47 protein-coding genes, 1 rRNA gene and 2 pseudogenes (1 of these 50 running past the window's edge) are annotated in these 57,671 nt (G+C 69.4%); 21 read left to right on the plus strand and 29 right to left on the minus strand.

Annotated elements, in window-relative coordinates:
• The 3 genes from VF106_RS02405 to VF106_RS02415 form a co-directional block, all read right to left on the minus strand.
• Positions 1 to 372, minus strand: a 16S ribosomal RNA gene (locus tag VF106_RS02405); the annotation flags it as partial.
• Between the two features lie 455 nt (positions 373 to 827).
• Entirely contained in the window at positions 828 to 2,171 is a 1,344-nt protein-coding gene (gene glnA / locus VF106_RS02410; protein WP_330837869.1) for a type I glutamate--ammonia ligase, read from the minus strand.
• Positions 2,172 to 2,195: 24 nt separating this feature from the next.
• Complete coding sequence (locus tag VF106_RS02415; protein WP_330837870.1) at positions 2,196 to 3,488, minus strand: MFS transporter; 1,293 nt, start codon at positions 3,486 to 3,488, stop codon at positions 2,196 to 2,198.
• A gap of 71 nt (positions 3,489 to 3,559) precedes the next feature.
• Between VF106_RS02415 and VF106_RS02420 the strand changes: the two genes are divergently transcribed.
• From VF106_RS02420 to VF106_RS02430, 3 genes are read left to right on the plus strand one after another with little or no spacing between them, the layout of a single operon-like run.
• A complete protein-coding gene (locus VF106_RS02420; RefSeq protein WP_330837871.1) occupies positions 3,560 to 4,516 on the plus strand; it encodes a GlxA family transcriptional regulator in 957 nt (318 codons plus the stop codon).
• 50 nt (positions 4,517 to 4,566) lie between these two features.
• Complete coding sequence (locus VF106_RS02425) at positions 4,567 to 5,268, plus strand: LppX_LprAFG lipoprotein (protein WP_330837872.1); 702 nt, start codon at positions 4,567 to 4,569, stop codon at positions 5,266 to 5,268.
• Positions 5,269 to 5,276: 8 nt separating this feature from the next.
• On the plus strand, positions 5,277 to 6,773 hold the full coding sequence (locus tag VF106_RS02430) for an MFS transporter (RefSeq protein ID WP_414638833.1): 1,497 nt from the start codon (positions 5,277 to 5,279) through the stop codon (positions 6,771 to 6,773).
• Between the two features lie 691 nt (positions 6,774 to 7,464).
• Here the strand turns inward: VF106_RS02430 and fdxA are convergent.
• From fdxA to VF106_RS02460, 6 genes and pseudogenes are all read right to left on the minus strand, one after another.
• Positions 7,465 to 7,800: pseudogene (gene fdxA / locus VF106_RS02435) on the minus strand (ferredoxin); the annotation flags it as partial.
• A 31-nt stretch (positions 7,801 to 7,831) separates the two neighbouring features.
• Complete coding sequence (locus VF106_RS02440; RefSeq protein WP_330837940.1) at positions 7,832 to 8,968, minus strand: ROK family protein; 1,137 nt, start codon at positions 8,966 to 8,968, stop codon at positions 7,832 to 7,834.
• Positions 8,969 to 9,042: 74 nt separating this feature from the next.
• Positions 9,043 to 10,467: a sugar ABC transporter permease gene (locus tag VF106_RS02445; RefSeq protein ID WP_330837874.1), complete on the minus strand. Its 1,425-nt coding sequence runs from the start codon at positions 10,465 to 10,467 to the stop codon at positions 9,043 to 9,045.
• A 21-nt stretch (positions 10,468 to 10,488) separates the two neighbouring features.
• Positions 10,489 to 11,262 (minus strand): ATP-binding cassette domain-containing protein, encoded by a 774-nt coding sequence (locus tag VF106_RS02450; RefSeq protein WP_330837875.1) that lies wholly within the window; start codon positions 11,260 to 11,262, stop codon positions 10,489 to 10,491.
• Positions 11,263 to 11,334: 72 nt separating this feature from the next.
• Entirely contained in the window at positions 11,335 to 12,459 is a 1,125-nt protein-coding gene (locus VF106_RS02455) for a sugar ABC transporter substrate-binding protein (protein WP_330837876.1), read from the minus strand.
• Between the two features lie 401 nt (positions 12,460 to 12,860).
• Complete coding sequence (locus VF106_RS02460) at positions 12,861 to 14,588, minus strand: DEAD/DEAH box helicase (protein WP_330837877.1); 1,728 nt, start codon at positions 14,586 to 14,588, stop codon at positions 12,861 to 12,863.
• A gap of 219 nt (positions 14,589 to 14,807) precedes the next feature.
• Between VF106_RS02460 and VF106_RS02465 the strand changes: the two genes are divergently transcribed.
• A complete protein-coding gene (locus VF106_RS02465) occupies positions 14,808 to 15,845 on the plus strand; it encodes a YihY/virulence factor BrkB family protein (protein ID WP_330837878.1) in 1,038 nt (345 codons plus the stop codon).
• A gap of 1 nt (position 15,846) precedes the next feature.
• Here VF106_RS02465 and VF106_RS02470 read toward each other — a convergent pair whose 3' ends face one another.
• The gene (locus VF106_RS02470; RefSeq protein ID WP_330837879.1) at positions 15,847 to 16,083 is read right to left on the minus strand and encodes a DUF3039 domain-containing protein; all 237 of its coding nucleotides are present in this window, start codon (positions 16,081 to 16,083) and stop codon (positions 15,847 to 15,849) included.
• 132 nt (positions 16,084 to 16,215) lie between these two features.
• Here VF106_RS02470 and VF106_RS02475 point away from each other — a divergent pair, with 132 nt between their 5' ends.
• The 4 genes from VF106_RS02475 to VF106_RS02490 all read left to right on the plus strand — a co-directional run bounded on the left by VF106_RS02475 (position 16,216) and on the right by VF106_RS02490 (position 19,176).
• Positions 16,216 to 17,016: a sporulation protein gene (locus VF106_RS02475; RefSeq protein ID WP_330837880.1), complete on the plus strand. Its 801-nt coding sequence runs from the start codon at positions 16,216 to 16,218 to the stop codon at positions 17,014 to 17,016.
• A gap of 79 nt (positions 17,017 to 17,095) precedes the next feature.
• Entirely contained in the window at positions 17,096 to 18,007 is a 912-nt protein-coding gene (locus VF106_RS02480) for a pseudouridine-5'-phosphate glycosidase (protein WP_330837941.1), read from the plus strand.
• A 60-nt stretch (positions 18,008 to 18,067) separates the two neighbouring features.
• The gene (locus tag VF106_RS02485; RefSeq protein ID WP_330837881.1) at positions 18,068 to 18,628 is read left to right on the plus strand and encodes a TetR/AcrR family transcriptional regulator; all 561 of its coding nucleotides are present in this window, start codon (positions 18,068 to 18,070) and stop codon (positions 18,626 to 18,628) included.
• Positions 18,625 to 19,176, plus strand: a complete 552-nt coding sequence (locus VF106_RS02490; RefSeq protein WP_330837882.1) for a DUF4865 family protein — start codon at positions 18,625 to 18,627, stop codon at positions 19,174 to 19,176. Before VF106_RS02485 ends, VF106_RS02490 begins: the two co-directional genes overlap by 4 nt.
• Before the next feature lie 10 nt (positions 19,177 to 19,186).
• Here VF106_RS02490 and VF106_RS02495 read toward each other — a convergent pair whose 3' ends face one another.
• The 3 genes from VF106_RS02495 to VF106_RS02505 are packed head-to-tail and all read right to left on the minus strand — an operon-like array spanning position 19,187 to position 21,706.
• Positions 19,187 to 20,146, minus strand: a complete 960-nt coding sequence (locus tag VF106_RS02495) for an ABC transporter ATP-binding protein (protein ID WP_330837883.1) — start codon at positions 20,144 to 20,146, stop codon at positions 19,187 to 19,189.
• The gene (locus VF106_RS02500) at positions 20,143 to 20,937 is read right to left on the minus strand and encodes an ABC transporter permease (protein WP_330837884.1); all 795 of its coding nucleotides are present in this window, start codon (positions 20,935 to 20,937) and stop codon (positions 20,143 to 20,145) included. The genes VF106_RS02495 and VF106_RS02500 overlap by 4 nt, the downstream gene beginning before the upstream one ends.
• On the minus strand, positions 20,930 to 21,706 hold the full coding sequence (locus VF106_RS02505) for an ABC transporter permease (RefSeq protein ID WP_330837885.1): 777 nt from the start codon (positions 21,704 to 21,706) through the stop codon (positions 20,930 to 20,932). Before VF106_RS02505 ends, VF106_RS02500 begins: the two co-directional genes overlap by 8 nt.
• A 45-nt stretch (positions 21,707 to 21,751) precedes the next feature.
• Between VF106_RS02505 and VF106_RS02510 the strand changes: the two genes are divergently transcribed.
• Positions 21,752 to 22,636: a carbohydrate kinase family protein gene (locus VF106_RS02510; protein WP_330837886.1), complete on the plus strand. Its 885-nt coding sequence runs from the start codon at positions 21,752 to 21,754 to the stop codon at positions 22,634 to 22,636.
• Here the strand turns inward: VF106_RS02510 and VF106_RS02515 are convergent.
• A complete protein-coding gene (locus VF106_RS02515) occupies positions 22,623 to 22,955 on the minus strand; it encodes a DUF3099 domain-containing protein (RefSeq protein ID WP_330837887.1) in 333 nt (110 codons plus the stop codon). The genes VF106_RS02510 and VF106_RS02515 overlap by 14 nt on opposite strands.
• 148 nt (positions 22,956 to 23,103) lie before the next feature.
• Here VF106_RS02515 and VF106_RS02520 point away from each other — a divergent pair, with 148 nt between their 5' ends.
• From VF106_RS02520 to VF106_RS02535, 4 genes are all read left to right on the plus strand, one after another.
• The gene (locus VF106_RS02520; protein ID WP_330837888.1) at positions 23,104 to 23,814 is read left to right on the plus strand and encodes a class I SAM-dependent methyltransferase; all 711 of its coding nucleotides are present in this window, start codon (positions 23,104 to 23,106) and stop codon (positions 23,812 to 23,814) included.
• A gap of 24 nt (positions 23,815 to 23,838) precedes the next feature.
• Positions 23,839 to 24,264 carry a D-aminoacyl-tRNA deacylase gene (gene dtd / locus VF106_RS02525; RefSeq protein WP_330837889.1) on the plus strand — a complete coding sequence of 142 codons (426 nt, stop codon included), beginning with the start codon at positions 23,839 to 23,841 and terminating at the stop codon, positions 24,262 to 24,264.
• Positions 24,265 to 24,493: 229 nt separating this feature from the next.
• On the plus strand, positions 24,494 to 25,462 hold the full coding sequence (locus tag VF106_RS02530) for a sigma-70 family RNA polymerase sigma factor (RefSeq protein WP_330837890.1): 969 nt from the start codon (positions 24,494 to 24,496) through the stop codon (positions 25,460 to 25,462).
• A 275-nt stretch (positions 25,463 to 25,737) separates the two neighbouring features.
• Complete coding sequence (locus VF106_RS02535) at positions 25,738 to 27,393, plus strand: fumarate hydratase (protein WP_330837891.1); 1,656 nt, start codon at positions 25,738 to 25,740, stop codon at positions 27,391 to 27,393.
• Here the strand turns inward: VF106_RS02535 and VF106_RS02540 are convergent.
• Positions 27,390 to 27,962 carry a superantigen-like protein SSL4 gene (locus VF106_RS02540; protein ID WP_330837892.1) on the minus strand — a complete coding sequence of 191 codons (573 nt, stop codon included), beginning with the start codon at positions 27,960 to 27,962 and terminating at the stop codon, positions 27,390 to 27,392. The genes VF106_RS02535 and VF106_RS02540 overlap by 4 nt on opposite strands.
• Positions 27,963 to 28,339: 377 nt before the next feature.
• Here VF106_RS02540 and VF106_RS02545 point away from each other — a divergent pair.
• Positions 28,340 to 29,120 (plus strand): annotated as a pseudogene (locus tag VF106_RS02545) (transposase); the annotation flags it as partial.
• Positions 29,121 to 29,293: 173 nt separating this feature from the next.
• Here VF106_RS02545 and VF106_RS02550 read toward each other — a convergent pair.
• The 4 genes from VF106_RS02550 to VF106_RS02565 form a co-directional block, all read right to left on the minus strand.
• The gene (locus tag VF106_RS02550) at positions 29,294 to 29,773 is read right to left on the minus strand and encodes a hypothetical protein (protein ID WP_330837893.1); all 480 of its coding nucleotides are present in this window, start codon (positions 29,771 to 29,773) and stop codon (positions 29,294 to 29,296) included.
• A 73-nt stretch (positions 29,774 to 29,846) separates the two neighbouring features.
• Complete coding sequence (locus VF106_RS02555) at positions 29,847 to 32,516, minus strand: bifunctional acetate--CoA ligase family protein/GNAT family N-acetyltransferase (protein ID WP_330837894.1); 2,670 nt, start codon at positions 32,514 to 32,516, stop codon at positions 29,847 to 29,849.
• A gap of 5 nt (positions 32,517 to 32,521) precedes the next feature.
• Positions 32,522 to 33,697 (minus strand): acetoin utilization protein AcuC, encoded by a 1,176-nt coding sequence (locus tag VF106_RS02560; protein WP_330837895.1) that lies wholly within the window; start codon positions 33,695 to 33,697, stop codon positions 32,522 to 32,524.
• 115 nt (positions 33,698 to 33,812) lie between these two features.
• Positions 33,813 to 34,688, minus strand: a complete 876-nt coding sequence (locus VF106_RS02565; RefSeq protein WP_330837942.1) for a sulfurtransferase — start codon at positions 34,686 to 34,688, stop codon at positions 33,813 to 33,815.
• Positions 34,689 to 34,831: 143 nt separating this feature from the next.
• On the opposite strand from VF106_RS02565, the gene VF106_RS02570 reads away from it, so the two are divergent.
• The 3 genes from VF106_RS02570 to galE are packed head-to-tail and all read left to right on the plus strand — an operon-like array spanning position 34,832 to position 37,978.
• Positions 34,832 to 35,527, plus strand: coding sequence for an iron-dependent transcriptional repressor DtxR (locus VF106_RS02570; protein WP_330837896.1), 696 nt, complete (start codon positions 34,832 to 34,834; stop codon positions 35,525 to 35,527).
• Positions 35,528 to 35,540: 13 nt separating this feature from the next.
• Complete coding sequence (gene galK, locus VF106_RS02575; RefSeq protein ID WP_330837897.1) at positions 35,541 to 36,983, plus strand: galactokinase; 1,443 nt, start codon at positions 35,541 to 35,543, stop codon at positions 36,981 to 36,983.
• A 32-nt stretch (positions 36,984 to 37,015) separates the two neighbouring features.
• Entirely contained in the window at positions 37,016 to 37,978 is a 963-nt protein-coding gene (gene galE, locus VF106_RS02580; protein ID WP_330837898.1) for a UDP-glucose 4-epimerase GalE, read from the plus strand.
• Here the strand turns inward: galE and VF106_RS02585 are convergent.
• A complete protein-coding gene (locus VF106_RS02585) occupies positions 37,953 to 39,194 on the minus strand; it encodes a DUF4192 domain-containing protein (RefSeq protein ID WP_330837899.1) in 1,242 nt (413 codons plus the stop codon). The genes galE and VF106_RS02585 overlap by 26 nt on opposite strands.
• A 230-nt stretch (positions 39,195 to 39,424) precedes the next feature.
• Here VF106_RS02585 and add point away from each other — a divergent pair, with 230 nt between their 5' ends.
• On the plus strand, positions 39,425 to 40,540 hold the full coding sequence (gene add / locus VF106_RS02590) for an adenosine deaminase (protein WP_330837900.1): 1,116 nt from the start codon (positions 39,425 to 39,427) through the stop codon (positions 40,538 to 40,540).
• Here the strand turns inward: add and VF106_RS02595 are convergent.
• Positions 40,516 to 41,040 carry a TrmH family RNA methyltransferase gene (locus VF106_RS02595; protein ID WP_330837901.1) on the minus strand — a complete coding sequence of 175 codons (525 nt, stop codon included), beginning with the start codon at positions 41,038 to 41,040 and terminating at the stop codon, positions 40,516 to 40,518. The two genes, add and VF106_RS02595, sit on opposite strands and share 25 nt — an antisense overlap.
• Before the next feature lie 149 nt (positions 41,041 to 41,189).
• Between VF106_RS02595 and VF106_RS02600 the strand changes: the two genes are divergently transcribed.
• Positions 41,190 to 41,804, plus strand: a complete 615-nt coding sequence (locus VF106_RS02600) for a gamma carbonic anhydrase family protein (protein WP_330837902.1) — start codon at positions 41,190 to 41,192, stop codon at positions 41,802 to 41,804.
• 943 nt (positions 41,805 to 42,747) lie between these two features.
• Here the strand turns inward: VF106_RS02600 and VF106_RS02605 are convergent.
• Positions 42,748 to 43,473 (minus strand): SDR family NAD(P)-dependent oxidoreductase, encoded by a 726-nt coding sequence (locus tag VF106_RS02605; RefSeq protein ID WP_330837903.1) that lies wholly within the window; start codon positions 43,471 to 43,473, stop codon positions 42,748 to 42,750.
• Between the two features lie 89 nt (positions 43,474 to 43,562).
• Here VF106_RS02605 and VF106_RS02610 point away from each other — a divergent pair, with 89 nt between their 5' ends.
• Together VF106_RS02610 and VF106_RS02615 are read left to right on the plus strand one after the other, a co-directional pair.
• Positions 43,563 to 44,201 (plus strand): TetR/AcrR family transcriptional regulator, encoded by a 639-nt coding sequence (locus VF106_RS02610; RefSeq protein ID WP_330837904.1) that lies wholly within the window; start codon positions 43,563 to 43,565, stop codon positions 44,199 to 44,201.
• Positions 44,202 to 44,217: 16 nt separating this feature from the next.
• Positions 44,218 to 46,236 carry a prolyl oligopeptidase family serine peptidase gene (locus VF106_RS02615; RefSeq protein ID WP_330837905.1) on the plus strand — a complete coding sequence of 673 codons (2,019 nt, stop codon included), beginning with the start codon at positions 44,218 to 44,220 and terminating at the stop codon, positions 46,234 to 46,236.
• 12 nt (positions 46,237 to 46,248) lie between these two features.
• On the opposite strand, the gene VF106_RS02620 is transcribed toward VF106_RS02615, so the two are convergent.
• The 7 genes in view from VF106_RS02620 to VF106_RS02650 are tightly spaced (at most 53 nt apart) and all read right to left on the minus strand, a layout consistent with a single transcriptional unit that may run on beyond the window.
• A complete protein-coding gene (locus tag VF106_RS02620; protein ID WP_330837906.1) occupies positions 46,249 to 48,024 on the minus strand; it encodes a hypothetical protein in 1,776 nt (591 codons plus the stop codon).
• A complete protein-coding gene (locus tag VF106_RS02625; RefSeq protein WP_330837907.1) occupies positions 48,021 to 49,130 on the minus strand; it encodes a TRAFAC clade GTPase domain-containing protein in 1,110 nt (369 codons plus the stop codon). The genes VF106_RS02620 and VF106_RS02625 overlap by 4 nt, the downstream gene beginning before the upstream one ends.
• Complete coding sequence (locus VF106_RS02630; RefSeq protein WP_330837908.1) at positions 49,115 to 50,116, minus strand: hypothetical protein; 1,002 nt, start codon at positions 50,114 to 50,116, stop codon at positions 49,115 to 49,117. The genes VF106_RS02625 and VF106_RS02630 overlap by 16 nt, the downstream gene beginning before the upstream one ends.
• A gap of 3 nt (positions 50,117 to 50,119) precedes the next feature.
• Positions 50,120 to 52,303, minus strand: coding sequence for a hypothetical protein (locus VF106_RS02635; protein ID WP_330837909.1), 2,184 nt, complete (start codon positions 52,301 to 52,303; stop codon positions 50,120 to 50,122).
• A 3-nt stretch (positions 52,304 to 52,306) separates the two neighbouring features.
• The gene (locus VF106_RS02640) at positions 52,307 to 52,831 is read right to left on the minus strand and encodes a hypothetical protein (protein ID WP_330837910.1); all 525 of its coding nucleotides are present in this window, start codon (positions 52,829 to 52,831) and stop codon (positions 52,307 to 52,309) included.
• A gap of 23 nt (positions 52,832 to 52,854) precedes the next feature.
• Positions 52,855 to 55,455, minus strand: a complete 2,601-nt coding sequence (locus VF106_RS02645) for a tubulin-like doman-containing protein (protein ID WP_330837911.1) — start codon at positions 55,453 to 55,455, stop codon at positions 52,855 to 52,857.
• Positions 55,456 to 55,508: 53 nt separating this feature from the next.
• Positions 55,509 to 57,671 carry the 3' portion of a VWA domain-containing protein gene (locus VF106_RS02650; RefSeq protein ID WP_330837912.1) on the minus strand. Its footprint extends 270 nt past the window's final position, so the window shows 2,163 of its 2,433 coding nt (coding positions 271–2,433); the start codon falls outside the window, past its right edge; it ends in the stop codon at positions 55,509 to 55,511.

Genomic DNA, 57,671 nt, shown 5'->3' on the forward strand with positions numbered 1-57,671 from the left:
CGCCCATTGCGCAATATTCCCCACTGCTGCCTCCCGTAGGAGTCTGGGCCGTGTCTCAGTCCCAGTGTGGCCGGTCGCCCTCTCAGGCCGGCTACCCGTCGTCGCCTTGGTAGGCCATCACCCCACCAACAAGCTGATAGGCCGCGGGCCCATCCCTGTCCGCCAGAACTTTCCACCACTATAGATGCCTACAATGGTCATATCCGGTATTAGACCCCGTTTCCAGGGCTTATCCCAAAGACAAGGGCAGGTTACCCACGTGTTACTCACCCGTTCGCCACTAATCCACCCCGAAGAGCTTCATCGTTCGACTTGCATGTGTTAAGCACGCCGCCAGCGTTCGTCCTGAGCCAGGATCAAACTCTCCAACAATGAATGTGTTAGAGAAAATAAACCCCAGCAAAAATACCCAACCGAAACAAACAGGCCAGGCACAAGCTCACTAGCATTTATCGGCACACTGTTGAGTTCTCAAACAACACACGTTCGACCGTCTCATGCCGCGTCTGCAACATGGTCTGGAGGACGCCAGTTGGTTTACCGCTAGGTTAGCAGAAGCGCCAATCCCTACTTGGGGGACCCAAACCGGTCCCGCTTGGGAGGCTTACCGCTTCCGCAGTGCCGCTGTATGCTATCTGGTCCGATCCGCGATGTCAACTCGCTTGGCCCAGCTGCATCCAGCCACTGAAGTGTATCAGAGGCCGGGTTTCGCGTCGGAGGGGGGTCAGGGCTTGCTAGTTCCTGTCCGGTCCGCCGCGCCGTGCGACGAGAAGAAAGTTATCCGGCGGCGCGTGCGCAAGTCAAATCGGCTGGTCAGAGGCTTGCGGTCAGAGCAGCGGGAGCAAAGTGCGCAGCTCATAGGGGGTAACCGATCGGCGGTAAGCGTCCCACTCGTTGCGCTTGTTCCGAAGAAAAAAATCAAAGACGTGTTCGCCGAGTGTCTCGGCAACCAACTCGGAGCTCTCCATGGCCGCGAGCGCCTCGCCCAGGTTCTGCGGAAGGTTCGCGTAGCCGGCGGCCCTGCGCTCGGCGTCGGTCAGCGACCACACGTCGTCCTCGGCCGCCGGCGGCAGCTCGTAGCCCTCCTCGACGCCCTTCAACCCGGCCGCGAGGATGACCGCGTAGGCCAGGTAGGGGTTGCACGCCGAGTCCAGGCTGCGGATCTCCACCCGGCGGGACGACGCCTTGCCGACGGAGTACATCGGCACCCGTACCAGAGCCGACCGGTTCGCGTGACCCCAGCACACCGTTGTGGGTGCTTCACCGCCCACGATCAGGCGTTTGTACGAGTTGACCCACTGGTTGGTGACGGCGGAGATCTCCCGTGCGTGCTTGAGCAGACCGGCGACGAACGCCTTGCCCGTCTTCGAGAGCTCGTACGGGTCCTCGCTGTCGTAGAACGCGTTCTGGTCACCCTCGAACAGGCTCACGTGCGTGTGCATGCCCGACCCCGGTTGGTCGGTGAAGGGCTTCGGCATGAACGAGGCCCGCACGCCCTGCGTGATCGCGACTTCCTTGACCACGTAACGGAAAGTCATCACGTTGTCGGCCATCGTGAGCGCGTCCGCGTACCGCAGGTCGATCTCCTGCTGGCCCGGCGCGCCCTCGTGGTGGGAGAACTCGACCGAGATGCCCATCGCCTCGAGGGTCTCGATCGCGTGTCGCCGGAAGTGTGTCGCGGTCTCGTGGCTCGCCTGGTCGAAGTAGCCGCCGTTGTCCGCGGGAACGGGCTCGCGGCCGTCCGCTGGCACCTCGCTGAACAGGAAGAACTCGATTTCGGGGTGCACGTAGCAGGTGAAGCCGGCCTCACTCGCCTTGGCGAGGGTGCGTCGCAGCACGTGTCGGGGGTCCGCCCAGGAGGGTGACCCGTCCGGGAGCTCGATGTCGCAGAACATGCGCGCCGCGTAGTGGTGTCCCTCGCGGTCCTCCCAGGGCAGGACCTGGAAGGTCGCGGGGTCGGGGCGGGCGACCATGTCGGACTCGTACACCCGCGCGAAGCCTTCGATGGCCGAACCGTCGAAGCCGATGCCCTCGGCGAAGGCGCCCTCGAGCTCCGCCGGGGCCACCGCGACCGACTTCAGGAAGCCGAGGACGTCGGTGAACCAGAGGCGGACGAAGCGGATGTCGCGCTCCTCGAGGGTGCGTAGCACGAACTCTTGCTGACGGTCCATGCGGGGCAGCCTAGGTAGATCGTGTTAACTGCGTGTTTCAGGGTGCTGAGGTTCCCGAATCGGGCGTACCGCGAGCGACAGCGCCGCGGCGACAACGCACAGGCCACCGGCCATGAACCAGGCCAGGTCGTAGCTGCCCTGTGTGTCGCGGATCGCGCCGGCGCCGACCGCCGCGATGGCCGCGCCGACCTGGTGGGAGGCGAAAACCCAGCCGAACACGACCGGGCCGGACACGCCGAACCGGTTCCGGCACAGCGCCACGGTCGGCGGGACCGTGGCGATCCAGTCGAGGCCGTAGAAGATGATGAACACCCACATGGACGGCTCGGTGTCCGGCGCGAACAGCGACGGCAGGATCATCAGCGAGACGCCACGCAGCGTGTAGTACGCGCCGAGGAGTAGTCGCGGATCCACCCGATCGGTGAGCCAGCCGGAGAAGATGGTTCCGGCCACGTCGAAGATGCCGATCACCGCGAGCAGGGACGCCGCGGTCGTGTGCGGCATGCCGTGGTCGTGGGCCGCGGTGACGAAGTGCGTGCCGACCAGGCCGTTCGTGGACATGCCGCAGATCGCGAAGCCACCGGCGAGCAGCCAGAACGTCCTGGTGCGGGCGGCCGAGGTGAGAGCGCGGACGGCCCGCGTGGCGCTGCTCCCCGTGACCGGGCCGTCGGCTGTCGCTGAGTCGGGTGTCGCCCCGTAGGCGGTCGTGCCAACGTCGCTCGGGTAGTCGCGGAGCAGTGCCAGCACGAGTGGGACGACGGCCAGCGCCGCGATCGCGACGACCGCGGCGGGTGTGCGCCAGCCGTGGTCGGTGGCGAGCGCGGCGACCAGGGGTAGGAAGACGAGCTGCCCGGTCGCGCCTGCCGCGGTGAGGATGCCGCTGACCAGGCCTCGGTGCCGGACGAACCAGCGGCCGGTGACCGTGGCGACGAACGCCATCGACATCGAGCCGGTGCCGACGCCGACCAGCACGCCCCAGCAGAGCAGGAGCTGCCAACTCGCGGTCATGAACACCGTGAGCCCGCTGCCCGCGGCGACGAGAACCAGGGCGCCGGCGACGACGCGGCGCATGCCGAGCCGGTCCATCAGCGCGGCGGCGAACGGCGAGATCACGCCGAACAGGACGAGGTTGACGGACACGGCGGACGAGATCGTCGCGTGCGACCAGCCGAACTCCTCGTGGAGCGGGTCGATGAGGACGCTGGGCACCGCGCGGAAGCCGGCGGCGCCGATCAGGGTCACGAACGCGGCGCCGGCCACCAGCCATGCCCAGTGGATCCGCCGGGTGTCGACCGGCCACTGCTCTACCTGTGTCACGGCGATGAGCCTGCGTGATTTGATCTCGTCAAACGAGTGGCCAGATCGCCAATATCTGCAAGAATCTGGCCATGGCACATCGCGTGGTCGTGCTCGCACTGGACCCGGTCGTCGGCTACGACATGTCGATCCCGCCACAGATCTTCGCGGTGGCGACCGACAACGACGGCAACCGGCTGTACGACGTGCGCATCTGCGGCCTCGACCGCTCACCTGTTCGTGTGGTTTCCGGGTACACGATGGTGCCGGACTATGACGCTTCGATACTGGCCGAGGCCGACACGGTGATCGTCCCCGGCACTCGGGTCGAAGCACCGCGCAGGCAGGGAGCACTGCCGGACGACATCGCGAAAGCCCTGGCCAGGGTCTCGCCGCACGCGCGGATCATGTCGATCTGCACCGGCGCGTTCGTGCTCGGCGCGGCCGGCGTCCTGGACTCCCGGCCCGCGACCACGCACTGGGCGTACGCGGACAAGTTCCGCGAGTTGTTCCCGAACGTGTTACTCAACGAGAACGTGCTGTTCGTGGACGACGGCGACGTGCTCACCTCCGCCGGGCTGGGCGCCGGCGTGGACCTCTGCCTGCACGTCGTACGCCGCGACCACGGCACGGAGGTGGCGAACCGGGCGGCGCGGTACTGCGTGGTGCCACCGTGGCGGGAGGGCGGGCAGTCGCAGTACATCGACCGGCACGTACCGGAGTCCGGCACCGAGGGCACCGCCCCGACCAGGGCGTGGGCGTTGCGCCGGCTGCACACCACGCTCGACCTGGCCGCGCTCGCCGAGCACGCGCGAATGAGCGTGCGGACGTTCTCGCGGCGGTTCCGTGCGGAGACCGGCATGTCGCCGGGCAACTGGCTCACCAAGCAGCGGATCGAGCACGCCAGGCACCTGCTGGAGACCACCGACCTGGCGGTCGACGTGGTGGCGGAGCGGGCCGGGCTCGGCACGGGCGCCTCGCTGCGGCAACACATGCGTGCCGTGCTCGGTGTCTCGCCGCTGGCCTACCGGAAGACGTTTCGACACTGAGTTCGGCACAGCTGAACACCTCTCAGCTGTCCAGCCCTAGGATTCCGCGCATGATGCGCCGGATCCTGCTCGTCGCGCTCGCGCTCACCGCGACGGTCGCCACGGCCTGTTCGTCCGAGGACTCCCCCGCGAACGGCGGCTCCCTGCCCGACGCGGCCGGACTGCTCAAGGACGCCGCGGCGTCGACGGCGGACATCAAGAGCGCGCATTTCACCCTCGCCGTGAACGGCGAGATCCCGGACCTGCCGGTGAAGAAGGCAGAGGGTGACCTGACCCGCGAGGGCGGCGGTAGCGGCGCGGCCAAGGGCACGGTCTCGATGGAGCTGCTGGGCAGCCTCTTCGAAGGCGAGTTCGTGCTGGTCGACAAGGCCGCGTACATCAAGGGCCCGACCGGAGGGTGGCAGAGGCTGTCCGCGGCGATGGTGCGGAACCTGTACGACCCGGCCGCGATCCTCGACCCGAAGCGCGGCGTCGCGAACGTGCTGGCCAACGTGCGGAACCCGAAGACCGAGGGCACCGAGGACATCGATGGGGTGTCGACCTATCGGGTGACCGGTCGGGCGGCGAAGGACGTGGTCACGAACCTGGTGCCCGGCGTCTCCTCCGACGTCGACATCACGTTCTGGCTGCGTCAGGACGACGGACACCAGCCGGTGAAGGCCTCGGTGAAAATGCCCGGCGACGGCGACCCGTCCGTGGACGTCACGCTGTCGGACATCGACAAGCAGGTCTCCATTTCGGCTCCCAAATGAGCACCGCCGTGACGCGTGGTCGCGCGGTCGCGATCGGCGCGGGCGGGCTCGCCGTGCTGCTCGGCGCGCTCGACACGTACGTCGTGGTCAGCGTGCTGCGGCAGATCATCGACGACATGCAGATCCCGCTGAACCGGCTCGAACGGGTGACCCCGATCGTGACCGGTTATTTGCTGGGGTACGTGGCGGCCATGCCGCTGCTCGCGCAGGCGTCGGACCGGTTCGGGCGCAAGCTGTTGCTCCAGCTGTGCCTGGTGGGTTTCCTGGTCGGCTCGGTGGTGACGGCGATGGCCGGGTCCACCGAGGTGCTCGTCATCGGTCGGGTGATCCAGGGTGTGGCCAGTGGCGCGCTGTTGCCGGTGACGATGGCGCTGGCGGCGGACCTGTGGGCGGCCCGGCGTCGGTCGGCCGTGCTGGGCGCGGTCGGCGCGGCACAGGAGTTGGGCAGCGTGCTCGGGCCGGTGTACGGGATCGCGCTGGCGGCCGTCGCCGGATGGCGCGGCGTGTTCTGGGTGAACGTGCCCCTCGCGGTGATCGCCATGGTGGCCGTCCAGTTCACCGTGCCACGACGTGACCGGACGGGTGACCGCGTTCGGGTGGACGTCGTGGGTGCGTCGTTGCTCGCCGTGGTGCTCGGGTTGCTGGTGGTCGGGCTGTACAACCCCTCGCCGCGCGACCAGGTACTGCCGTCGTGGGGGCTGCCGCTGCTGGTGGCGGCCGCGGTGGTGTTCGTCGTGTTCCTGGGTTGGGAACTGCGGGCGCGGACCCGGTTGATCGACATGAACGGGGTGCGGCTCGGACCGTTCCTCGCTGCGCTCGGGGCGTCGCTCGCGGCTGGCGCCGCGTTGATGGTGACGCTGGTGAACGTCGACCTGTTCGGGCAGACGCTGCTGGGCCGCGACGACAACGGCAGCGTGTTGCTGCTGGTGCGGTTCCTGGTGGCGCTACCGGTGGGCGCGCTCGTCGGCGGATGGCTCGCGGGGCGGTTCGGTGACCGGTTGCCGGCATGCCTGGGGCTGCTGGTCGCGGCGGTCGGGTTCTGGTTGGTCTCGATGTGGCCGCTCGACGTGCTGTCCGCACCGCATTCGCTGGGTTTCATGTCACTGCCACGGCTCGACGCCGACCTGGTGATCACCGGGCTGGGCCTGGGCCTGGTGATCGCGCCGCTGTCGTCCGCCGCGCTGCGGGTCGTGCCGGCGGTGCAGCACGGGGTCGCGGCGGCCGGCGTGGTCGTGGCGCGGATGACCGGGATGCTGGTCGGAGTGGCCGCACTCGCGGCGCTCGGATTGCACCGGTTCCACTCGCTGACCGCGACACTGGACACGCCGCTCCCGTTCGGGAAGACCGAGGCGCAGTTCGACCAGGAGATGGCGGCGTACCGAGCCGCGGTCGACAACGCGCTGCTGACGCAGTACAGCGAGACATTCGCGATCACGGCGGTCGTGTGCGTGGTGGGGGCGGCACTCGCACTGTTCATCGGCGGTCGACGAGCAGCCGCCGAGTAGGGCGGTTTGGCCTCCGGCCCCCGGTTTTCACGCTACGGCAAGGCACCGACAGTTCCAGCGGCGTCGCGACGACCTGTCCACAACCGACACGGTTGTCCACAACCAAGATCGAGATCACCGCTTCTGTCACCCCCCACCAGTAGACTGGCGTGGCGGGGTGCCCCCGGGATAGGGCGGGGGCAGCCCGGGCTACTTCTACCGGGGGTGCCGCGAGCGTTTCCGCTGGGAGACTCAGCTCTGCCAGGTAATTCGCGCTCGTCGTGACACTCGTTCAGACCTCAGGCACGGTCAAAGGACGGGCTAAGCCCGGCTTCGCCGGCGGTTCGAGCCGGTGGCCGTGCGAAGAAGGCGGCCCTTCATCACGCCCAGCGCGAGGAAGGCTCCCTTCACCGCCCTCGCGCAAGGCCGGTTCCCGGATGCCCTGAAAGGCACCATCGGGACGTTCGGCGTCCTCAAACGCACCCTCGAGACATCAGCCGCCACCGGAAGGCCCAACCAAGGCCGCCTGCCTGGAGAAACAGAACCCTGCGGGAACGAGCTTTTGCGGGACAGCAACACCAACGCACGGTTGGTTCGACGTGGGTCAGTGGTCGCCGGGCCGCTGGGCGTCGCTGTTCGCCTGGGAATCGCCCGCACAGCAGCTGCCGCCCTCCCGGGACCTCTTGCGCGGTAGCGGTTGATCGGGCGGACTCTGCGGTGGCAGGGCCGCGATCATCATCGTGTCCGCGTCCAGCGGGCCGACTCTTTGCGCGCCGCACGGAGAACCCAGTGGTGCGTCGCGCCCGGGGAGAATCTCGGTGAAGAACCGGCCATTGTCCGCGGCGTGCTCCTGCAGGGCGGACGGGAGTTCTTCCTCGTAGTAGATCGCGTCGACCGGGCACACCACCTCGCAGCCGCCGCACTCGATGCACTCGTCCGGATGGATGTAGAGGCTTCGGGCACCTTCGTAGATGCTGTCCGTGGGACATTCGTCCACGCACGCGCGGTCTTTCACGTCTACGCAAGGAAGCCCGATCACATACGCCATGTCAGGAACCTAGCCGACCGGGACCAGAGTCTCAGACCGCGTCCAGCACCGGCTCGAAGGCCAGCTCGGCGGCGCCGAGGAGTGACACGTCCGCGCCAAGAGTCGACACCGCGATTCGGATGCCGCCCACCGCGCGGCTGACCAGGCTGCGCTGCCGGACCTCCGCCGCGACGTCGGCGATCAGCGACGACGGCAACGCGGTGAACAGGTCTCCCAACACCACCAGCTCCGGGCCCAGGACGTTCACGACGTTGACCAGCCCCACCGTCAACCACTCCGCGAACTCGCCCAGTTTCTCCCGCACCTCCGCCGGCGACGTGGCCAGCGCACGCAGTTCCGCCACCACCGCCCCGCGCGGCGCGCCTTCCCGCAAACCCAGCGCCCGGCACAGCGCCCGCTCCCCCACCTCGGTCTCCCAGCAGCCGGTGCTGCCGCAGTAACACGACCGCCCACCGGGCCGGACCACCATGTGCCCCAACTCGCCGACATACCCGGCGGTGCCACGCAACGCGGACCCGTCGGCGATGACGCCGCCGCCGACTCCGACGTCCGCCGACACGTACACGGTGTCCGAGCTGCCACGTGCCGCGCCCCGCAGGTGTTCGGCGAGTGCCCCGAGCTCGGCGTCGTTGCCGACGAGGACCGGCATGTCGAACACCGTGGTGAGACGTTCCCCGAGTGGCACGCCGGTCCAGTGCAGGTTCGGCGCCTCGTGCACGTGGCCGTCCGAGCGGCGGACCACACCCGGCACGGACACGCCGCCGGCCACCATCCGCACGCCGATGTCGGCGGCCAGCACGATGGCCGAGTCGACCACGTGCGTGATCACTTCTTCCGGTTCGCGGGTCCGCACCCGCAGGTTCCAGCTGTTGCGGCCGAGGATCGCGCCGCCGAGTCCGACCAGCGCGATCGACACCTGGTCGACCCGCACGTCCACCGCCAGCACCACCGCGGCGTGCGGCTGCGGGAGGACGAGAAGTGAGGGGCGCCCCGCACCGCTTCGCTGGCGGGGCACCTTCTCCTCGACGACACCTGTCTCGGCGAGCCCGTCCACGAGGGCCTTGATCGTGCTGCGGTTGAGCCCAAGCTCAGCCGCGAGCGACGCCCTCGTGGTCGGGCCGCCGACGTGCAGCCTCCTCAGCAGGACCGTGCGGTTGTGCCGGCGCACCTCGTCGGGCCGGGTGCCCAGGCTGGGCCCGCCCGCCTGCGTGCTGGTCAAACCCCTCGCCCCTGTTCCTACTACTAGCTAGCGACTGCTGCCCTCCTGCGGGACAGCGCGTCGACCGTGGCGGCGAGCAGCAGCACCAGGCCGGTGATGATGTTGACCACCGCGGCCGGCTGGTCGAGCAGCCCGAGGCCGTTCTCCACGACCGCGAGCACCAGACCACCGATCACGGCGTGGACGACCTTGCCCCGTCCACCGAACAGCGACGTGCCGCCGATGACCGCCGCGCCGACGGCGAACAGCAGGGTGTTCAGCCCACCGGCCTGCGGGTCGACGGATCCCGCCTTGGACGAGTACACGATCGCACCGATGGCCGCGGTCGCGGAGGCGACCACGAAAACGCTCGCGCGGATCTTGCTCACATTGATACCAGCACGCCGCGCGGCCTCCGCGTTGCCACCGACGGCGTAGATGTGCCGTCCGTAGCGGGTGCGGTTGAGCACGAACGTACCGATCACCAGCAGGCCGAGGATGATCGGCACCACGTACGGCACGCCCTGGATGGTCACGAGGTCAGGGTTGGGCGAGCGGTTGATCGTGAACATGGCGGTCGCGGCGATCGCGATGGCGGCGACGACCACGACCTTGCCGAGTGCGATCGGCGTCGGCTGTGTGACGAGTCCCTTGCGCAGCCGGGAGAAGTGCTCGCCGAGCACCATCGCCGCGTAGCCGCCCGCGGCGAGCACGCACAGCGCCCAGCTGCCGAGCACGGACAGGTTGCCGTTGGCCGCGTTGAACAGCACCTGCGAGTTGCGGATGCCGAGCGTGCCACCCTCGCCGATGAACTGCAGGATCACGCCCTGCCACGTGATGAACAGTGCGAGTGTCACCACGAACGAGGGCATACCGATCTTGGACACCATGAAGCCGGAGATGCAGCCGATCGCCGCGCCGACGCACACCGCGAGCAGCATCTCGAGCCAGGCGTTCGGCGGCACGCCGAGCAACGCGATGCCGAAGGCGACGAGGCTCAGCACCGCACCCGCCCAGATCCGCATCACGATGGCGAGGATCGCGGCGACGGCCATGCCGATCTCGAACACCCAGAACACGGTGGTGCCCATGCCGCCGAGCAGGTTGCCGTTTCTGACGTAGTGCAGCGCCATCACGGACGCACAGACGCCGGAGAGGGTGCCAGCGGACAGGTCGATCTCGCCCAGCAGCAGGACGTAGACCAGGCCCATCGCGATGATCATCTTGCCGGCGCCCTGCGCGATCAGGTTCGCCTGGTTGTTCAGCGTCAGGAAGTTTTCGGACAGGCTGGTGAACACGAGCATCAGCACGACGAGGCCGAGGATCGCGGGCAGCGAGCCGAGCTCACCGCCGCGCAGTCGCGCGAAGTAGTCGCGGATGGCCTCGCCGGTGGACTGGGACGTCGTGTCGATGCCGAAGTCCGAGATCGCCCCGGTCGACGGGGCGGACTTGGCCGGTGTTTCGGTCATGGGAAGGGGTCCTCTGAAGAGCTAGATGGTGACGGCCTCGGGGCGGGCGAGACCGAGGTCGCCGGAGCGGCCGGCGGTGATGAGCTCGACCACCTGGCTGTGCGTGGTCTCCTTCACCGGCAGATCGGCCACCAGCCGACCGAGGTATAGCGTGGCGATCCGGTCGGCCACCTCGAACACGTCGGCCATGTTGTGGCTGATCAGCACGACACCCAGGCCCTGCTCCGCGAGGCGCCGGACCAGGTCGAGGACCTGCCGGGTCTGCGCGACACCGAGTGCCGCGGTCGGCTCGTCGAGCAGCACGACCTTCGAGTCCCACAGCACGGCCTTGGCGATCGCCACGGTCTGCCGCTGACCACCGGACAGCGCGGAGACAGGCGTGCGCACCGACTTGACCGTGCGCACGGACAGCGACGCGAGCGTCTCGCGGGCCGCCTTCTCCATGGACGCCTCATCCATGAGCCAACTGGAGCCACGCTCCCTGCCGAGGAACATGTTCTGTACGACGTCGAGATTGTCCGCGAGCGCGAGGTCCTGGTACACGACCTCGATGCCGAGTTCGGCGGCTTCGTGGGGATTGTGGATCGTGACGGGCTGGCCGCGGAAGCGGACCTCGCCGGAGTCCATCGGGTAGATCCCGGACACGCACTTGACCAGCGTGGACTTGCCGGCGCCGTTGTCACCGACGAGCGCGGTGACCTCACCGGCCCGCACCGTGAAGTCCACGTCGTGCAGCACGTGCACCGGGCCGAAGCTCTTGTTGATCCCGATCAGCTCGAGAAGGGGTTCACTCATGGGATTTCCTCCTGCTCGGGCCGGCCGCACCCCATTTGCTGGGTTCGGCCGGCCCGTGCGGACTGACTGGGATCAGGAGATGCCGAGCTCAGTGCAGGCGGCCTGCAGGTCGCCGGTGCACACCTCGGAGGCCTTGACGTAGCCCTCGTCGATGGGCCGCTTCACCTCGGCCTTGGTGATCAGGTACGGCTCGAGGAGCACGGACTTGACATCACGCTTGCCGACCGGGTCCGCCTCGGTCTGGCCGGCGATCTTGTCGGCGCCGGCCTTGTCACCCTTGGCCAGAGCGGCGGCGAGCTTCGCGGTGGCCTCCGCCTCTTCCTTGATCGGCTTGAAGACGGTCATGTACTGGTCGCCGGCGAGGATGGCCTTGAGGCCGTCCGCGGTGGCGTCCTGACCGGTCACCGGCACCTTGCCGTTCAGCTGGTACTTCTTCAGCACGGTGATCACCGCGCCGGCCAGGCCGTCGTTGGCGGCGACCACACCGTCGACCTTGGTGCCGTTGGCGGTGAGGATCTGCTCGAAGGTCGTGCCGCCCTTCTGGTTGTCCCAGTTGTCGATCGGCTGGGACTGGACCAGGTCGAGCTTGCCCGAGTCGTACAGCGGCTTCAGGATGTTCGCCTGACCACGGGCGAACAGCGTCGCGTTGTTGTCGGTCGGCGCGCCCTCGATCTCGATGATCTGGGCGCCGTCCGGGGCGTCCTTCAGCGCGTCCGCCATGCCCTGGCCCTGCAGCTCGCCGACCTTCACGTTGTCGAACGAGACGTAGTACTCGGAGCTGCCGCCCAGGTTCAGGCGGTCGTAGTCGATGGTCGGGATGCCCTGGGCCTGGGCCTTCTGCGCAACGGTGCCGCCAACCTCGGAGTTGGGCGAGGCGATGATCAGGACCTTGACGCCCTCGTTGATCATGCCGTCGGCCAGGCTGCTGAACTTCTGCACGTCACCCTGGGCGTTCTCGATGTGCGGGTCGAGCCCTTCGGCCTTCAGCGCCGTCTCGAGCATGGGCTTGTCGTAGCCCTCCCACCGGGCTGAGGACGCGGTCTCGGGGAGGATGACGCCGACCTTGATCCCGCCGGACGAGCTGTCGGTCCCCTGATCACTGCCTCCGGTCGAGGCGTCTTCGTTGGCACCACATGCCGACAGGGCCAGAGTCAGACCCATGCCCGCAGCGATGAGAGCAAGCCTTGTACTGCGCATTCAACGGTCCCTTTCACGGTCGGTCTCGGTGGCGTCCGACAGCCCCAAGCCGAAATGTTGCGGTGCACAACATATGCCCGTGAAGGCCGTGAGGGAACCCACGCACGGACTCCCCGACGACACAGTTTGGCAACGAAGCGGCCATTCGTAAGTCATCAGCCGCACTGGATACGAAGCGTAGCCGCGCCCACGTTCGTACGCGAGACCAAGTCGCGTGTGGACAGCAGTTCACCGGATCGGTTCAGCCCGGGCAACCGCCTAACCAGGCAAGAAGCCGTCTTCGATCGCCTCGACGCAAGCACCCTGACCACGAGGAAAGCGGTTACCGAAAGTTGCGGCCCGCAGGGGTGGCCGATGTCCCGAGGGTGCCCTTCAGGACATCCGGCCACCGGAACGAAGGCTCACCAGCTCCGCAGCGTGGCGATCCGTTCTTCCAGTTGCTCGACCGAGGCCATGGCCGTCGGCGGGCCCTCGCACACGCGGCGCAGTTCGCTGTGGATCATGCCGTGTGGTTTGCCGGTGCGGTGGTGGTACATCGCCACCAGGGTGTTCAGTTCCTTGCGCAGGCCGTGGAGCCGCTCGGCGACCGACTGTCCTCGCGCCTGCTGCGGTGCGGGCTCGGCGGCCTCCTGCTTCGACCGCGCGGCCAGCTGTTTCGACTGCCGTGCCCGCAGCAGGTCGCGCACCTGGTCGGGCTCCAGCAGGCCGGGCAACCCCAGGTACTCCTGCTCCTCCTCGGAACCGGCGAACGCGGCGGTGCCGAACGACGAACCGTCGTAGATCACCTGGTCCAGTTCGGCCGAGGCGGACAGCGCGGTGAACGCCTTCTCCTCCTCGCCCGGCTCGTCCTTCTGCCGGTTGGCGTCGGCGAGAAGGTCGTCCTCCCAGCCTTCCTTCTCGCGGTGCGGTTTGCCGAGCACGTGGTCGCGCTGTGCCTCAAGCTGGCTCGCCAGCTCCAACAGCACGGGCACGCTCGGCAGGAACACGCTCGCGGTCTCCCCGGGCCGCCGCGCACGCACGAACCGGCCGATGGCCTGCGCGAAGAACAGCGGGGTCGACGCGCTGGTCGCGTACACGCCGACGGCCAGGCGCGGCACGTCGACGCCCTCGGACACCATTCGCACCGCCACCAGCCAGCGGTCGTCGGAGGCGGAGAACTCGGCGATGCGGCTCGACGCCTTCGGGTCGTCGGACAGCACGACCACCGGCTCGCGGCCGGTGATGCGGGTGAGGATCTTCGCGTACGCCTTCGCCGCGAGGTGGTCGGACGCGATCACCAGGGCGCCGGCGTCCGGCATGCTCTGCCGCAGCTGCGCGAGCCGCAGGTCAGCGGCCCGCAACACGGCCGGGATCCACTCGCCCTCGGGATCCAGCGCCGTGCGCCAGGCACGGGCGGTCTGCTCGTTCGTCATCGGCTCGCCGAGCCGGGCGGTGAACTCCTCGCCGGCGCTCGTGCGCCACGAGGCCTCACCCGAGTAGGCCAGGAAGATCACCGGTCGGACCACGCCGTCGGCGAGCGCGTCGGAGTAGCCGTAGGTGTGGTCGGCCTTGCTGCGCATGAAGCCGCCGGCGTCCGGCTCGTAGATCACGAACGGGATCGGCGAGTCGTCGCTGCGGAACGGGGTCCCGGTGAGCGCGAGCCGCCGCACGGCGGGCGTGAACGCCTCCCGGATGCCGTCACCCCACGACTTGGCGTCGCCGCCGTGGTGGATCTCGTCGAGGATGACCAGCGTCTTGTAGTTCTCCGTGCGGACCCTGTGCAGCATCGGATGCGCGGCGACCTGCGCGTACGTGACCGCGACGCCCTGGAAGTCGCTCGAGGTCGCGCCTGCCCCGTTGCGGAAGTTCGGGTCGATGGCGATGCCGGCGGCAGCCGCCGCGCCGGCCCACTGGTACTTCAGATGCTCGGTCGGCGTCACGATGGTGACGCGGTCGACCACGCGATCGGCGAGCAGCTCGCTGGCCACCCGCAGCCCGAACACCGTCTTCCCGGCGCCGGGCGTCGCGACCGCGAGGAAGTCCTGCGGCTTGGTGGTGATGTACTTGGTGATCGCTCGTCGCTGCCACGCTCGAAGTGGTCTCGAGCCCCCCGGCTGTACCGCCTGTTCTTTCCCCTGCACCGACGTCATTCGTCCGGCAGCTCCTCCCTGGACGCACTTCCCCTGGCGCAACGAAGCCCTCAGCGGGGCGACGTTGAGGGCGGGTCAGACTCTACCTTCGCCACCCACCGAGGGTGCGAAGCGACACCAGACCTGAGGGCGTGGTCACAGCAGAGCCCCACAACACGATCACGAAACACCACGATCATCGCGCCAAGACACGCGCGATGGACAATGCTTGGCCTAGAGATGAGTCCACAGCCGCAGCACCCGACCAGCGACGCGCAGCAGGAGACGAGCACCCTGCCGCGCCGTGGCCCCCTGCGCCTGTTCAAGCGGACGTGGGCGAAGGCCTGGGAGGGCAACCTGTTCTCCGAGGCCGCGGAGGCCGCGTTCTGGCAGGTCCTGTCGATGCCGCCGCTGCTGCTCGGCCTCCTGGGCAGCCTCGGCTACGTCGCGCAGTGGCTAGGCCCCGACGTGATCAACTCGGTGCACAGCTCGATCATCGAGTGGTCGAACACCGCGTTCAGCGGCAACGTGGTCAAGGACATCATCGCGCCCACCGTGGAGGACATCCTGCGTCACGGCCGCGGCGAGATCCTGACCGTCGGTTTCCTGATCTCACTGTGGGCCGGCTCGTCGGCGATGTCGTCGTTCGTCGACGCGATCACCGTGGCACACGACCAGTACGGCGTGCGCAACGAGGTGTGGCAGCGGATCTTCGCGCTGCTGCTCTACATGGCCTCGCTCGTGCTGCTCGTCATCGGCCTGCCGATCCTGGCGCTCGGGCCGGACGTGCTACCCAAGCTGTTCCCGGTGGCTTGGCGCAACGAGATCGAGTTCTGGGTGAACGCGTTCTACTACCCGGCGCTCGGAGTGATCATCGTGCTGGCGCTCACCACGTTGTACAAGCTGGCACTGCCCCGCAAGCTGCCGTGGCATCGCGGCGTGCCAGGCGCGCTGGTCGCGATGATCGTGTTCCTGCTGTCCAGCATCGGGCTGCGGCTGTACATCTCGTGGATCACCACGACCGGCTACACCTACGGCGCGCTGGCCACCCCGATCGCGTTCCTGCTGTTCGCGTTCTTCATCGGCCTGGCGGTCGTCATCGGCGCGTACTTCAACGCGGCCATCCAGGAGATGTGGCCGGCCAGGATGACCAGGCGTCAGCGCCGGCGCTGGCGGCGACTCGAGATGTCCAGGGCCGCGGAGGAGCAGCTGACGACGCCAGCCACGAGCCCGAACGGGCAGGTGGAGGCACCCGCCCGCGAACGGTCCGAGCCGTAGTTCAGTCGTCGCCGCCCGGCGGCAGGTTGTTGAAGATCTTCTGGCATTCCGGGCACACCGGCGAGCCGGGCTTCGGTGACCGGGTGACCGGGAAGACCTCACCGCACAGGGCGACGACCATCGAGCCGGTGACCGCGCTCTCGGCGATCTTGTCCTTGCGGACGTAGTGGAACATCTTCGGTGTGTCGTCACCCGTGCTGTCGCGGGTATCGACTTCTGGCAACGTCTGCGTACTCACGGTGCCATGATGCCTCAAGCTCCGCGCGGCGCACATGATTCGCTCCGCAAGCTCCGCGCGGCGCACATGATTCGCTCCGCAAGCTCCGCGAATTGGACGCCACGGCCGCTCACCTGCTGGCAGTATGCGCACATGTTCCAGAAGGTGATGGCCAGCTTCGGCCAGGGCGGCGCCACGGTCGACGCCCGCCTCCTCGACCGGCACGTCCGCCCCGGCGGCACGCTGCACGGCGAGGTGATCCTCATCGGCGGCCAGGTCGACCAGGAGGTGGAGTCGCTCGCGGTGACTCTGCTGGCCAGGGTCGAGCAGGGGGACAACGGCGAGACCGCCGACCTACCGTTCCAGAACGTGCAGCTGGCGGGCCGGGAGCTGGTGCGTGCCGGCGCGCAGATCAAGGTGCCGTTCGAGGTGCAGATGCCGTGGGAGACGCCGGTGACCACGGTGTTCGGCAAGTACCTGACCGGCATGGCGGTCGGGCTGCAGACCAACCTGAACCTGTCCCGCACGGTCGTCGACCCGCAGGACGTGGACGCCATCCCGATCGAGCCGGTGCCCGCCCAGCACCGCATCCTGGACGCGATGTCGCGGCTCGGCTTCCAGTTCCGCAGCGCGAACCTGGTGAAGAACCGCATCGACGGCGTCGACCAGCAGCTGCCGTTCTTCCAGGAGATCAACTTCGGCCCCTCGCCCGCCTTCACCGGCCCGTTCAACGAGGTGGCCGTGTCGTTCCTGGCGCGGCCTAAGGACGTGCAGGTGGTACTCGACGTGCAGAAGAAGGTCCGCGTCCTCAAGGGCGGCGGCCTCGGCTCCCGGGCCCAGTCGCGACTCGGCTCGTTCGTGGTCGAGTACGCCGCGCTGGGCCGCACCAACTGGGAGCAGCAGATCGAGGGCTGGTTGCGCGAGGTCGCGAAGCCGCGCGCCATCTTCGACTGACCACACCCCGGTGACCGCTGTCACAGACGGCGGGGTCACGAGGACGGCTCGGCTCAAGCCGCTGCGTACGGTGGGCGCCATGCGCATCACCGAGGAGGTCGCCGCGGCGCTGGCCGAACGCGGTCCGGTCGTGGCGCTGGAGAGCACGATCCTCGCGCACGGCCTGCCGCCGGGCCGCAACCGCACGGTGGCGACGGCGGTGGAGGACGCGGTGCGCGCGGTTGGTGCCGTGCCGGCCACGATCGCTGTACTGGACGGGCAGATCCGGGTGGGCCTGACCGACGCCGAACTGGACCGGGTGTGCGCGGCGGACGCCGGCCTCGCGAAGCTGTCGGCCCGGGACCTCGGTCCGGCGATCGCGCTGTCGCACGACGGCGCCACGACGATCGCGAGCACGTCGGTGATCGCGCACGCGGCAGGCATCGCGGTGTTCGGCACGGGCGGTCTCGGTGGCGTGCACCTGCCAGCGCCCGGGGAGTCGGTGTCGTGGGACGTGTCAGCTGACCTGGACGTGCTCGCCGGCACCCCGGTCACGGTCGTGTGTTCCGGGGTGAAGTCGGTGCTCGACATCGGCGCGACGCTGGAGGTGTTGGAGACGAGGTCGGTGGCGGTGCTCGGCTACCGGACGGACTCGTTCCCGGCGTTCTACCGCAGGGAGTCGCCGTTCACCGTGCCGTGGCGGGTGAACAGCCCGGCCGAGGCGGCCGCGGTGATCACCGCGCACCGGTCGCGCGGGCCTGGCTCGGGCGTGTTGCTGACGAACCCGATCCCGCCGGAACACGAGATGGACCGTGAGCTGCACGACCGTCTCCTCGCCGAGGGCATGGCGAAGGTGGCGAGCGACGAGGTCCGAGGCAGCGATGTCACCCCCGTGCTGCTGGAACACTTCCACACCGCCAGCGACGGCGTGTCCCTGGACGCCAACGAGGCCCTGGTCCTGTCCAACGTGGCACTAGCGGCCGAGGTAGCGGTAGCACTCACCCAGCGCTAACGCCCCCAACCCGCGTGTCCAACAAAACGGACCCGCGAGTCCACCATTGTACCTACTAGTATGTACAGCATGGCGGACACCGTTGAGCGACTGATCGAGAGCACCCGCGAACTGCTGTGGGAACGCGGCTACGTCGGCACCAGCCCCAAGGCGATCCAGGAGCGGGCCGGTGCGGGCCAGGGCAGCATGTACCACCACTTCACGGGCAAACCGGGCTTGGCGAAGGCGGCCATCGACCGTACGGCGACGCAGTTGCGGGCGGCGGCCGAGGCCCAGCTCAGTGGCCCGGGCACGCCGCTCGACCGGATCACGGCCTACCTGCGACGGGAGCGCGACGTACTGCGTGGCTGCCCCATCGGCAGGCTGACGCTGGACCCCGACGTGATGGCCGACGAGACGCTGCGGGCGCCGGTCACCGAGACCTTCACCTGGCTGCGGACGCGCCTCACCGAGGTACTCGCCGAGGCCGACCTCCCGTCCGACATCGACCCGGCCAAGACCGCCGCCACGGTCGTCGCCGTCCTCCAGGGCGGCTACGTCCTGGCACGCGCGGCCGGCGACCCCACCCCGTTCACCGACGCCGTCGACGGCGTGCTCGCACTACTCGGGAGCACCGAATGATCGCCTCGCAGTACGAGATCACCCTGCCCGCCGACTACGACATGGGCATCATCCGCGACCGCGTCGCCAACCTCGGACACCTGCTCGACGACCGGAAAGGCTTGGCACTCAAGGCATATCTCGTCCGCGAGCACGACCCGGTCAACCAGTACGCGCCGTTCTACCTGTGGCACGACACGGGCGCGATGGCGCAGTTCCTCGTCGGCGGCGGCGGTTTCCAGAACATCGTCCGCGACTTCGGCCGCCCGGTCGTACGGCAGTGGACCGGTCTCGCCGCCGTGGCCGGGAAAGCCCGCGACACCACTCCGACCACCGCGTCCCGACAGCTGACGCCCCCGGACGACGTCGAGGCCGCCATCAAGGACCTGAACACGTTGCGACACAACAAAAACGTCCACACAGCGGCACTGGCACTCGACCCACACCACTGGGAGCTGGTCCGTTTCGTACTGTGGCGCGACGCCCCGGAGGAGGATGGCACCCACTACAAGGTCCACCACCTCTCCACCCCCGAACTCGACCGACTACCCAACGGCCAGGACTGGTAGGACTGCGACATTACTGGCGGGTGCCCGCGTACAGGCGGGCTATCACGTCCTCGATCTCCGGTTCCTGCACTGACAGGTCTCGTAGTGGTACGGCCTGCGCCAGGCGCGCCACCACCTCGCCCGCTGTCGCGCCCTCGAGTGTCAGCGTGACGCGGAAGCCGTCCGCCTCAACGCTTTCGACGGCCGCGCCGGGCAGCGTCAGCCCGTCGGGCCACGGTGAGTCCAGGTCCGCGACGACCCGCCGCTTCGAGCGGTACGTCGCGTGCAGCTCGTCGAGGGTGCCGTCGTGCACGACGCGGCCGTGGTCGATCACCACCAGCCGGCGGCACAGCTTCTCGATGTCGGCGAGGTCGTGCGTGGTCAGCACGACCGTCGTGTCGCCGCGTGCCTGAACCTGCGCCAGGAAGCCACGCACGGCCTGCTTGCTCAGCACGTCCAGCCCGATCGTCGGCTCGTCGAGGAACAGCACCCTTGGCCCGTGCAGCAGGGCGGCCGTCAGCTCACCGCGCATCCGCTGCCCCAGCGACAGCTGCCGCACCGGTGTGTCCACAAAGGAGTCAAGGTCGAGTAGCGAGCGGCAGTACCGCAACCGGGCGGCGTGGTCGGCTGGCGGCACGCGATAGACGTGACGCAGCAAGGTGAACGACTCGATCAAGGGCAGGTCCCACCACAGCTGTGACCGCTGCCCGAAGACGACACCGATGTGCCGCGCCAGCGACGTCCGCTGCGGTACCGGTGTCAGCCCGCACACCGACAGCGTGCCGCCGGACGGGGTGAGCACGCCGGTCAGCATCTTCAGCGTGGTCGACTTCCCCGCGCCGTTCGGTCCGATGTAGCCGAGCATCTCCCCCTCGGCGACGGCAAGCGACACGCCATCCACAGCGGACACGACGGTCGATGTCCTGCGGAACCGGCCGGCCTTGCGTCGCACGGTGAAGTCCTTGCGCAGCATGGAAGTCTGGATGATCATGACCCTGTGCTCCGGTAGTGGCGAACGCCCGTGCGCCAGAACAGCGCGGCGAGCGCGGCGACGAACAACGAGACCAGCGGCGAGCACCAGCGCAGCCAGTCGGGTGTCCCCAGTGGATCCGACCGGCCCAGCATCGCGAGTGCGGGCAGGTAGGAGACGAACGCGAACCCCAGCCCGTAGGCGAACAGGCGCCGGAACAGGCCGCCGAACACGGTCATCGGGTAGGCGGCGACGTCCTTGCCGCCGTAGGTGAAGGCATTGGAGATCTCGCCCGAGTCGATCCACCAGAACGCGACGGTGGCGCCGGCCACGAAGATCGCGCCGAAGAACACCGCCCCCGCGAGCGGCGCGAGCACCACCAGCACCACGACCGGCACGGACCACTGGACGGGCGCGACGGTCAACGCGACCACGTAGATGGCCGTGCCCTGGAGGACCCGGCCGATCCGCCGCGGCGCGAAGTCCATCGCGACGAGCTGTCCCAGCGTCGACAGCGGGCGCAGCAACAGGGCGTCGAACAGCCCGGACCGTACGTAGACCCGCAGCTTCTCCACGTTGCCGACGGCGAGGTCGGCGAGCGGGAAAGACGCGGCGGCGATGCCGGCCATCAGCAGCACCTCGGCCCCGCCGAACCCGCCGAGACTGTCGTTCACCGCGAACAGCACCCACAGCGCGACGAGGTCGAGCGAGGTCAGCACGGTCGAGAAGAACAGGTCGAGCCCGAAGGACAGCCGGTACTGGGTCTGGCTACGCACCTGCGCGACCAGCAGCCGAACGTAGGCGTCAGCCACCCTGCACCACCAGCCGCCGCAAGGCCCGCCGCTGCACCACACGGGCGATCCCGGCCGTGACCAGCAGCCAGGCCACCTGCCCGGCGACCAGCACCAACCCACCACGCTCGACGAGCACGTCCAGCGGCGCCTGCATCAGCGCCGGGAACGGCGTGGCCACCCACAGCAGGGTCACGAGCCAGTCCGGCAGGAGCGGCAGGGGGAAGTACAGCCCGCTGCCGACGCCGGACGCGACGACCCACACCATCAGCGCCCCGCGGATGTCGAGCAGCCAGAACGCGGTCAGCGCCACGAGGTACCGGCACAGGGAGCACACCAGGACCGCGAGCACGACCGACATCGCGAACAGGGCATAGGTCCACGGGTGTGACGGCAGGTAGAAGTCGAAGAACAGCAGCCCGACCACGACCGGCACCACGAACCTGGTCAGCATCGCGTGCCCGGCCCTGCCGACGTCCGCGGCGAGGAACCCGGCCATCAGGTCGACCGGTCGCAGCAGGTCGGACACCACCTGCCCGGAGCGGACCCGTTCCGGCAGCTCCTGCTGGCCCCAGTAGTTGACCACCGCGAGCAGGCCCTGCCCGACCCAGACGAACGTGACGAGCTGGCCCGGGGCGTAGCCGGCGACCTGCCCCGTCACGTCCGCGACCGACAGCAGGATGTAGCACCGCATGAAGCCGAACACGGTGTTGGTGAACGCGCCGGCGACCGTGGCCTGCCGGTAGGTCGCGTAGCGGCGGAACTCGGCGCCGGCCAGCGCCGTGAGCACCCGGACGGCGCTGGTCGCGGACCAGCCGATTAGCCTCCGCTGTTCGTGAGCATCATTGTCGTGGGAGACGTCGCGCTGGACGTGGTCGCCACTCATTCCGGGTCGGTCGTGCACGGCGGTGACGTCCGCGCGAAGATCGCCCTCACGACCGGTGGGGCAGGCGCGAACACCGCGGCGTGGCTGGCCTCCTGCGGCGTCGAGACGGTCCTGGTCGGGCGAGTGGGCGACGACGTGGCAGGGCGGCGCGCATTCGAGGAGCTAACCACGGCCGGCGTGCGGTGCGCATTCCAAATAGACCCGACCGCCCCCACCACCTGCGTGGTGGTCCTGGTGGACGGCAACGGGCAGCGCAGCATGCTGCCGGACCGCGGTGCCGGCGCGAAGATGAGCGCGACCGATCTCGACCCCGCGCTGCTGCGGCAAGCCAGCCACCTGCACCTTTCCGGCTACGTGCTGCTCGACGCCTCGTCGAGGGACGCGGGACACGCGATGCTGGCGGCCGCTCGTGCGGCGGGCCTGACCACGTCGGTGGACCCACAGGCGGCGGCGTTGATCACCGATCCGGCGGGCTTCGTCGAGGAGCTGCGCGGGGTGGATGTCCTGCTGCCGAACCTGGACGAGCTGGCCGTGCTGACGGGCTCACGCGACCCGGCGAGCGCGGCGGCGCTACTGGACGCCGTCGGCGCTGTCGCGGTCACCACCGGGCGGGCAGGGGCAAGCTGGGTGGACCGGAACGGGGTCGTGTCGGTGCCGTCCGCGCCAGGCGAATGCGTTGACTCGACGGGTGCCGGTGACGCCTTCGACGCGGGGCTTCTTGCCGCGCTCCTTGGCGACAAGTCACCGGAGGACTGCCTGCTGGCCGGCGTGCGGCTCGGCGCGGCGGCGGTCGGTCAGGTCGGCGCGCAGCCCGCGCCGGTCAACCGTCGATGACCGGGTGGTCGTCGCCCTCGATCGCCCTCGGCGTGCGTTCGTAGCGGTTGACCTGCTCCGCCTTGAGCGGCGGCCGGTCGTTGGCGATCAGCACCGCGATCCACGGCAGCGGGATCGACAGCAACACGAAACCGAGCGCGAGCCACCATGTCTGGTGGAAGATGCCGGCGAGCACCAGGCAGGGCAGCCGCAGCAGCATCATGGTCAGGTACTTGCGCTTGCGCGCGGCGTATTCCTCGTCATACGACGGTGCGGCCTCTGTGATGAGAACCGGGGTGTCGTCCCGCTCGGACTTCACGACACCACCTCCGGTCACCATCGTCCCACTTTCCCACCGGTGTTGGGCCATCCGGGTACAAGTAAGTCGTCGGCCCTGGGAAAGCCGGTAAGAAGGTCTCAAGACGCTCAGCGGGTTCGCCGCCCAACGAAGCAGTGACCATGGGTTCGACCTCGATCACCTCCAGCGTTTGAGCCCTCTGGAACAGCTACGGCTCACGCTCACCGAGGCCAACCTGGCCAGGCACTGGGGCGACGAACCGTCGCGCGTCCTCGACGTCGCCGGCGGCAACGGCATGGCGGCCGTGCGGCTCGCGATGCGGGGGCACGAGGTGACCGTGCTCGACCCGGCCGGCGCGATGCTCAGCACGGCGATCGAGGTGGCCGACGCCTACGGGGTCACTGAGCAGCTGCACGTGGTCCAGGCAGGCGCCCTCGACGCGCCCGAGGTGTTCGGCGGGCACGAGTTCGACCTCGTGCTGTGCCACAACCTGCTGCACTACGCCGGGTCCGCCGAGGAGCGGGCGCTGGTCCTGCAAGCGATCATGACGCCGCTGCGGCCGGGCGGACTCCTGTCCGTGCTCGGCCCCAACGAGGACTTCGACCCGCTCCGCGCGGCCGTGCGGGACCGCTCGCCCGAGCTCGCGCTGGCGGAACTGGACGCGGTGGCGTCCGAGTGGCGCGTGCCGTGCGCGGTCGGTGAGATCGTGGCGGCGCTGGTCGGGCTGGGCGTTGACGAGGTCGTGCGCTACGGCGTGCGCTGCGTGAGCGACCTGGTGTCCGAGGAGGAGGCCGAGGACCCGGCGTTCCTTGCCGACCTGGAGCGGCTGGAGCTCGCGCTGTCGGGCCACATGCCGCACCTGCTGACCGCGCGCTTCTACCACCTCATCGCGAGGCGCTGAGCCTGCTTTGGCACCATTCGCCCCGTGCGTGCGGTGGTGGCGAGGGTGTTGTCGGCGAGCGTGACCGTCGACGGCTCGGTCGTCGGCAAGATCGACGAACCCGGCCTGCTCGTGCTCCTGGGCGTCGCGACCGACGACACAGTGGCCACAGCGGACACAATGGCCCGAAAACTGCACGAACTGCGCATACTTCGTGACGAGATGTCATGTGCCACGGCGGACGCCCCATTGCTCGTGGTGAGCCAGTTCACTCTTTATGGAGACACGCGGAAAGGCCGCCGTCCATCGTGGACGGCCGCGGCCCGGCCCGAGATGGCGGAGCCGATCGTCGACGCGGTCGTGGCGGCACTGCGCACGCGCGGTGCACGGGTGGAGACCGGCCGTTTCGGCGCGATGATGACCGTCGCGTCGGAGAATGACGGACCCTTCACCGTGCTGGTCGAACTCTGAGGTAACCAACTTCTCAGGAAAACCTCAGCCATGGTTGAACAACCGCTGTGGCACGGGCGACGTCTTGAGGGTTGGGAACTCGGGAACGAATCGAGACCCAACCGCGTTTTCCAGAGTGTCCAGCCAACGAGCGCAGATCACCAACAAGGCGGTCGGTCGAAGGCTCACCGGACAGCAAGGCCGGTGTGTGACACAGGACACACCAGCCCGCGAAAAGGGGGAGGAGCGCATGACGGTCCCACAGCAACGCGAGCCGGAGGCCAGTGAGCTCGATCTCGACGCCCAGGGGCCCGCGGCCGATCTGGTCCGCGTGTACCTGAACGGCATCGGCCGGACCGCACTGCTTACCGCCGCCGAAGAGGTCGAACTCGCCAAGCGGATCGAGGCCGGGGTGTTCGCGCAGCACATGCTCGACACGACCGACAATCTCGACAGTACACGCAGGGGAGAGCTGCGCCAGCTAGTGGCGGACGGCCACGTGGCGAAGAACCACCTGCTGGAGGCCAACCTCCGGCTGGTCGTGTCGCTCGCCAAGCGGTACACCGGGCGGGGCATGCCGCTCCTGGACCTCATCCAGGAGGGCAACCTGGGGCTCATCCGTGCGGTGGAGAAGTTCGACTACACCAAGGGCTTCAAGTTCTCCACGTACGCCACGTGGTGGATCCGCCAGGCCATCACCCGCGGCATGGCCGACCAGGGCAGGACGATCCGCCTCCCGGTCCACCTGGTCGAGCAGGTCAACAAGCTGGCCCGCATCAAGCGCGACCTGCACCAGACGCTCGGCCGTGAGGCGACCAACGACGAGCTGGCGAAGGAGGTGGGTCTGACGCCGGAGAAGGTGGCGGACCTGCTGGACCACGCCCGCGACCCCGTAAGCCTGGACATGCCGGTCGGCTCCGAGGAGGACGCCCCGCTCGGTGACTTCATCGAGGACGGCGAGGCGACCGACGCCGAGAGCGCGGTCATCTCGGGCCTCCTGCACGACGACCTGCGCCGCGTACTGGCCACCCTCGACGAGCGCGAGCAGTCGGTCATCCGCCTGCGCTACGGCCTCGACGACGGCCAGCCGCACACCCTCGACCAGATCGGCAAGCGCTTCGGCCTGTCCCGCGAACGCGTACGCCAGATCGAACGCGAGGTCATGGCCAAGCTCCGGCAGGGCGAACGAGCCGAGAAGCTGCGCGCCTACGCGAGCTGAGCAACGCACCCCGCATCCGCGTACGTCCACGATGCAGGAGCCCATTGACACGGGCCGACCGGGATAGCACGGTCTATGCACACGGACTACGCGATGCGGGTGTGCTCGTCACTATCCGTTATCGCTTCCAACGGGAGGTCGGGGCGGCCGGGGGCCGTCCCGGCCTTCCGGCTTTGTAACCCGATGGCGACCAACACCACATACCGCGACAGGTCGGACACGCGTTCGCTGCGGTAATTTCGGGGAATCCCACCACGCGACACAGGAGTCCCCAGGTGACCGCGACCTTCACCCACATCGAAGCCCTGCCACTCGGCCCCGACAACCAGACCGAGTACCGGCTGGTCACCGCGGACGGGGTGCGGCTCGTCGAGGCGGCGGGCCGGCAGTTCCTCGAGGTCGCCCCGGAGGCACTGACCACGCTCGCCAAAGCGGCGATCCGCGACATCCAGCACCTTCTGCGCTCGTCCCACCTCACGCAGCTGCGGGCCATCGTCGACGACCCGGAGGCGAGCCCCAACGACCGGTTCGTCGCCATGGACCTGATCCGCAACGCCTGCATCTCCGCGGGCGGCGTGCTCCCCATGTGCCAGGACACCGGCACCGCCATCGTCATCGGCAAGCGCACCGAGAACGTCCTCACCGGCGGGCAGGACGAGACCGCCCTCTCCAAGGGGATCTTCGAGGCCTACCAGGAGCTCAACCTGCGGTACTCCCAGCTCGCGCCCGTGAGCTTCTGGGACGAGCGCAACACCGGCACCAACCTCCCCGCGCAGCTGGAGCTGTACCACAAGGACGGCGACAAGCCCGAGTACGAGTTCCTGTTCATGGCCAAGGGCGGCGGCAGCGCCAACAAGACCTTCCTGTACCAGGAGACCAAGGCCCTGCTGAACCCGACGCGCCTCGCGAAGTTCCTCGACGAGAAGCTGCGTAGCCTCGGCACCGCCGCGTGCCCGCCCTACCACCTGGCGATCGTCGTCGGCGGCACCTCCGCCGAGTACAACCTGAAGGTCGCCAAGCTCGCGTCCGCCCGCTACCTGGACAACCTCCCGCAGGAGGGCTCACCGCTCGGCCACGCGTTCCGCGACACGGACCTCGAGCAGCAGGTCCTGGAGATGACCCGCCAGTTCGGCATCGGCGCGCAGTTCGGTGGCAAGTACTTCTGCCACGACGTCCGCGTCATCCGGCTCCCCCGGCACGGCGCGTCCTGCCCTGTCGGCATCGCCGTTTCCTGCTCCGCCGACCGCCAGGCGAAGGCCAAGATCACCGCGGACGGCGTGTTCATCGAGCAGCTGGAACGCGACCCGGCGCGGTACCTGCCGGACGTCACCGGCGACGAGCTCACCGACGAGGTCGTGCGGATCGACCTCACCCGCCCGATGGCGGAGATCCGCGAGACGCTCACGAAGCTGCCGGTCAAGACACGCCTGTCGCTGACGGGTCCGCTGGTCGTCGCCCGCGACATCGCGCACGCCAAGATCAAGGAACGTCTGGACGCCGGCGAGCCGATGCCCGACTACCTGCGTGACCACCCCGTCTACTACGCGGGCCCGGCGAAGACCCCGGAGGGCTACGCGTCCGGCTCCTTCGGCCCCACGACCGCGGGCCGCATGGATTCCTACGTTGAGCAGTTCCAGGCGGCCGGCGGCTCGCAGGTCATGCTGGCGAAGGGCAACCGCTCCCGGCAGGTGACCGACGCGTGCCAGGCACACGGCGGCTTCTACCTGGGCTCCATCGGCGGCCCGGCGGCGAGGCTGGCGCAGGACTGCATCAAGAAGGTCGAGGTCCTGGAGTACCCGGAGCTGGGCATGGAAGCCGTGTGGAAGATCGAGGTCGAGGACTTCCCGGCGTTCATCGTGGTCGACGACAAGGGCAACGACTTCTTCGCCGGCACCTCCCAGCCGACGCTGCAGATCGCGTTCCGCCGCTAACGGCCGGCCGACAGCACGATCAACCGGTCCTGCAGAGGCGTGTCGAGCGCGATGTGCACGGCCTTCGGCGTCATGACCATGGCGCAGGCGCCGTCGTCGGGCCGACCGCCCTGCGGCTGGTCGAGCGGCCGCACGATGATCTTCACCGAGTCGGCGGACTGGTCGACGACCACGGCCTCCGCGTCGGTGCAGCTACTGCTGGCGGCCGCGAACAACTGAAGTGAGAACCCGCCGTCGTACATCCACACCTTGTTGCCGTACTCGAAGTAGGAGGGCAGCGCGGACGCCTCGATCTGCGACGCGGGCACCTCGGTCACCCCGGGCGGCACGACGGGCCCGTCAGGCCCGATCGACACGGGCGGCTCCCCGCTCGACGGGTTCTGTGGCTTGCCGCTGGCGGGCGGCGTCGGCTCGACGATGGCGGACGGCGGTTCCACCGTCGTCGACGGCACCTCGGACTGGCTGCTCTGACCTGCCTGGCCAGTACCCGCCGGCGTCGCGGCTTGTCCACACGCGACAAGCGCCCCGAGCAAAACCCCGGCAGTGGCAGCGATCAGTAATGCCCTCATGTGAAGAGGACGGTATCCGCCCCTCCTCGGGTTGCACAGAACAACGCAACCACCCTCAGCTCCTACGCACCCTCACGAACGACCCGCCCAGCTCGAAAGTCCCATTCGTGCGCCCGGGCCCCATTACCTTCTTCGTAGCTCCTGATCAAGGGAGTTGTGGTCGCCAGGTCCGGCATGACTAATGTCCCCAGTCGCACGCATGATCCGGGGGGTGGTGTCACCGGACCTGGTGGCATCGAGGGACCGCTGATAGGGACACGGCCACCCGCGGGGTAGGTCTCGTCGTAACGTGGGTGCCGGCCGTCAATGCCCGACTCGGCGACTACCCCGTGACGAGCGATCGGCTGTCCGAATTGAGCAACGATTTCGAGGTCTTCGCTCTGGCCGAGCTGGACGTGCTGGTCGGGTTCGACGACGACCTGGCCGGCGAGGCCACTCGACTGTCCAACCGCATCCGCGGCCTGCTCACCGGCATCCACCCCGCCCTGGAACGCGCGATCGGCCCTCACCGTCTCTCACCCGGCGGTGCTGGAGATCCTGTCCCGCTTCGGCCGCCCGACCGGCATCCGCAAAGCCCGCCGCCGCCGTCTGGTCTCCCTCGCCGCCAAACACGCCCCCAGAATGGGCAAGAAGCTGGTCGACTCGATCATGGCCGCGTTGGACGAGCAGACCGTCACCGTCCCCGGCTCCCACCGCCGCCGACACCGTCCTGCCACGACTCGCCGACAGCCTGAAAACCGTTCTGGCACAACGAAAACAAGTCGCCACAGAGGTCGAGGGATACTCGATGCGCACCCTCTTGCCGGGGTCCTGACTCCATGCCCGGCATCGGGGTCAGGACCGCCGCCCGCATCCTGCTCGACGTCGGCGACGCCGCGGACTTCGCCACCTCCGTCCACCTCGCCGCCTACGCCGGCATCGCCCCGGTCACCCGCAGCTCCGGCACCAGCATCAAGGGGCGAGCACCCCGCCCGCACCGGCAACCGCAAGCTCAAACGCGCGTTCTTCCTCGCCGCGTTCGCCGCCCTCAAAGACCCCACCAGCCGCGCCTACTACGACCGCAAACGCGCCGAAGGCAAGAAACACAACGCCGCCCTCATCTGCGACGTCCTGTTCGCCATGCTCAGCAACAAGACCTACTACCAACACCCCGAACCGAAAACCTGCCCGCAGCGGCTTGACAAGAACATGGGGACATCCCCGGGTTTCAACGCTACCGGTGGCTACCGACAGGAACGGGGCGCTGCCGTGCACCAATGGACCGTTCGCACGCGGAAGTGCCCGGCCGTGGCGAGGGCAGCGGCACGGCCGGGCACCAGGAAAGAGGCTTGTCAGCCCTTGCGCTGTTCCGTCTTCAGCACCACCTTGCGGTCGCCGAGCGGCTGGTCGAGCTCGGCGGTCAGCTTCGGGTAGCGCAGGTCCATCGTGCACATCTGTTCTTCGGCCGGCAGTGTCTCGACCATCAGCACCACGACCTGGGCTTCGGTCTGCTCAGGCACCTCGACACTCGCCCTGCCGCAGCCGCCTTCCTGCGCGACCACGCCGACGGTGGTCCCGTCGTCCTCGGTCCACACCAGGACCGGGTACCCCTCGGGCAACGTGCTCGTGTCGAGCTGTGCCGCGTTAACCGAGGTGCCGCCGGCGGGGGGCGTCCTGGCTGGCTGGCGGTCCGGGGTCGTCGTCTCGGACGTCGGCTCGGACGTCACCGTCGGCCGCTCGCCGCTTACGTTCTGGTCCTCCGGCTGGTTGGCGCAAGCGCTCACGAGCAGGAGCAGAACGCCGGCGCCAACAACGGTTCCTAGGCGTTTCATGTGCGGAGGACGGAGCCGCGAGCCCGGCCGGTTGCACGGCCGCGCGCAAACCCTACTTTCGTAGGGCCTCGAGCTACCGCAGTCGCCGAGGACCGCTGTCCAGCCGGGAAGGCGGCGCGCCCACCTTCACCCGCGCTCCGACCGCCTGGACGCCCGCCGGGCCGGCCAGGATCGGCTCCAGGGCGAGCCAGCGCATCTGGGGCACGTCCTCGGCGAGTGCCGCCACCCGCAGCACGAGGTCGGCGAGCGCGTCGAGGTCAGCCGGCTCACCGCCGCGATAGCCGGTGAGCAGCGGCGCCGCCTTGGGCGCCCGGACCAGCGCGGCCGCGTCCGTGTCGGTCAGCGGCACCGCCCGGTACGCGCGGTCCCCGAGCAGGTCGCTGACCACACCGGACAGCCCGAAGGAGACCAGCGTGCCGAACGACGGGTCGTCCTGCAGCCCGATCGAGCAGCCGATTCCCTTGGGCGCCATGCGTTGCACGTACAGGTCGGCCACTTCGGACAGTTCGGCGAGGTCCGTGTACGCGGTCCGCACGGCTTCCTCGGTGGTGAGGTCGAGCCGCACGCCTTCGAGGTCGGGGCGCCGCCACCACCGCTCACCGGTCGCCTTCACCGCGACCGGGTAGCCGAGCTCCTCGGCCGCGGCGACCGCGTCAGTCGACGACGTGACCACGCGGTGCGCCACGATCTCGATGCCGTAGCAGGAAAGCAGCCGTACGGCGTCCTCGTCGGACAGCTCGACGAGTCCGTCGTCTACTTCGGACATCGCGGCGGAGACCACCGCGCGGGCGGCTTCGGCGTCCACGCCGTCGGGGCGGATCAGGTTGCCCTGCGGCGCGGACCGCCACACCGCGTACCGGGTCGCCCGCGCCAGCGCGAGAACCGCACGCTCCGGGCTCGGGTAGGACGGGATCGACCCGCGTGCTGGCGAGCCGTCCGGCCCCGGCACCGCCAGCTCCGCCGGAATACCTTCCGTGGCAAGGAAAGTGGAGACGATCGGCTTGCCGGCGCCAACGCTCGCCGCGGCGTCCCGCAAGGCCCGCGCGTAGGCCGTGCCGGGGATCGACAGCGGCGGCACGAACACCACGACCAGCGCGTCGACGTCCTCCCGGCGCAGCTCGGCGCGCACCGCGTCGGCCAGCACGTCCGGGCCGACCGAGGACCCGACGTCCACGGGGCTGCCCGCGAGCGCCAACCCCTGTCCGAGTGCGGCGTCCGCGGCGAGCACACCGATGGCCGAGGAGTTGCCGACGATCGACACCCGGTCGCCGCGTGGCAACGGCTGGTGGGCGAGCAGCAGCGCCGTGTCGAAGAGGTGTGCGATCGACTCGACGCGAATCACCCCGGCCTGCTCGAACAGTGCCTGCACGCTGGCCTCGTCCACCGCGACGGAGGTCGCGGCCAGCGCGGGCAACACGGCGTGCCGCCCGGACTTGACGGCGATGATCGGCTTGACGCGGCCGAGCCTTCGCGCGACCCGCGCGAACTTGCGCGGGTTGCCGAACGACTCCAGGTACAGCAGCACGACGTCGGTCGCCGGGTCGGTCTCCCAGTACTGCAGCAGGTCGTTGCCGGACACGTCGGCACGGTTGCCGGCGGACACGAACGTCGACAACCCCAACCCTCTGGCCTTGGCGTCGGCGAGAATCGCGGTGCCGAGCGCACCGGACTGGCTGAAGAACCCGGCGCGTCCTCGACCGGGCAGCACCGGCGCGAGCGTGGCGTTCAGGCGCACCGCCGGATCGGTGTTGACCACGCCGAGCGCGTTGGGCCCGACGACCCGCATGCCGTGCGCTCTGGCCTCGGTGACCAGCTTGCGTTCCGCGCCCTCGCCGGCGGGCCCGCTCTCCCCGAAGCCCGAGGAGATCACGACGAGCGCCTTGACTCCTTTAGCGAGGCAGGCGTCCATCACCTCGTCCATGTGCGCGGCCGGCACCGCGACCACCGCGAGGTCGACGGGGTCGGGGATGTCGAGCACGCTCGGGTAGGCCCGGACACCCCGTACGGACCGGTTCTCGGCGTTGACCGGGAAGACCGGCCCGGCGAAGTCGGCACGCAACAGGTGGCCCAGCACCGCGTAACCGACCTTTTCCGGGTCGGTGGACGCGCCGATCAGCGCGACGGAGCGGGGATGCAACAGGTTGTGGACACTTCGCGCGTCGGCGGCCTGCTCGCGGGACCGCGCGACCGCGACGGACTCCTCGGTGGGGTCGATGGCGAACTCCAGGTGGAAGACGCCTTCCTCCATCTCCCGCGCGACTTGGTATCCCGCGGCGCGGAACACTCCCAGCATCGGGGAGTTCTCGGCGAGCACTTCGGCGACGAACCGCTCGATGCCGCGCTCACGAGCCGCGGCCGCGAGGTGTTCGAGCAGAATCGGGCCGAGCCCACGGCTCTGGTGCCGATCCTCGACCACGAACGCGACCTCGGCGAGCGGCTGCTTCTCGATCCGCTCGTACCGGGCGACCGCGACGATGTCATCGCCCAACATGGCGACGAACGCCACCCGGTCGCGGTGGTCGACCGTGGTGAAGCGCTCGAGGTCACGGGGCGGGATCTGCGGGTAGGCGCCGAAGTAGCGGAGGTAGCGGGTGCGCTCGGACATCCGCCCGTGGAAGGCGAGCAACGCGTCGGCGTCGCTCGGCACGATGGGTCGCAGGTGGACGGTGCCGCCGTCGGACAGCACCACGTCCGCCTCCCACTCCTTGGGGTAGTCGAACGGATCGGGGTGCTCGTCTGCCATGGCGGTCAGTCTCTCGGATCATCGGGATCGAGGCCATGCAAGGGAAAGACTGCCCGGCGCGTTTCCTTGATCACGCTGTCGACCCGCTCCCCGTCCTCGCCGTCCCATGGCTCGAAGTCGACGCTCTGGTTGTCACTCATGGTCGACGGCAGCTCGGCCGTTGGCGCGATCTTGTCCACGAACCGGGTCCACTCACTGGGCAACGACGTGTCACCGGCCACGTCCCGATCGAGCACGGTGGCGATGAGATGGGACCAGGACCGGGGCACGACCCGCAGGAGGGCGTATCCACCCCCACCCGCGGCCAGCCAGTTACCGCCGGCGTACTGCTCGGCGAGGCCCCGCACGGTCCGATATATGGCGCGATGCCCGTCGACGGAGAGCGACAGTGAGGCCAGCGGGTCTTCGTGGTGGGTGTCCACCCCGCACTGACTGACGAGCAACTGCGGCTGGAAGGCCTCCAGCAGCGAGGGGACGATCGCGTGAAACGCCCGCAACCAGGCACGATCCCCGGTCAGCGGCGGGAGCGGCACATTGACGGCGCTGCCCTGCGCGGCGGGGCCGCCGGTCTCGTCGGCGAACCCGGTGCCGGGAAAGAGCGTGAGCGGATTCTGGTGGAGCGAGATCGTGAGCACTCGCGGGTCGTCGTAGAAGGCGGCCTGCACACCGTCCCCGTGGTGGACGTCGGTGTCGAGATAGGCGATGCGCTCGAACCCGTTGTCGAGCAACCAGGAGATGGCGACGGCCAGATCGTTGTAGACACAGAACCCATGCGCGTGATCACGCATGGCGTGATGCAACCCCCCGGCGATGCTCACCGCACGCTTGGTGACCCCGGACGCGATCTGCCGCGCCGCGAGCAACGAGGACCCGACCACGCGAGCGGACGCCTCGTGCATGTTGTCGAAGACGGGATTGTCGGGCGTGCCCAGTCCATGGCCGACGTCCCACCCCGCCATGGGCGCCTCCCGCACCGCCGCGAGGTAGCCGGCGTCGTGGATACGCTCGATCTCCTCGTCGGTCGCCTCCTCGGGCACGAGCAGTTCGACCCCGTCGAGCACCCCGAGCGCCGAAGCCAGCCGGATGGTGAGATCCAACCGAATCGGATGCAGCGGATGTTCTCCACCGAGGTCGTACCCGAGCAGGGCGGAGTCCCATACGACCGAACCAGGCAAACCCATGGTCGCAACCCTAAACGAGGGGACCGACAGGAGCCCGCCCGGACGCTGCATTCTGTATACGACGCTGTTCTGCGGACGATTCAACGCGCCAGTAACGAAGTACGGCCCAGTCTCGTCAGTCGGGAGCGTCTCCGGTGGCCACCGGGCGGGCGGGGTCCGCGCTCCAGTTGGACCACGAACCGGCGTAGAGCGTGGCCGGCGCGTCGGGGGTGGTGATCCCGGCGACCTCCAACGCGAGCACGACCGAGGACGCCGTGACGCCGGATCCACAGTAGACGCCCACCGTGTTTCCGCTCTCCTCCGGCGTTTCCACCTTCTCCGGGACGCCCACGTTCGCGAAGTGTTCGGCCAGTTCCCGTGGCGCACGCCAGCGGCCGTCCTCGCCCGTGTGGGCGGCGAACGGTGCGTTGCGGGCGCCCGGGACGTGGCCAGCCTTCGGGTCGATGGGCTCCACATCGCCTCGGTAGCGCTCCGGCGCCCGTGCGTCCAGGAGCACGCCGGTGCGAGCGAGGTCCGCCGCCCCGTCGGCGTCCACGACCGGCATCTGTCCCGGGCGGACGGTCACGTCACCCGGTTCCGGTGAGGGGACATCGGTTGTCACCGCACGACCTTCGGCCACCCACGCCGCGTAACCGCCGTCGAGGAGGCGCACCTGGTCATGGCCGGCCCATCGCAGCAGCCACCACAGGCGGGCGGCGACCGAGCCGTTGTCCGCGTCGTACACCACCACCGGCCCGCCGTCCCGGACGCCGGCGGCTCGCAGCACCCGCTGCAGGTCCTCCGGCGACGGCAGCGGGTGCCGGCCGCCGGGTCCCGGTGGCGCGGAAAGCTCGGTGTCCAGGTCGAGGAACACCGCGCCGGGCAGATGGCCGCGCGCGTAGTCCTCCCGCCCCGGCGGCCCGCCCAACCGCCACCGCACGTCCAGTACGACGGGTGGCTCGGCTCCGGTCAGCGACGTGGCGAGGTCGGTGGTCGACACGAGCGGGGAGATCACCCCGCTATTCTGCACCTACCCGATCTGCCGTGCCGTTGTCCCGCAGCTGTCCCGCAGCGAGGACCGCTCACCGCCCGTGACCGCCACACTGCTCCAACCGGGCGAGCGACTAGCATGGTTGACGACGAAGGGGAAGCGGCGTGAACGAGCTCATCGACACCACGGAGATGTACCTCAAGACGATCTACGAGCTTGAGGAGGAGGGCGTCGTCCCACTGCGCGCACGGCTCGCCGAGCGCCTCGGCCAGAGCGGTCCGACCGTGAGCCAGACCGTGGGCCGAATGGAGCGAGACGGCCTGGTCGTCGTCGCGGGTGACCGCCACCTCGAGCTCACCGAGCACGGGCGTGCGCTCGCCATCACCGTCATGCGCAAGCACCGTCTCGCCGAGCGCCTCCTGGTCGATGTCATCGGCCTCGAGTGGGAGCACGTGCACAGCGAGGCGTGCCGCTGGGAGCACGTGATGAGCGAGGCCGTCGAGCGCAAGCTGGTGAAGCTGCTGGGCAACCCCACCACCTCGCCCTACGGCAACCCGATCCCCGGCCTGGACAAGCTGGGCACGGGCGAGCCCGCCCCACCGGTCGAGGCCGATCTGGTGCGGATGGACGACGTCGCCCGTCGCGGCGGCGGCAAGGTCGAGGTCCGGCGCATCGCCGAGCACGTCCAACTCGATCCCGACCTGATGGCCGAGCTCAGGGCCGTCGGTGTCGTCCCAGGACAGACCGTGCACGTCGGACCGTCCAAAGGCGACGGCAACACGATCGAGGTCAGCAGCGCTCAGGGCGCGACGCAGGTTCCCCCGACGGTGCTGCACGCCGTCCTCGCACGCGCGAAGTGACAGCCGCCATCACGTGACAAGCGCCAACGACCGCGACGGCGTCGCCCCACGCCCGGACTCCCGGACCGGCACGTCGCAGGCCGTACCGACCGCGCTGGGTACAGAGCCGGTCACGCCCACGGCGGTGGTCGCCGCGTTGCCCCAGCCCGCGGCACCGGACGCCGAGACCGCCAGGCACACTCAGCCCGTGGCCATGAACACCGAAGCCGCGGCCGGGCCGCGTCAGCCCGCAGCCGGACAAGCCGAACCCGCGACCGCCCCAGGCCAGACCACCGACGCCCAGGGAGTGGCCGCGCACGCGGCGGCCGAGTTCCGTGCGCTGCACGGTCGTGCGCCCGACGGCGTGTGGTCAGCACCCGGGCGGGTCAACCTCATCGGTGAGCACACCGACTACAACGACGGGTTCGTGCTGCCGTTCGCGCTGCCGTACCGGATCGCGGTAGCGGCGGCTACCCGTTCCGACGGGATGCTGTCCGTGACGACCGTCGGTGACGACGGTCGTCCCCAGCAGGCCGAGCCCGTGCGGATCGCCGATCTCTCGCCGGGGTCGGTCAGTGGGTGGGCGGCATACCCCTCCGGTGTCGCGTGGGTGCTGAACACCGAAGGCTTCGGGGGCGGCGCCGATCTGGTGGTGGCCGGTGACGTGCCTGCTGGCGCGGGTTTGTCCTCCTCTCATGCGTTGCAGTGCGCCACGGCGCTGGCGCTGCTCGGGTTGGCCGGGGTGGAGATGGACGAGCCGGACGCACCGAGCCGCGCGACCGTCGCCAAGTGGGTGCAGCGCTCCGAGAACGACTTCGTCGGCGTCCCGACCGGTCTGCTCGACCAGACCGCGTCGCTCTCGTGCGTGCGGGACCACGTGCTCTTCCTCGACGTGCGCTCCGGAGAGATGGAGCAGGTTCCCTTCGACACCTCCTCTGCTGGGTTGGCCGTCCTGGTCATCGACACCAAGGCGAAGCACTCGCACAACGACTCCGGCTACCGCGAACGCCGCGCCGGCTGCGAACGTGCCGCGGCGCTGCTCGGCGTGCCTGCACTCCGCGACATCACCGACGCCGGTCTCGCCGACGCACTCGCCGCGCTGCCCGACGAGCTTCGCCCTCTCGTCAAGCATGTGGTCACCGAGAACGCGCGGGTGATCCACACCGTCGAGCACCTGCGTGCCGGCCGCATCGCGGACATCGGCGACCCGCTGACCGCCTCCCACATCAGCATGCGCGACGACTACCGCATCTCGTGCCTCGAACTGGACGTCGCGGTCGACACCGCCTTAGCGGCCGGAGCGCTGGGTGCGAGGATGACCGGCGGCGGCTTCGGCGGCTCGGCGATCGCACTCGTGCCCTCCGATGCCGTGTCGTCGGTCGGTCAGCAGGTGGAGGCGGCGTTCGCCGCACGGGGGCTGACGGCGCCAGGTCTGTTCACGGCGGTGCCCTCCCCCGGAGCCGGCCGGGACAGCTGAGTTTTCCTCCTCTCAACGAAACGGAGAATGGTGTGAAGCTGCTCGTGACGGGCGGTGCCGGGTACGTCGGGAGCGTCTGCGCCGCCCGACTGGTGAAGGCCGGCCACGAGGTCGTGGTACTCGACGACCTGTCCACCGGCCACGGCGACGCCGTGCCCGACGGCTGCCGGTTCGTCCAGGCTGACCTGGCCGACGCAGCCGACGAGCTGCTCACCGAAGGCTTCGACGGCGTGCTCCACTTCGCGGCGAAGTCACTCGTCGCCGAGTCCATGCGCGATCCCAAGAAGTACTGGGACGGCAACGTGCTCACCTCTCTCCGTCTGCTCGAGGCCGTGAGGGCCAACGGGGTCCCGCGGCTGGTGTTCTCGTCCACCGCGGCGGTGTACGGCGAGGCGGAGGTCATCCCGATCCAGGAGACCGCCCCGACCCGGCCCACCAACACCTACGGTGCGACCAAGCTCGCCATCGACCACGCCATCACCTCCTACGCACAGGCACACGGGCTCGGCGCCGTGAGCCTGCGGTACTTCAACGTCGCCGGCGCGTGGGGCGGCTTCGGTGAGCGTCACACCACGGAGACCCACCTCATCCCGCTGGTTCTGCAGGTCGCGCTGGGCCAGCGGGAAGCCATCCACGTGTACGGCGAGGACTACCCGACGACCGACGGCACCTGCGTCCGGGACTACATCCACGTCGCCGACCTCGCCGAGGCGCACCTGCTCGCGCTGGAGCACGCCAAGCCCGGTAGCCACCGCATCTACAACCTCGGCAGTGGCAGCGGTTTCTCGGTCCGGGAGGTCATCGAGACCTGCCGCAAGGTCACCGGCCATCCCATCCCCGCCGAGATCAAGGACCGCCGTCCCGGCGACCCGCCGGCACTCGTCGCCGCGAGCGAGCGCGCCCGCGACGAGCTCGGCTGGAAGCCGGAGCACGTGGACCTCGAGGTCATCGTCCGCGACGCGTGGGAGTTCACCCAGGCTCGCTCCGCTCTGTAGGCGGCGGCAGGAACGCGGCGAGGGGATCCACAGTGGTCACGTGCCCGACAGGGATCCCCTCCGCCTCTGCCGCCTGCTCTGGCGACGGGGTCGGCTCCTGACTGGGCTGTTCGGTCCGGGCGAGGTCGCGATCATCGCGTTGTTCCGTGTGCAGAGCCTCCTCGGTGTCCCACGGTGGATCGTCATCCAGTGGAAAGCCCGGTACCGCCTCGTGGTTCCTGACGACGCTTGTCATGATCATGCTCCTCAGTAGGTCCGGTGGGGTTCCGATCTGGAGCGCATAGTCCAGCAGGACCGCCATCCTGTGTTCGGGGTTCGCTTCCATCGTGATCTTCAGCGCCAGCGCGGCGATGACACCGGAGCCACGCAGATAGCTGGAAATCCCCAGGAGAAACGCAGGTTCCGCTCGTTCCGGAGCCGGGAGCGCACGCACCAGCACCGTCCACAGGCGTTCCGCGGGTTCCGATTCGTCGGAGAGTGCGATGGCCAGGCACTCGTCCTTGACCTCCGTCCGGGACAGAGCAATCCCCAGCCGGGCGAGTTCATCGTCGGTCAGGGTCGGCAGGGCACGCGACGCCATCACCGCGTCCAGTGCGTGCCCCAGCGTTTGCAGGTCCGCAGTCAAGTCCTCTTCGGAATACGGCTGTTGCGCGGCACTCCGGTAGGCGTTCAGTAGCTCTCTCCTGCGTGCCAACGCTTCTTCGGAATCGGGGGCCAGGTGCGCGGCCATCGCCTCACGACTCGGGTAGATCGTGTCGCCCGCGACCGCGATGGCGGCGGCGAGCGCGGAGGTGCGCGGGTCGGGAACCGTGCCTGTACACAGTGGATCGTCGTAGCACTGCCACTTCTCGCCGTGCGCCACCTTCCGCACCAAGGACGCGTGTGTCAGCAGGACCTCCTTGTGCGCCAACGTTTTCCGTAGTGTCTCGATGAGTAGGCGATGGTCTCTGCCCGTGTTGTCGACCACCACGGCGATGGCCGCCACCGCCTCGTTCCTGTCTACCGCGCCCGCCAGGTCGGCCACGACCGGCGGGATGAGTTCCGGTGTCGGCAGATCCACGCGGATCGTCGTGGACAGCGCGAGGTCCGGACATCGCCGGAAGGTGAACAGCACCAACGAATCCGTCGGTGGGAAACCGAGCACGTACGGGATTCCGGCGACCAGTTCGGACAGATCACGTATCCGTATGCGGGTGTGTGGGAGGGAAGTTGTCATGGCTCCACGATGGCGGATGACGCGGAGTCGTGTCGGCGGAGAAGGTCGATCTGTGGACAACTGGGTGGGCTGTGGACAACTGCCGTCTGAGGCCCTTCGGCGACACTGGAATTGTCGGTGGTGTGCGGTAAAGTGTGGCGCCCCCGGCGCCACGCGTGCCGGATTTCATTTCAGTCGGGCGTCCGCGGACTCCACGCGAAAATGTCGGTGCCGTCGTGCACCATGACGGAGTGCGTGAATTCATCGAGCAACTCCCGAAGGTCGAACTCCATGTCCACCTGGTGGGCTCGGCCTCTGTCGACACCGTCCTGGAGCTGGCGCGCCGCCACCCGGACCAGGAGGTTCCGACGGAGCGAGAGCAGTTACGCGCCTTCTACGAGTTCACCGACTTCACGCACTTCATCGAGGTCTACATCAAGATCACCAGACTCGTGGTCACTGGCACGGACATCACCGCGCTCGTGGTCGGCCTGGCTCGCGACCTCGCCGCGAACCAGGTCCGCTATGCGGAGGTGACGGTCACGCCGGTGCCGCACATCATGCTCGGCATCGAGCCGGATGAGCTGGCGGAGGCGCTCACCAGCGGTCGCGAGCAGGCACGGGACCGTCACGGTGTCGAACTGGCCTGGGTGTTCGACATCGCCGGTTCCCTTGGCTACGAGGCTGGTGTGCGGACCGCGGAGTGGGTGCTGCGGCACCGGCCGGACGGCACGGTCGGGTTCGGTCTCGGCGGGCGCGAGATCGGCGTGCCTCGCGAGCGGTACCGCGTCCCGTTCGACATGGCCCGGGACGCCGGTCTGCACCTGGTGCCGCACGCCGGCGAGACGACCGGACCCGAAACCATCTGGTCGGCACTGCTCAACCTGCACGCCGAACGCATCGGGCACGGCACCAGCGCGGTGCGCGACCCGAACCTGCTGGCTCATCTGGCCGGGGAAGGTATCCCGGTCGAGGTCTGTCCCAGCTCCAACATCCGCACACGAGCCGTCGCCAGCCTCGCCGAACACCCGCTTCCCAGGCTGATGGACGCTGGTGTTCCGGTCACACTCGCCACCGATGACCCCGGCATGTTCCACACCGACCTGAACAGCGAGTACCTGCTGGTGCATGAACATTTCGGCCTGAGCAGGGGTGACCTGGCCGACTTAGCCAGGGCCGGCGTGCGGGCCGCGTTCTGCGACGCGGACCGTGCCTCGGCCCTGCTCACCGAGATCGACCAGGCCGAGCACGGGCACGAAGACGCCGGCCGCGCCGCGGAGCGCCCGCGAGGAGACCACACGGAAGGAGGCACCATAAGCACGAACCAGACAACCGAACATGGTCAGACGAGCCCGGCGAGTTTGTAGGCGATGAGCGAACCGGCCACGGCAACGTTGAGAGACAGCCCGGTGCCCAGCATCGGAATCTCGACCGCCACATCCAGCAACTCCGTGGCCGCCAGCGGGATGCCGTCGGACTCGTGGCCGAGCACCACGACCGTGCGGCGCCGTGCGGGGCCTAGCTCGACGAGGCGGATCGACTCGTCGGTCAGCTCGACACCGAGCAGGTCGCTCCCGGACGCACGCTGGGCGGCGAGCCACGCGAGTGGCTCGTGCACCCAGTGCACGCAAGACGGCTGGCGCAAGGTGTTGCCCTTCGCGAGCGCCTCACGGATCCACGGCTTGCGTGGCACGGCCAGACATGCGCCGACGGCGTCGCAGGTGCGGAGCAACGTGCCGAGGTTGACGCCGTACTTGGGCCAGAGCGGCGCGACGATCAGGTGATCCCAGCAGGGGTGGGCGCGCCGGCGGCGGTTGGTCCGCAGCTCGGTCCTGGTGCGCACCCACAGTGGACGGGGCGCGCTCACGGCGCGTCCTGGCGGATCCTTTCGACCATTGGGGACGGCGTTTCGCGGCACGCCGGAGCCATCGACGACGACATCAGGAGGTGATCACAGTGTAGCGCCAGGTCTGATTCACGCCAGCGCCGTAGCGGTTTCCGGACGAGGATCGAGTCATGCTGATCCGGCACCGGGGCGCGGAGCCACGCGTGGATCCGTCCGCGTACGTCGCGCCGAACGCCACCCTTGTGGGAGATGTGCGAGTGGGTGCGCACGCCCGTGTCATGTACGGCGCAGTGCTCGACGCCGAAGGCGCTCATGTCGAGGTCGGGGCGTACACGATCGTGTCCGAGCACGCGGTGCTGCGGGCGACCGCGGTGACCGGTGCGAGCGTGGAGCTCGGCGATCACGTGTTCGTCGGCCCGCACGCGACGGTGCTCGGTGCCAGCGTGCATCGGTGCGCCTACCTCGCGGCCAACACGACCGTGCTGCAGCTGGCGACGGTCGGCGCGGGCGCGTGTGTCGCGGTGGGTGCGCTCGTACACGCGCGATCGGTGCTGCGGGCAGAGTTTTTCGTGCCGCCGCACACGACCGCGGTCGGTGATCCGGCCGAGGTGTTCGGCCCCGACCGCGCCGACGAGCTCGCCGCGGCCATCGCCGGGGTGGACTTCGCGGACGCGGCGTTCGGCGTGCGCGCCGAATGGACAGACCGGATCAGTCGCTACCGAGAAGCGACGGAAGTGCGGTCCGCGGAGTACGCCGCGCACGCGGACGACGAGGTGATCGGCTGACGGGCAGACGCGCCGGACAGCTCGCCGACCGCCCGACAGCCGAGCAGCCGGCGCCGAGTTGATCAGCTCCGGCCACGCACCAGACACCGGACTCACGGCCGAACACGCCGGACAGCGCCGGTGATCAGCTGACAACCGCGCGGCTCGCCCAGACATTGGACGGGGCTCGCGGCCCGACACCCCGAACGGCGCGATGAACAGCTGACAGCCACGCCGCCCACGCCGAACTGACCAGCTCCAACCACGCACCAGACACCGGACGGGACTCACGGCCGAACACGCCGGTGATCAGCTGATAGCCGCGCGGCTCGCTCCGAGTTAATCAGCTCCAGCCACGCATCAGACAACGGACGGAACTCACGGCCGAACACGCCGAACAGCGCCGGTGATCAGCTGACAGCCGCGCGGCTCGCCCCACATTGGACGGGGCTCACGGCCCGACACCCCGAACGGTGCGATGAACAGCTGACAGCCACGCCGCCCACCGAACTAACCAACTCCAGCCACGCACCGGACACCGAATCAGCCTCGCGGCCGAACACGCCGGACAGCGCGAGTGATCAGCTGACGGCCGCGCCGCTCGCCGAACTGACCAGCTCCAGCCACGCACCAGAGGCGGGATGGGTCTCACGGTCGCACAGCGGGGCGAGGTGCTGATCGGCTTGCGTCGTGCAGCTGGCAACAAGCCCATCGGCTCCCGCTCGCACAGTGGGGCGACAAGCCCATCGGCCTCCGCTCGCGCAGCGGGGCGACAAGCCCATCGTCCCCCGCTCGCGCAGTGGGGCGACGAGGGACATCCGCTCCTGCTCGCGCGTTGGGCGACGCGTCGCCGACTCGCGGTCCGCCCGCTCGGCGACGAGGTGACGTGCTCATCGCCGGGTGTGGACAATCGCGTGTTCGGCCTGCCCCGGAAGGGGCCCCGGAAAGGGCTCGGGAACGTTGGTCAGATGCCGTTGCCCACGATCTCCTCCACCCGGTCGCGCTTGAGGTTGAGGTCCCAGAAGACCTCGGCGATCGCGTCGGGGTCGATCGTCGTCAGTTTGAGTGCTTCCAGGTCGAAGTTCTCGAACGCGGCCGGGTTGTTCAGGACAGCGGCCTCGGCAGCACTGTTCCTGATCAGCCCGCCGATGGGGACGATGCCCACGTACACGCCTTCGCCGGCCAGCGCCGCGTTCGCGCCGAACACGTAGTTGCGCAGGGCCGCGAGCGCGATGCCGACGTTGCCGAGTTGCGGCACGGGCGCGATCGCGGAGGTGCCGGACGCGAACAGCAGCGCGCCGTCACCACGCTTGCGCATCTCCGGCAGGAGCAGCGATGCCAGCCGGATCGGGGCGAGCAACAGCAGTCCCAGCTGGCCTGGCAGTTCGTCGGGGTCGATGTCGAGCACGTCGACTCGAGGCATGTCGAGGCCGCCTGGGCTCCACACGCCGACGTCGACCTGCCCGAACCGTTCCTTCACCTCGGTCACGGCAGCGGTGAGCTGGGCGGGGTCGAGCAGATCGGCGCGGAACGTGGCCGTCTCGACATCCGGCAGCGCGGCGGCCAGCTCGTCGAGGCTCTCCTGCCGGCGCGCGACGAGCGCGACCCGGTAGCCCTCACGGCCGAAGCGGCGAGCGACGGACAACCCGAGGGCAGGCCCGGCCCCGAAGATGGCGACGGTCTTCAACATGCTCTCCTCCCAGATAACTTGAGGACATCCTCAAGTTGCACACCGTACCATCAACTTGAGGATGCCCTCAACATCAATAGAATGGCACCGTGACGAACCCGAGGCCGCTACGCAGAGACGCGCAACGCAATCGCGATCTGCTGGTCGCGGCGGCCCGTCGGGTCTACGCCGCCCGTGGTCTGGACGTTCCACTCGAGGACGTGGCCAGGGAGGCGGGCGTGTCGATCGGGACGTTGTACAACCGCTTCCCCACCCGTGGCGCACTGGTCGAGGCCGCGCTCGCGGACAAGGTCGCCGGCATGGTCGAGCAGGCCGAGACAGCCGCGGCGATGGCGGACCCGTGGGACGGGTTCGCGTGGTTCCTGGAACGCTGCTGCGAGGTACAGGCAGCCGACCGCGGCTACAACGAGCTCTGCGCGCGGACACTGCCGGACACCCCCGAGATCGACCGCCTCAAGGCCCGTGGTCACGAGCTCGTTCTGACGATCGTCGACCGCGCGCAGAGGTCGGGACAGCTGCGCGCCGACTTCCAGGAAGGCGACTTCGCGTTCGTGCTGTGGAGCACCACGACGACCATCGACGCCACGGCGGCGACCGCACCTGACGCGTGGCGTCGCCACCTCGGGTTCATTCTCGACGGGTTCCGCGTCTCGGCGGCGCACCCGCTGCCCGCTCCCCCGCTCGGTCCGGACGAGGTGGCCAAAGCCATGCGCATGAACGGCGGCTGACAGGCAGACTCGTGTCATGACAGAAGATCCGTACCTCTGGCTCGAAGAGGTCACCGGCGAAACCGCCCTGGACTGGGTGCGGGAGCGCAACGCCACGGCCATCGCCGAGCTGACCGGCGGTGCCCGGTTCGCCACGCTGCGCGACGAGGTCCGGGAGGTTCTCGACGCCGACGACCGGATCCCGTACGTGCGCAGGCGCGGCGGGCACCTCTACAACTTCTGGCAGGACGCCACCAACCCACGCGGTCTCTGGCGGCGGACGACGCTGGAGTCGTACCGGACGAACAACCCGGCGTGGGAGCTTGTCCTCGACGTCGACGCGCTCGCCAAGGCCGAGGACGAGAGCTGGGTCTGGCAGGGCGCGGCAGTGCTGCGGCCGGACTACCGGCGAGCACTCGTCGAGCTGTCGCGCGGTGGCGCGGACGCGACGGTGGTGCGTGAGTTCGACCTCGAGACCCGCACGTTCGTCGAGGACGGTTTCACTGTCCCGGAGGCGAAGACCCGGGTGGGCTGGATCGACGAGGACCGGATCTACGTTGGCACGGACTTCGGCGAGGGATCGCTGACCGCCTCCGGCTATCCGAGGATCGCCAAGGAGTGGCGGCGCGGCACGCCGCTGTCCGAGGCCGTCACCGTGTTCGAGGGCAAGCCGGACGACGTGTCCGCCGGCGCCTATCACGACCCGACCGAGGGCTTCGAGCGCGACTTCGTGTACCGGCACCTGGACTTCTACCGCAAGGAGAAGTTCTTCCGCCGGCCCGGCGGCGAGCTGGTGAAGCTGGACGTGCCGGAGGACGCGGACACCTCGACGCACCGGGAATGGCTGCTGATCAACACGAGGACACCGTGGACGGTCGGCGGTACCACGTATCCGGCCGGCGCCCTGCTCGCGGCCAGGTTCGACGACTACCTCGCCGGCGCGCGCGAGTTGACCGTCCTGTTCGAACCGGACGAGCACACGTCGTACTCGTACCACGCGTGGACACGCAACCACCTCATCCTCGCGTCGTTGCGGGACGTGAAGAGCCGGTTCGAGGTGCTCACCCCGGCGCAGGGCTGGGCACGCGCCCCGCTCGCGGGTGTGCCTGAGGTCGGTTCGGCGGACATCATGGACACTAACCCGGATGACGACGACGAGTACTTCCTCAACGCGAGCGGCTACACCCAGCCGGCGACGTTGCAGCGCGGCGAGATCGGCGGGGATGTCGAGGTGCTGAAGCGGGCACCGGCGTTCTTCGCGGCCGACGGCCTGTCCACGCGGCAGTACTTCGCGACGTCCGACGACGGCACGCGGATCCCGTACTTCGTTGTGGGGCAGGAGAACGACGGGCCCACGCTGATGACCGGATACGGCGGGTTCGAGGTGTCGCTGACGCCGGGCTACAGCGGCACGACCGGCCGCGGCTGGCTCGCCCGCGGTGGGACGTACGTGGTCGCGAACATCCGCGGCGGCGGCGAGTACGGACCGGAGTGGCACCGGTCGGTGCTGAAAGAGCGTCGGCTGCGGGTGTACGAGGACTTCGCGGCGGTGGCGAAGGATCTCGTCGCACGAGGCATCACGACACCGGCGCGGCTCGGCATCCAGGGCGGGTCGAACGGCGGCCTGCTGATGGGTGTCATGCTGACGAGGTACCCGGAGCTGTTCGGCGCGATCGTGTGCCAGGTGCCGCTGCTGGACATGCGGCGCTACCACAAGCTTCTGGCTGGCGCGTCGTGGATGGCGGAGTACGGAGATCCCGACGAGCCCGCGGAATGGGCCTACCTCAAGGAGTACTCGCCGTACCAGAACGTGGCCGCGGACCGGCCGTACCCGCCGACGATCATCCTGACGTCCACACGGGACGATCGGGTACACCCCGGGCACGCACGCAAGATGATGGCGCGGCTGACGGAACTCGGGTACGACGTGCGGTACTACGAGAACATCGAGGGCGGCCACGGCGCGGCGGCGGACAACGCGCAGCTGGCGTTCAAATGGGCGCTGGTGTTCGAGTTCCTGTGGCGACAACTGGGCGACGAGCCGGCACAGCGGTGACGGCGGCGCCCGTCACACGACGGGTGCCTCGCCTCCCCAGTCCGGGGCCCGTGGGGCTGCTTCGTTCTTCGCCGCTTTGCGGAGCAGGTCGGCGACCTGGTTCACCGGCACCGGAATGGCCACCAGCGTGGCGGTGTCTTCGGCCGCCGGCGCGGCACTGCCCATGCAGTGCCAGCGGCTGTCGACCGACACGCAGGGCTGTCGCGGGAAGTAGCTGTCGCCGGCCTTGGCGAAGGCGAACACACGGTGCGTGCGTTCGCTGACGAGTGCGAGCTCTGCCTGGCCGACGACGGGTCCTGGTGTCGGCCCGCCCGGCAGGCTGGTGACGCCGGGCCCGGCGTCACCGGCGTTGGCCGCATCGGGTTCGTCGACCGCCGTGCCAAGCAGGAACACCGCGGTCAGCAACGCGATCATCACGACCGCCACGACTGCCCAGGTCCTGGGACGCAGCGGGCGCACCTGTCGGATGGACGATGTCGCCAGCCAACGACGGTATCCGGCGGCCTCGGCCTGCTCCTTCGACACCTCGGCGACGGCACGACCCATCGCCTTGGCCAGGCGTTCGAAGCGGGAGTGCTCGATGATCTTCACCGCGTCCCGGAGCACGCCCGGCTCCGCCAGGTCCTCGTACCTGGCGCCGTACGCCGCTGTGATCACCTTGTGCAGGTCCAGGTCGGCTCTCTGCTCCACCCGGCTGGCCACCCGATCCATCGCGGCGAGGTCGAGGGCGTGCCGCAGCTCGCCGCGCGCCTGGGATCTTCGCCCTTCCTCCACGACCATGGTCAGGTACAGGTCGAAGTCGGCGACCTTCTTGGCACGAACCAGATTCTCCGCCAAGGATCGCGGCGACGCCGGTGACTTGGTGTCGGAGCGCATGTGACGGCCGGACGCCTGCGTGCGCTCAGTGGGTGGGTGAGCGGTTTCGTGCTGTTTTTGCCGCGTGTCGGCATCGGTACGCACCGCATCCTGGAGCGGCTCGGTACTGGCTGAACTCCGCGCCGCCACAGGCGTTTCGGACGACCCCGCACCGCGTAGCGCGTGCGCGACCAGCCTGCCGGCGTCCCCGTCCACGTCCGTCGGCGACTCACTGTCCAACACGACGACCTCACGGTCCACCACGGCCGCCCCGGTCTGGCGAACCGGCAGGAACACGAGTTGCGGCAAGCCTCCCCTCACGGTGACGTCGTGGCGTTCCGCATAGGTCGTGAACGACCAGGACCGTGCGACGCCCTTCTCGCGCAGGTACCGGTCGCCGGCCGCGCGGAGGCACCACACCATGGCGATCTCGTAGCCCCTCGGACAGCCGATCACGCTCAGCGGACGTTCCGGATACTCGATGAGCTTCGCGAGTACGGTGGCGGTCGCTTGCTCGATCCGCTCAGCCTGGCCGCGCAGGACGTCCGCCATGTCCCCCTTGCTCGCGGGCTCGGGGCGCACCGTGGCGTGCGGCACCGAGTCGCTCCAGCCTTTCCACCGCAGCAGCTCGAACGCGGCCGAGAGGTCCAGCGCCCCGACAAGCGCATGGGCGTTGTTCCGACCCGACGAGTCACCGACCGCCACCCGCCGCAACAGCACGGAGCTGTCGCCGAACTCGAGATAGGACCAGGCGACGGCAGGCGGCGACACGTCACCGACCCCGATCAGCCTGACGTGCGGTTCCAGCCGGCGCAGCCACATCGACGCCATATCCGGGTCCGGGAACGAGTTCCAGAGCAGCGTCAACGCGCGCTCTTCTGTGGACCAGCCGAAGAACGCCTGTTCCACATCCCCGTGAGCGAGTTCGGTCATGGTCGGCCCACCCTGTCCGCCTCGGCGCCCGGGATCACGCCGGTCATGGCGAGGATCGCCACGAGCGGCTCCAGCACACGCGTCGGACGGATCCCGCGAGGGAAGTACTTCTCCAGCCCGTCGCCGGTGCTCCCGCCGTCCTGCCCGTTCACCGGTACCGCGTCGCCACCGCTGGCCGAGACGAAGTGCAGCGTGCAGCGCCGGAACGTCTCGAAGGGAAGCAACGAGGCCGCCGCACCGGTCTGGCTCAGGTAGGCGAACACATCACGACTCTCCCGCTGGACGCGTCTCGGGTCGACGAACCGCTCGTCGCCACGACGCAGCCACCGGTCAGCGGGCGGCACGTACCGGAGCCGGTCCGACTTCGTCACGGCGATCGTCGCGGGAAGCTGATCGACTCGACCGGGCACGCTGCGCAGCCGTTCCACAGCCAGCTCGAAGGCCTTGTTCTCCGCCGGTGTCAGCCGTTTCGTCTCCAGCGGATCCTCGGCCTCACACACGAAGATCACCGCGTTGGCGCCGAGCAGGAACCTGTTGGACCGGTTCTCCGCCGCGGTGCTCGCGAGGTCCTCCCCCGCGACGTCGAAGAACGTGACCGGCCGCTCACCCGTTGGCCCTCGAAGCAGCAGGATGTCGGCCGCCTCGATCACCCCGACCGTCGTGCCCGGCAACGCCGCTCCCTTCTCGAACATCTCGATGTACCGGGAGCGGAAGTCGTCGTGGCGCAGGATGTCGAGAGCTGTCGTGGAGATGTCGTACGGATCGAGCCCGTTCCGGTACGCCTGGCGGATCATGGCCGTGAGCAGGTGCGTCTTGCCCGACGCTGGCGCGCCGACCAGCCCGATGACCAGCGGGTCCTGGTAGTTGACATAGGTCGCGGGCAGGAGGTGTGACGGGGTGTCACCGGACGGGTTGGGGCACTCCAGGTATCCCTGCCGCAGGAGGAACGCCTGCTTCTCCGGGGAAAGCGGCGAGATGTCCTTCGGCTTGTACTGTCCGGTGTCCTCGTCCTTGATCAGGATCTCGGGACCTTCCGGCCAGGCGAAGGGATCCGCGCAGATCGGGCAGCGCACCGTCCTCGGCGCGGGCATCACAGGTTCACCCATCCGAACATCACCGCCAGCCCGACCACTGCCGCGATCACGACGAGCACGACCATCGCGGCGACGCCCCAGCGCGGGTTGGTTCCCCGATTGGCCGGTTCCTGGCCGGCGTTCGCCGTTGTCCTCCGCTTGCGAAGGCTGATCCGGTCGAACTGGCGTTGGCCGGGCGTGAGGCCGGCCTCGGGGTCACCCGCCGCCAGTTCCGGGACATCCGACCGCAGGCCGCGGAGCAGGTCGGCCGGCTCCGGCCGGTGCGCCACCTCGTTGTCGAACACCGGGTCCAGCAAGGCCCGCAGCCATTCCGGGTCACTGCTCCGGTCGCGCCGGAACCCGTTCGCCGACGCGCCCATCGCGACGTCACGGACGATCAGACAGGCGGCCCACACGTCGTCGCGCTTGTCCACCGTCCCCGATCCGCTGCTCTGCTCCGGAGAGTGGCTTGGCAGCACCGGTCCGGACCGACGCGGTTCGCCGACCTGTCGCGCTGACTCGAAGTTCACGAGTTGGACCTGCCTGCCGTCCCATCGCAGCGCGTCCATGGTGAGCGCGCCGTGGATCACGCCTGCCTCAGCCGTCAGCCGCACGGCCCGCAGCAGGCCCACCTCGAACAGCCGGCGGTGTTCTGGCTCGAGCCGCGTCGCGAGACCGGTGGCCGGGTCGCCCGCGTAGGCGTAGAACAGGACGAAGGGCTCCTCGGCGTCCACGTTGTAGGCGGCGAGCCGCGCCAGTTCGGGTGGATACCGGTCGGCGTACACCTGGCCGAGCCGGGTACCGGCGCGAACCTCGTTGTCCAGCATGTCGTACAGAGCGGGCTCGCGGTTGCCGTCGGCACGGGGCACGCACTTGTAGACGTAGCTTCGGTTCTTCACGACCACCAGTCGCTGCCGCAGCCGGGAACCGGGGGCGTCGTAGGCCCCTCCCTCGACCAGTTCGATCTCCCGCAGGCGGCCGAACACGTTGCGGCCACGGATCTTCACCAGCTCGGCCATGTACTACCGACTTCCCATCATGTGATGTACCGATTCCGGCCGCAACGGCACGAGTCGCAGCGCGCCGACCAACTCGCCGCCGTCGCTCCAGGTGATGCCCGGATCGGAGGCGAGCGCCCGGTCCGTGTGGCTTCGCTCGAGGACACCGCGCAGTCGCCCCGGCGCGAACCTCAGCAAGCCCGGCGAGACGGCCGTGCTGAGGTACCGGACCTGGTCACCCCGACACAGCTGCACCAGCTCGGTGCCGGGCCCGGTGCGCAGTGCCACGGCGGCCAGGGGCGAGTCCGCCCACAGCCGCGCGACCAGGGCGTCCCTGCGCCGGTCGCCGGGGGTGCCCGCCGCCAGCAGACCGTGTCGCCGAACCCGGTCGCCGTAGTCACCGAGCCTGCGGACCAGATGTTTCGCGAGCACGTTTCGGTCGAGCCGCCGACCGCCCTCCGCCGCCTGCCATGCCGGCGCCAGCGCGGCACGGCACAGGTCGGCGAGGTCGGCGTGGACCACGCGGAGAAGTTCCGGCACGGCCGGCGTGACCTCGTCAGGAGGGTCCGGCCATTCGCCCGCGAGGACGCGCCCACCGGTCGCGCCGAGGGTGGCTGAGAGCTCCTCGATGGCGACGGCGATCGACCCGGCGGTGGCGGCGATCGCGCGGTGCCGTCGCACCGGCAACCACTCACGGCCGACGGCTTCCTCGCAGCGGCGGGTGAGCTCCTCGATGGCGGTGCGCACGTCCGCCACACGCAGGCCCGCCGACCACGCCCGTACCGCGGCGCGCCAACTGAGCACGACCGTGGCCGCGCTCACCGCGCTCACGCCGACCGCGAGCAGACCGCCGACCAGCTCCGGCACGGCTACCCAGGACAGGACGACATCGGGAGCCAGGGCACCACCAGCGACCCCGGCGACGGCGGCGACGCCGTAGGTCCCGACGGCGGGCAGCCAGGCCGTGGCCAAGCCGTGTTCCGCTGCCGGGCCCGGTCGCCTGGCGAGCAGCAGCAGGCCGGACGCGAACCAGCCGGCGGCGAGCAGACCACCCCCGACCCAGCCGGACGAGCCCGGTCCGAGCAGGATCGTCAGGAGCGCGCAACAGACGGCCACGACCGGCAGCAGTGCCCGGCTGATCGGCCAGCGCCGAAACGCGGGCATGCCAAGCGACAGTGGTCCGCGCCCACGCACCTCGGCCAGGTCGGTGCCGCAGCCCTGTGGCTCGCTGGTCGCCGCGGCCAGGCGGATCTCCTCGGCCAACGTCGTGAGCGATGTCCCCCGGGCCAGCCTCTCGGTCACGACCTCGCGCAGCGCGGGCACGATCTCGCCGAGCCGGGCCGCTCTCGGGGTGGGCACGCCCAGCTCCGTCACCTTCGCGACCGGTGGTGTCCCGACTCGAAGGTGCCCGTCGACCCGATCCAGGAGCAACGCCAGACACTCGCGGTACTCCTCGGCCAGCTGACCCGCTCTGGCGACCTCCTCGCCGAGGCGCGCCGTCGGCCGGTCCCGGCCGAGCAGCGCGGGCCCCGTCCCGAGCACCGCGGTCAGCTCGGTCACCCGGTTCAGCGCCCGCACCGCCTTGTCCCTGGTCTGGTGGATCCGCCCGGCCAGGACGTTCCCGCGGTGGTCGTTCGACGAGTCGAGCCGGCGCACCCTCGGCCCGAGGTTCACCGCGGATCCGTATTCGGGTGCGGTGAGGGCCTGGACAGCTGCCTCACCGGCGTCGACCAACTCGACCGGGTCCGGTGCGATCGGCGCTACCCGGACCGCGGGACTCATGCCGGGATGTCCCTCGGCCATCTCGACGACCCGGTCGAACACGTGCGGCACCCGGAGCGCGGCGATCAGATCGTCGAGCGAGTCCCCGGCCTTCTCGTCGGCTTCGACCGGACGAGGGTGCGAGCCGTCGGGCACCCACCTGACCCCTTCGCGGTCACCGACCCACAGGACCGTGGCGTACCGCAACGCGTGCGGGATGGCGAGCACCGCGCCGCCGAACCGGTCGTCGCCGTCCGCCTCGCCGATGGCCACGCACACGACCGCGCTCACCATCTCCCCGCTCACCAGCGCGAGGTAGGTGTCCGCGTGCTTGACGAGGGAGTCGGCGTCGTCCAGGACCACCAGCCTGCCGAACCGTCCGACCGGTGGGTCGCCGGGCGCGACCCGCAGGTCCAGCACTTCGACTTCCGACGCGTTCGTGGACATGCCTCACCCGCCCAGCTCGTGCGCGACGTCGACCTGCTCACGCAGCTCGAGGAGGTTCTTGCTGGTGCCGCTGATCTGCCTGTGCAGCGCGGCCGGCAGCGCGCGGCCCCAGAAGTCGCGGAGCACGGCCAGTTGCGGGTCACGGGCGAGCACCTTGCTCTGCTCGGCCTGTTTGATCTTCAACAGCTCGGGCGAGGCAAGATCCACGATCGCGGCGAACGCCGCCGCCGGCTGTCGCGGTGACCGGTCCGCGTCCGAGGGCACCGTCGACATGAGACGCGAGGCGAGGCCACGTCGGCTCGGGTTGTCGTCGGCGAGGATCCACTGCTCGTACGCCTGCAGCACAGTCGCCCAGGAGGACAGGGCGCCCAGTGGGGTGAGCCCGAGCCGCATCGGCACCGAGTCCCGGCTCCCGATCTCCACCGTGATGTGGTCCGGGCTGTTCATGTCGCCGGCGACGGCGACCTTGCCGTCCCACGCCGCGCAGAGCAGCCGATGCAGCACGTTGTCGTGGTCCTGGTCGTCCATGAGGAGGTAACCGCCGTTCTGGCTCAGGCGGCGCCGCCACGGCAGGTGTCCTCCGGCTGCGGGCGCCGGTGCGCGTCGGCCCACAACCGGACCACTCGCCGCAGCTCCGGTACCTCCGTGACCCCCATCGAGCTTCGGGTCAGCACCACGACCATCTCGTCCGCCTGGGTGGCGCGGAACTCCGGTTCCCCGACCATGTCGGCGGGCAGCGAAACCTCGCGGCGCAGGAACCGCTCGATCTCGGCGTTCTCCCGGCCCGCCGGATAGGTGAACAGCGCCTTGAGCCGGGACTTGCCGTCCGGTGCGAAGCCGCCGGGCACGAGTTCGGCGAGCTTCTGCCGGAAGCGGATCAGGTCGGGCTCGGTCACCGACCTGTCCCGTCGTTCGATCGCGTTGGCGAGCAGGTCCTCCATCCGGGGAACGAGCGCGGGCTCGTCACCGAGCCTCGGGCGAACGGCCTCGGTGACCGCCACCTTGACGCGCTGGAGCACGTACGCGACAGCGGCTTCCGGCGCGCGGCGCCCGTCGGCGTAGGCCGCCGCGTAGGCCGCCACCCAGCCGTTGGTGTCCCGGAGCAGATGGTTGAGCACGTGGCCCTCGTTGGCGTTGGCGATGGCACGCAGCGGCTCGCTGTTCTTCAGCCGCGCCAGCACCGTCTGGTAGAAGCCCTCCAGACCGCGGTCTTCCGCCGGCAACAGGTAGGTCACCCCGACCCTGGCCTTGTAGAGCTCCTTCCACCGCAGGTCGAACTGCTGCGACTCGGCACCGGCGTGGAGCAGGAACTGCTCGTGGACGGCCGCGAACTCCTGGCGGAAGGCGTCCCACGGGCGGCTCCACAAGCGGTGGCTGTCGCCCCACGCGGCGTTCCAGATCGCCCGCGTCTGCCAGGCGTACCAACGGTCCTGCTGTTTGATGACCGCCTGAGCCGCGTCGTCGCTGATCCGCATCCGCTGGGTCAGCCGCTTGCGCAGGTTCTCCGGCACCGGCGGCGCGGACGCGTTCAGGCCGGGTGGCGCCTGTGGTTGCGACCGCCAGCCGTCGAGCAGGGCCTCGCAGCCGCGTTGGTCGGTCGGATGGACCAGTTCGGGATGCCCGCGGATCACCCGGTGCAGCCGGAAGATGTCCATCTCACTCAGCAGCGCCACCGCGGCGCTCGCGGGATCGAAACGTTGCGCCATGGTGGCGACCGGGGCGGCGAGTGCTTCCCGGTCCCGCGTGATGTTGGCCGCCATCGCGTCGGCGCGCGCCGTCAGCGCGGCGATCACCTGCCCGTAGCCGGTCGGAGCGCCCATCGGCGGCAGCGCTGCCGGCCGTGCGAAACGCAGCTTGTCCAGGCCTGCCTTGATGACGAAGTCCTCGATGTACTGGCGGTTGGTCTCGGCCGCGCCAGGGGGAACACGCAGTTCCTTGATCGCGTTGGCCAACAGGTGGGCGCTCACGATGTCGGTGAGCTCGAGCAGCGGCGTGGTGAGCGCCGCCACCGCGCTCGTGGTGACCCCGCGCCGCCCGACGCCGGTGTCCGCCACCGCGTGCCGTTCCACCGCGCCGTTGATGAAACCGTCGGCGAAGGTCTGGTACGGCTGTTGCCGCGCGTCCTCACTGTCCATTTGGGCCGGTCCGGCGCCGATCAGCGACGTCATGAGCGACACCATCGAGCGGCCGAGATCGTCCCGGCGCACCCCGCCGACCGGCCGTCCAAAGAGGAACGCCGTCTGCACGGTGTTCGGCGACAGCCGCACCTGTTCCAGCTGCGGGTACCGAACCGACACCGCACCGTGCGCTCCGGTCGCGTCCAGGGCGTCCGGCGTGCCCTGCGCGTTCTGGTCGTCGATCAGGCGGAACAGGTCGACCAGCGCCGAGCCGGCGTTGAGGTTCGCGGGCCGGCCGCCACCCTGGCCGTCGTCGAACGCCGACGGCATGAGCACCATCGGGTAGATCTCGGCCTGCTTGCCGCCCCGCTGCATGAGGTCACCGACAAGGTGCAGGTAGTCGTAGTAGATCCCGCTGCCGGTACCGCCCGCCACGGAGAACGCCACGAACACGATCACCGGGTCGACGCGCTGCGTGCGCTTCCCGCTGACGACGAACAGTTCCCCGGCGGACTCGTTGATCCGGGCAAGGGCCTGCTTGATGCCGAGCAGGGCCGTGTCCGGGTTACGCCTCAGCGTCTCGAACAGCACGCTGCGGCCGACGGTCGGCAACTGACCCGCGCCGCGGAGCAGCGGTCCGATCCGGGGATCCGTCTCCCGAGGCGGCAACCAGCTGACCGTCTCCTCGTCGGAGTGGATCCGCAGGCTCTCGGCGACGTCCGCCGAGTTGTTGAGGTGTGCTGGCACGAGATCGGTGATCAGGTGCATGGTCTTGCGGGCCGCCCGTTCGTGCTCACGGCCCGGCACGACCTCGCGGCGTACTCGCCTGAGCTCGTTCTCGCTGAGGTCGGCGTACACGAACTGCAGGCATGACGGCAGCTGGAACGGCAGGTAGTTCTGGCCGGTCATGTCCCCGAGCAGCTTGGTGCCGTCCGGCCCGCACAGCTCCTCCCGCAACCGGCGTTCGAGCTCGGCGCCGACCTTGCACCCGGTTCCGCCCAGCCCGAGGAACAGCATGGGTTGGTAGATCCTCATCACGGATTGTCCTTTGTCATCGGCCATCGGAACGTGGTCCGCGCACGGTGTGCTCAGCTGAAGGGATCGTCGGGATCGAAGTAGCGGCCGCCTCCCGGCGTCGAGTCGTGCCGCGCACGTTCGGACCGCGCCGTGGTCGGGCCGTGGTCGAACATGTCGTCGACGAACGGATCCTCGACCGGGGAGTTCGCGTCAGGGACCGCTCCGGACGCGGGGTACGAGGTCCCACTGGCCGAGGACATCGCCTCGGCGAACGGATCGAGCGGCGGCACGTCCGCGAACGGGTCGTCGCCGTCGGTCGCGGCGGGCTCGGTGACGCCGAGTGCTGCCGGCTCCCCGGTCGCCGCGCCGATCACCACCGACCGATCGTCGATGACGACGAGGGATCGCTCCGCGCCGATGGCGAACGGCTCCTCCGGTTCGAGTGCGACGGGCTGACCACCGGGCGGCACCAGGACGACCTTGTTGCCACGGCGGCGCAGTGTGTAGGCGTTCGGGTCCCCCGGCAGCACCTCACGCAGCTTCCAGCCGGTGAACTCCTGGTGCACGGCGAACACGAGGCGCTTGGCGTTCGGGTCGCGGGGCGACAGCTCGTCGCTGCTCCCGCCGCTGAGCACACGAACGCGCAGGTCGCGCACCCTGGCCGCGGCGGCCCGTGCCCGCAACCTGCCGGCGAGGAACGCCCCGGCGACGAGCAGCAGCGCCGCGAGCGCCACGAGAGCCCAGAACAACCACCGGGGGGCCGGCTCCTCCCGTACGACGACGGAGATCTCCCGCTCGGCGACGACCACGGCCGGGTCCGCCGCGTCGACCACCCGCAGCGTGGCCGCGTTCGAACCGAGCACCGTGCTGTCGCCGAAGCGCAACGTGAAGGGGATCTTCGTGACGCCGGCCGCGGCTCGCACGGTGCCCGGGTCCACGGTCAGCGAGGCGCCCGCCGACGGCGTCGCCACGAGAAGGCGTAGCTGTTCCGGGGTACCGGAGTCGTTGGTGACCGACACCGTGCCGGTGACCGTGCCGCCCGGAACCACCGCGGCGTCGTTGCGGTCGAACAGGATCTGACCGGTGAGCAGCGCGCTGCCCGGTTGGACCCCGGTGTACAGCACCCGGGTGTCGCCGCCGATGCCGACGCCGGTCACCTGGCCGGTGAAGGTGAGGGCACCGGACGCCTCCTTCGGCACCGTGAGCTTCCCGTCGAACGTGCCGTCGGCGGCGTCATCGGTGAGTGCCACCCGCGGCGGCCGATCCACTCCGTCCCCGGTCAACGTCGTGACGAACGACAGTCCCGCCAGCGTCTCCGGGTCAGTGACCGCTCGCCCCCGCGCCCACACCTGCATGCTGATGTCGACGGTCTGCCCGGCCGCCGGCCGCGGCGGGCTCACCGACAGGTTCGCCTTGACCGCGGCCTGGAAGACCACCGTCGCGGCGACCTGCTGGGTGGGTACGTCCGCGGAGGACAACCGCACCGTCCACTCTCCCGGTCTGGGGTCGACGATGCGCACGGACTCGGTCTCGGTGGACTGCCCGGCGAACTCGAAGTCCGTGCCGCCCTGTCGTGGAGCGGGCTGGTCGGCGTCCGGAGCGCGGTACTCGACCTGTATCCGCGGGTCACGCTTGTAGACCACGATGGACGCGTCGCTGGCGATCTCGGGGATCACGACCGGCAACTCCACCGAACCACCCTGCGGGACCTCGTCTGTGACGAGCGGTCCGTACCGGACACAACTCGCCGAGCTGAACGCGTTGGCCACGGCAACCTTCAGCTCGGCGGGCGTCGGCGATACCTGCGCACGCGGGTCGGGGGCGGCGGGTGTGCAGCTCCGTCCCACGGCGAACCCGCTCAGCGCCGCGGTGTCGACGTCCCCGAAGCCCATCGGCCACACCTGTGCGCCGGCCTCGTCGAGATCGGCCAACACCTCCCTGACCCGGCCGGCCGCCGCCGAGTTCCGCCGCTCTGGCGTGTCGCCCCAGGCCGGACTCTTGGCGACGTCGAGCTTTCCGTCGGTCAGCAGGAAGACGACCTTCTTCGCCGGCTCGTCGGCCTTCACCGTGTCCAGGGCCTGCGACAACGCGGCGACGTGATCCGTGCCGTCACCTTCGTCGGGATTCCGCCGTCGCAGGTCGCCGACGCAGTTGCCGAGTGTGTCGCGCTTCTGCGCGGAGTCCAGCACCGTCGGCGGGCACACCACGTCGACGGGGCTCTGCCCCGGTCCGTC

It is taken from the genome of Actinophytocola sp., from assembly GCF_036378875.1.
Lineage (GTDB): Bacteria > Actinomycetota > Actinomycetes > Mycobacteriales > Pseudonocardiaceae > Actinophytocola.

What these genes read in the sequence shown, in the direction of transcription:
- VF106_RS02475 (WP_330837880.1), top strand. Translation starts at nt 16,216, where the DNA reads ATGTTCCAGAAGGTGATGGCCAGCTTCGGCCAGGGCGGCGCCACGGTC.
- VF106_RS02630 (WP_330837908.1), bottom strand. Translation starts at nt 50,116, where the DNA reads ATGGCCGAGCTGGTGAAGATCCGTGGCCGCAACGTGTTCGGCCGCCTG.
- VF106_RS02490 (WP_330837882.1), top strand. Translation starts at nt 18,625, where the DNA reads ATGATCGCCTCGCAGTACGAGATCACCCTGCCCGCCGACTACGACATG.
- glnA (WP_330837869.1), bottom strand. Translation starts at nt 2,171, where the DNA reads ATGGACCGTCAGCAAGAGTTCGTGCTACGCACCCTCGAGGAGCGCGAC.
- VF106_RS02585 (WP_330837899.1), bottom strand. Translation starts at nt 39,194, where the DNA reads ATGACAACTTCCCTCCCACACACCCGCATACGGATACGTGATCTGTCC.
- VF106_RS02420 (WP_330837871.1), top strand. Translation starts at nt 3,560, where the DNA reads ATGGCACATCGCGTGGTCGTGCTCGCACTGGACCCGGTCGTCGGCTAC.
- VF106_RS02515 (WP_330837887.1), bottom strand. Translation starts at nt 22,955, where the DNA reads ATGGTGACCGGAGGTGGTGTCGTGAAGTCCGAGCGGGACGACACCCCG.
- VF106_RS02615 (WP_330837905.1), top strand. Translation starts at nt 44,218, where the DNA reads ATGACAGAAGATCCGTACCTCTGGCTCGAAGAGGTCACCGGCGAAACC.
- VF106_RS02555 (WP_330837894.1), bottom strand. Translation starts at nt 32,516, where the DNA reads ATGGCAGACGAGCACCCCGATCCGTTCGACTACCCCAAGGAGTGGGAG.
- VF106_RS02485 (WP_330837881.1), top strand. Translation starts at nt 18,068, where the DNA reads ATGTACAGCATGGCGGACACCGTTGAGCGACTGATCGAGAGCACCCGC.
- VF106_RS02645 (WP_330837911.1), bottom strand. Translation starts at nt 55,455, where the DNA reads ATGAGGATCTACCAACCCATGCTGTTCCTCGGGCTGGGCGGAACCGGG.
- VF106_RS02445 (WP_330837874.1), bottom strand. Translation starts at nt 10,467, where the DNA reads ATGACCGAAACACCGGCCAAGTCCGCCCCGTCGACCGGGGCGATCTCG.
- VF106_RS02480 (WP_330837941.1), top strand. Translation starts at nt 17,096, where the DNA reads ATGCGCATCACCGAGGAGGTCGCCGCGGCGCTGGCCGAACGCGGTCCG.
- VF106_RS02460 (WP_330837877.1), bottom strand. Translation starts at nt 14,588, where the DNA reads ATGACGTCGGTGCAGGGGAAAGAACAGGCGGTACAGCCGGGGGGCTCG.
- VF106_RS02640 (WP_330837910.1), bottom strand. Translation starts at nt 52,831, where the DNA reads ATGGACGACCAGGACCACGACAACGTGCTGCATCGGCTGCTCTGCGCG.
- VF106_RS02625 (WP_330837907.1), bottom strand. Translation starts at nt 49,130, where the DNA reads ATGGGTGAACCTGTGATGCCCGCGCCGAGGACGGTGCGCTGCCCGATC.
- VF106_RS02540 (WP_330837892.1), bottom strand. Translation starts at nt 27,962, where the DNA reads ATGAGGGCATTACTGATCGCTGCCACTGCCGGGGTTTTGCTCGGGGCG.
- VF106_RS02635 (WP_330837909.1), bottom strand. Translation starts at nt 52,303, where the DNA reads ATGTCCACGAACGCGTCGGAAGTCGAAGTGCTGGACCTGCGGGTCGCG.
- VF106_RS02600 (WP_330837902.1), top strand. Translation starts at nt 41,190, where the DNA reads ATGCTGATCCGGCACCGGGGCGCGGAGCCACGCGTGGATCCGTCCGCG.
- VF106_RS02425 (WP_330837872.1), top strand. Translation starts at nt 4,567, where the DNA reads ATGATGCGCCGGATCCTGCTCGTCGCGCTCGCGCTCACCGCGACGGTC.
- VF106_RS02620 (WP_330837906.1), bottom strand. Translation starts at nt 48,024, where the DNA reads ATGACCGAACTCGCTCACGGGGATGTGGAACAGGCGTTCTTCGGCTGG.
- VF106_RS02530 (WP_330837890.1), top strand. Translation starts at nt 24,494, where the DNA reads ATGACGGTCCCACAGCAACGCGAGCCGGAGGCCAGTGAGCTCGATCTC.
- VF106_RS02550 (WP_330837893.1), bottom strand. Translation starts at nt 29,773, where the DNA reads ATGAAACGCCTAGGAACCGTTGTTGGCGCCGGCGTTCTGCTCCTGCTC.
- VF106_RS02605 (WP_330837903.1), bottom strand. Translation starts at nt 43,473, where the DNA reads ATGTTGAAGACCGTCGCCATCTTCGGGGCCGGGCCTGCCCTCGGGTTG.
- VF106_RS02450 (WP_330837875.1), bottom strand. Translation starts at nt 11,262, where the DNA reads ATGAGTGAACCCCTTCTCGAGCTGATCGGGATCAACAAGAGCTTCGGC.
- VF106_RS02455 (WP_330837876.1), bottom strand. Translation starts at nt 12,459, where the DNA reads ATGCGCAGTACAAGGCTTGCTCTCATCGCTGCGGGCATGGGTCTGACT.
- VF106_RS02465 (WP_330837878.1), top strand. Translation starts at nt 14,808, where the DNA reads ATGAGTCCACAGCCGCAGCACCCGACCAGCGACGCGCAGCAGGAGACG.
- VF106_RS02495 (WP_330837883.1), bottom strand. Translation starts at nt 20,146, where the DNA reads ATGATCATCCAGACTTCCATGCTGCGCAAGGACTTCACCGTGCGACGC.
- VF106_RS02560 (WP_330837895.1), bottom strand. Translation starts at nt 33,697, where the DNA reads ATGGGTTTGCCTGGTTCGGTCGTATGGGACTCCGCCCTGCTCGGGTAC.